The 57,671-nt window shown below is 49.3% G+C and carries 53 protein-coding genes; 49 read left to right on the top strand and 4 right to left on the bottom strand.

The features are described 5' to 3' along the window. Positions 1–29: 29 nt before the first annotated feature. From EYB31_RS32040 to glmS, 10 genes are all read left to right on the top strand, one after another. Entirely contained in the window at positions 30–854 is an 825-nt protein-coding gene (locus EYB31_RS32040; RefSeq protein WP_131017580.1) for an ABC transporter permease, read from the top strand. A 26-nt stretch (positions 855–880) separates the two neighbouring features. Continuing rightward, positions 881–1,903 carry an ABC transporter ATP-binding protein gene (locus EYB31_RS32035; RefSeq protein ID WP_240763104.1) on the top strand — a complete coding sequence of 341 codons (1,023 nt, stop codon included), beginning with the start codon at positions 881–883 and terminating at the stop codon, positions 1,901–1,903. A gap of 42 nt (positions 1,904–1,945) precedes the next feature. Beyond that, positions 1,946–3,148, top strand: coding sequence for an extracellular solute-binding protein (locus EYB31_RS32030; RefSeq protein ID WP_131017578.1), 1,203 nt, complete (start codon positions 1,946–1,948; stop codon positions 3,146–3,148). After that, positions 3,145–3,990 carry an ABC transporter permease gene (locus EYB31_RS32025; RefSeq protein ID WP_131017577.1) on the top strand — a complete coding sequence of 282 codons (846 nt, stop codon included), beginning with the start codon at positions 3,145–3,147 and terminating at the stop codon, positions 3,988–3,990. Before EYB31_RS32030 ends, EYB31_RS32025 begins: the two co-directional genes overlap by 4 nt. A gap of 133 nt (positions 3,991–4,123) precedes the next feature. Then, a complete protein-coding gene (locus EYB31_RS32020; protein WP_131017576.1) occupies positions 4,124–5,452 on the top strand; it encodes a hypothetical protein in 1,329 nt (442 codons plus the stop codon). Next, the gene (locus EYB31_RS32015) at positions 5,449–5,910 is read left to right on the top strand and encodes a hypothetical protein (protein ID WP_131017575.1); all 462 of its coding nucleotides are present in this window, start codon (positions 5,449–5,451) and stop codon (positions 5,908–5,910) included. Before EYB31_RS32020 ends, EYB31_RS32015 begins: the two co-directional genes overlap by 4 nt. Next, the gene (locus EYB31_RS32010; protein ID WP_338119999.1) at positions 5,907–6,902 is read left to right on the top strand and encodes a CehA/McbA family metallohydrolase; all 996 of its coding nucleotides are present in this window, start codon (positions 5,907–5,909) and stop codon (positions 6,900–6,902) included. The genes EYB31_RS32015 and EYB31_RS32010 overlap by 4 nt, the downstream gene beginning before the upstream one ends. A 35-nt stretch (positions 6,903–6,937) precedes the next feature. After that, on the top strand, positions 6,938–7,696 hold the full coding sequence (locus EYB31_RS32005; RefSeq protein WP_131017574.1) for an MgtC/SapB family protein: 759 nt from the start codon (positions 6,938–6,940) through the stop codon (positions 7,694–7,696). A gap of 49 nt (positions 7,697–7,745) precedes the next feature. After that, positions 7,746–7,874, top strand: a complete 129-nt coding sequence (locus tag EYB31_RS41335; RefSeq protein ID WP_276322113.1) for a hypothetical protein — start codon at positions 7,746–7,748, stop codon at positions 7,872–7,874. Between the two features lie 443 nt (positions 7,875–8,317). Then, complete coding sequence (gene glmS, locus EYB31_RS32000) at positions 8,318–10,150, top strand: glutamine--fructose-6-phosphate transaminase (isomerizing) (RefSeq protein ID WP_131017573.1); 1,833 nt, start codon at positions 8,318–8,320, stop codon at positions 10,148–10,150. Between the two features lie 251 nt (positions 10,151–10,401). On the opposite strand, the gene EYB31_RS31995 is transcribed toward glmS, so the two are convergent. Continuing rightward, positions 10,402–10,770, bottom strand: a complete 369-nt coding sequence (locus tag EYB31_RS31995) for a helix-turn-helix domain-containing protein (protein WP_131017572.1) — start codon at positions 10,768–10,770, stop codon at positions 10,402–10,404. Between the two features lie 176 nt (positions 10,771–10,946). Between EYB31_RS31995 and EYB31_RS31990 the strand changes: the two genes are divergently transcribed. Then, positions 10,947–11,246: a helix-turn-helix domain-containing protein gene (locus EYB31_RS31990; RefSeq protein WP_131017571.1), complete on the top strand. Its 300-nt coding sequence runs from the start codon at positions 10,947–10,949 to the stop codon at positions 11,244–11,246. Between the two features lie 21 nt (positions 11,247–11,267). Here the strand turns inward: EYB31_RS31990 and EYB31_RS31985 are convergent, their stop codons facing one another. Next, complete coding sequence (locus EYB31_RS31985) at positions 11,268–12,863, bottom strand: glycosyl hydrolase family 28-related protein (protein WP_165452724.1); 1,596 nt, start codon at positions 12,861–12,863, stop codon at positions 11,268–11,270. 180 nt (positions 12,864–13,043) lie between these two features. Here EYB31_RS31985 and EYB31_RS31980 point away from each other — a divergent pair, with 180 nt between their 5' ends. The 30 genes from EYB31_RS31980 to EYB31_RS31835 all read left to right on the top strand — a co-directional run bounded on the left by EYB31_RS31980 (position 13,044) and on the right by EYB31_RS31835 (position 45,930). Beyond that, positions 13,044–13,832 carry a hypothetical protein gene (locus tag EYB31_RS31980; RefSeq protein WP_131017569.1) on the top strand — a complete coding sequence of 263 codons (789 nt, stop codon included), beginning with the start codon at positions 13,044–13,046 and terminating at the stop codon, positions 13,830–13,832. Next, entirely contained in the window at positions 13,829–14,119 is a 291-nt protein-coding gene (locus EYB31_RS31975) for a PqqD family protein (RefSeq protein ID WP_165452723.1), read from the top strand. Before EYB31_RS31980 ends, EYB31_RS31975 begins: the two co-directional genes overlap by 4 nt. 103 nt (positions 14,120–14,222) lie before the next feature. Beyond that, positions 14,223–14,972: a YveK family protein gene (locus tag EYB31_RS31970; RefSeq protein ID WP_165452722.1), complete on the top strand. Its 750-nt coding sequence runs from the start codon at positions 14,223–14,225 to the stop codon at positions 14,970–14,972. Further along, positions 14,956–15,600: a CpsD/CapB family tyrosine-protein kinase gene (locus tag EYB31_RS31965; protein WP_131017566.1), complete on the top strand. Its 645-nt coding sequence runs from the start codon at positions 14,956–14,958 to the stop codon at positions 15,598–15,600. The genes EYB31_RS31970 and EYB31_RS31965 overlap by 17 nt, the downstream gene beginning before the upstream one ends. 9 nt (positions 15,601–15,609) lie before the next feature. After that, entirely contained in the window at positions 15,610–17,433 is a 1,824-nt protein-coding gene (locus EYB31_RS31960; protein ID WP_131017565.1) for a nucleoside-diphosphate sugar epimerase/dehydratase, read from the top strand. Between the two features lie 28 nt (positions 17,434–17,461). Further along, a complete protein-coding gene (locus EYB31_RS31955) occupies positions 17,462–18,478 on the top strand; it encodes a Gfo/Idh/MocA family protein (protein ID WP_131017636.1) in 1,017 nt (338 codons plus the stop codon). A 31-nt stretch (positions 18,479–18,509) separates the two neighbouring features. Continuing rightward, positions 18,510–19,646, top strand: a complete 1,137-nt coding sequence (locus tag EYB31_RS31950; protein WP_240763102.1) for a DegT/DnrJ/EryC1/StrS family aminotransferase — start codon at positions 18,510–18,512, stop codon at positions 19,644–19,646. Then, positions 19,643–20,986, top strand: a complete 1,344-nt coding sequence (locus tag EYB31_RS31945; protein ID WP_131017563.1) for a nucleotide sugar dehydrogenase — start codon at positions 19,643–19,645, stop codon at positions 20,984–20,986. The genes EYB31_RS31950 and EYB31_RS31945 overlap by 4 nt, the downstream gene beginning before the upstream one ends. 16 nt (positions 20,987–21,002) lie before the next feature. Then, positions 21,003–22,316 (top strand): lipopolysaccharide biosynthesis protein, encoded by a 1,314-nt coding sequence (locus EYB31_RS31940; protein WP_165452721.1) that lies wholly within the window; start codon positions 21,003–21,005, stop codon positions 22,314–22,316. A 14-nt stretch (positions 22,317–22,330) separates the two neighbouring features. Further along, the gene (locus EYB31_RS31935) at positions 22,331–23,662 is read left to right on the top strand and encodes an O-antigen ligase family protein (protein WP_131017561.1); all 1,332 of its coding nucleotides are present in this window, start codon (positions 22,331–22,333) and stop codon (positions 23,660–23,662) included. Then, the gene (locus EYB31_RS31930; protein WP_131017560.1) at positions 23,643–24,833 is read left to right on the top strand and encodes a glycosyltransferase family 4 protein; all 1,191 of its coding nucleotides are present in this window, start codon (positions 23,643–23,645) and stop codon (positions 24,831–24,833) included. Before EYB31_RS31935 ends, EYB31_RS31930 begins: the two co-directional genes overlap by 20 nt. A 4-nt stretch (positions 24,834–24,837) precedes the next feature. Continuing rightward, positions 24,838–26,025 carry a DegT/DnrJ/EryC1/StrS family aminotransferase gene (locus EYB31_RS31925; RefSeq protein WP_131017559.1) on the top strand — a complete coding sequence of 396 codons (1,188 nt, stop codon included), beginning with the start codon at positions 24,838–24,840 and terminating at the stop codon, positions 26,023–26,025. Positions 26,026–26,045: 20 nt separating this feature from the next. Further along, positions 26,046–27,269, top strand: coding sequence for a glycosyltransferase family 4 protein (locus tag EYB31_RS31920; protein ID WP_131017558.1), 1,224 nt, complete (start codon positions 26,046–26,048; stop codon positions 27,267–27,269). A 41-nt stretch (positions 27,270–27,310) separates the two neighbouring features. Further along, positions 27,311–28,042 (top strand): acyltransferase, encoded by a 732-nt coding sequence (locus tag EYB31_RS31915; RefSeq protein WP_240763100.1) that lies wholly within the window; start codon positions 27,311–27,313, stop codon positions 28,040–28,042. Position 28,043: 1 nt separating this feature from the next. Next, positions 28,044–29,297: a glycosyltransferase family 4 protein gene (locus EYB31_RS31910; protein ID WP_165452720.1), complete on the top strand. Its 1,254-nt coding sequence runs from the start codon at positions 28,044–28,046 to the stop codon at positions 29,295–29,297. A gap of 24 nt (positions 29,298–29,321) precedes the next feature. Beyond that, on the top strand, positions 29,322–30,452 hold the full coding sequence (wecB, locus tag EYB31_RS31905; RefSeq protein ID WP_131017556.1) for a non-hydrolyzing UDP-N-acetylglucosamine 2-epimerase: 1,131 nt from the start codon (positions 29,322–29,324) through the stop codon (positions 30,450–30,452). After that, complete coding sequence (locus EYB31_RS31900) at positions 30,437–31,237, top strand: hypothetical protein (protein ID WP_131017555.1); 801 nt, start codon at positions 30,437–30,439, stop codon at positions 31,235–31,237. Before wecB ends, EYB31_RS31900 begins: the two co-directional genes overlap by 16 nt. Then, the gene (locus EYB31_RS31895) at positions 31,234–31,863 is read left to right on the top strand and encodes a sugar transferase (protein ID WP_131017554.1); all 630 of its coding nucleotides are present in this window, start codon (positions 31,234–31,236) and stop codon (positions 31,861–31,863) included. The genes EYB31_RS31900 and EYB31_RS31895 overlap by 4 nt, the downstream gene beginning before the upstream one ends. Further along, positions 31,835–32,626 carry a methionyl-tRNA formyltransferase gene (locus EYB31_RS31890; protein ID WP_131017553.1) on the top strand — a complete coding sequence of 264 codons (792 nt, stop codon included), beginning with the start codon at positions 31,835–31,837 and terminating at the stop codon, positions 32,624–32,626. Before EYB31_RS31895 ends, EYB31_RS31890 begins: the two co-directional genes overlap by 29 nt. 33 nt (positions 32,627–32,659) lie before the next feature. Further along, positions 32,660–33,712 (top strand): lipid II:glycine glycyltransferase FemX, encoded by a 1,053-nt coding sequence (locus tag EYB31_RS31885; protein ID WP_131017552.1) that lies wholly within the window; start codon positions 32,660–32,662, stop codon positions 33,710–33,712. A gap of 25 nt (positions 33,713–33,737) precedes the next feature. After that, entirely contained in the window at positions 33,738–34,904 is a 1,167-nt protein-coding gene (locus EYB31_RS31880) for an aminotransferase class I/II-fold pyridoxal phosphate-dependent enzyme (RefSeq protein ID WP_131017551.1), read from the top strand. A 16-nt stretch (positions 34,905–34,920) separates the two neighbouring features. Beyond that, entirely contained in the window at positions 34,921–35,103 is a 183-nt protein-coding gene (locus tag EYB31_RS31875) for a hypothetical protein (protein ID WP_131017550.1), read from the top strand. Between the two features lie 23 nt (positions 35,104–35,126). Next, a complete protein-coding gene (locus tag EYB31_RS31870; protein ID WP_165452719.1) occupies positions 35,127–36,206 on the top strand; it encodes a polysaccharide deacetylase family protein in 1,080 nt (359 codons plus the stop codon). A gap of 42 nt (positions 36,207–36,248) precedes the next feature. Then, a complete protein-coding gene (locus tag EYB31_RS31865) occupies positions 36,249–37,235 on the top strand; it encodes a methionyl-tRNA formyltransferase (RefSeq protein WP_131017548.1) in 987 nt (328 codons plus the stop codon). Further along, the gene (locus tag EYB31_RS31860) at positions 37,219–37,914 is read left to right on the top strand and encodes a PIG-L deacetylase family protein (protein WP_131017547.1); all 696 of its coding nucleotides are present in this window, start codon (positions 37,219–37,221) and stop codon (positions 37,912–37,914) included. The genes EYB31_RS31865 and EYB31_RS31860 overlap by 17 nt, the downstream gene beginning before the upstream one ends. Beyond that, on the top strand, positions 37,895–38,566 hold the full coding sequence (locus EYB31_RS31855; protein ID WP_131017546.1) for a sugar transferase: 672 nt from the start codon (positions 37,895–37,897) through the stop codon (positions 38,564–38,566). Before EYB31_RS31860 ends, EYB31_RS31855 begins: the two co-directional genes overlap by 20 nt. Positions 38,567–38,682: 116 nt before the next feature. Next, positions 38,683–42,414, top strand: coding sequence for an S-layer homology domain-containing protein (locus EYB31_RS31850; RefSeq protein WP_165452718.1), 3,732 nt, complete (start codon positions 38,683–38,685; stop codon positions 42,412–42,414). 19 nt (positions 42,415–42,433) lie between these two features. After that, positions 42,434–43,591: an acyltransferase family protein gene (locus EYB31_RS31845; RefSeq protein ID WP_131017544.1), complete on the top strand. Its 1,158-nt coding sequence runs from the start codon at positions 42,434–42,436 to the stop codon at positions 43,589–43,591. A gap of 217 nt (positions 43,592–43,808) precedes the next feature. After that, the gene (locus EYB31_RS31840) at positions 43,809–44,828 is read left to right on the top strand and encodes a permease (RefSeq protein WP_240763098.1); all 1,020 of its coding nucleotides are present in this window, start codon (positions 43,809–43,811) and stop codon (positions 44,826–44,828) included. Between the two features lie 25 nt (positions 44,829–44,853). Further along, positions 44,854–45,930, top strand: coding sequence for a TIGR03943 family putative permease subunit (locus tag EYB31_RS31835; RefSeq protein ID WP_131017543.1), 1,077 nt, complete (start codon positions 44,854–44,856; stop codon positions 45,928–45,930). A 72-nt stretch (positions 45,931–46,002) separates the two neighbouring features. Here the strand turns inward: EYB31_RS31835 and EYB31_RS31830 are convergent, their stop codons facing one another. Further along, positions 46,003–47,010 carry a CobW family GTP-binding protein gene (locus EYB31_RS31830; protein WP_131017542.1) on the bottom strand — a complete coding sequence of 336 codons (1,008 nt, stop codon included), beginning with the start codon at positions 47,008–47,010 and terminating at the stop codon, positions 46,003–46,005. A 64-nt stretch (positions 47,011–47,074) separates the two neighbouring features. Further along, positions 47,075–48,097: a CobW family GTP-binding protein gene (locus tag EYB31_RS31825; protein ID WP_131017541.1), complete on the bottom strand. Its 1,023-nt coding sequence runs from the start codon at positions 48,095–48,097 to the stop codon at positions 47,075–47,077. 286 nt (positions 48,098–48,383) lie between these two features. Between EYB31_RS31825 and EYB31_RS31820 the strand changes: the two genes are divergently transcribed. From EYB31_RS31820 to EYB31_RS31785, 8 genes are all read left to right on the top strand, one after another. Next, positions 48,384–49,361: a LacI family DNA-binding transcriptional regulator gene (locus EYB31_RS31820; RefSeq protein WP_131017540.1), complete on the top strand. Its 978-nt coding sequence runs from the start codon at positions 48,384–48,386 to the stop codon at positions 49,359–49,361. A 52-nt stretch (positions 49,362–49,413) separates the two neighbouring features. Further along, positions 49,414–50,367, top strand: a complete 954-nt coding sequence (locus EYB31_RS31815; RefSeq protein WP_131017539.1) for a carbohydrate ABC transporter permease — start codon at positions 49,414–49,416, stop codon at positions 50,365–50,367. Positions 50,368–50,376: 9 nt separating this feature from the next. After that, positions 50,377–51,201: a carbohydrate ABC transporter permease gene (locus EYB31_RS31810; RefSeq protein WP_131017538.1), complete on the top strand. Its 825-nt coding sequence runs from the start codon at positions 50,377–50,379 to the stop codon at positions 51,199–51,201. A gap of 110 nt (positions 51,202–51,311) precedes the next feature. Beyond that, positions 51,312–52,787 (top strand): ABC transporter substrate-binding protein, encoded by a 1,476-nt coding sequence (locus EYB31_RS31805; protein ID WP_131017537.1) that lies wholly within the window; start codon positions 51,312–51,314, stop codon positions 52,785–52,787. A gap of 46 nt (positions 52,788–52,833) precedes the next feature. After that, positions 52,834–54,336, top strand: coding sequence for a sulfatase family protein (locus EYB31_RS31800; protein WP_165452717.1), 1,503 nt, complete (start codon positions 52,834–52,836; stop codon positions 54,334–54,336). Positions 54,337–54,513: 177 nt separating this feature from the next. After that, on the top strand, positions 54,514–55,710 hold the full coding sequence (locus EYB31_RS31795) for a GTP-binding protein (RefSeq protein WP_240763096.1): 1,197 nt from the start codon (positions 54,514–54,516) through the stop codon (positions 55,708–55,710). Positions 55,711–55,920: 210 nt separating this feature from the next. Next, positions 55,921–56,628, top strand: a complete 708-nt coding sequence (locus EYB31_RS31790; RefSeq protein WP_131017534.1) for a metal ABC transporter ATP-binding protein — start codon at positions 55,921–55,923, stop codon at positions 56,626–56,628. After that, positions 56,574–57,470, top strand: a complete 897-nt coding sequence (locus EYB31_RS31785; protein WP_131017533.1) for a metal ABC transporter permease — start codon at positions 56,574–56,576, stop codon at positions 57,468–57,470. Before EYB31_RS31790 ends, EYB31_RS31785 begins: the two co-directional genes overlap by 55 nt. Positions 57,471–57,671 lie beyond the last annotated feature (201 nt).

Below are 57,671 nucleotides of genomic sequence, written 5' to 3'. Positions count from 1 at the left end.
TGTTTAGAAAGGGGAGAACTTTAAACCGCATGTTGTGGTACTTCAAAGCGTTGGGTAGACGTAAAATCGTCGAATTTATTATTCTTGTCGTGTTTGCTTTATTTTTTATGGGGCCGTTGCTAAACTTGCTTTTGTTAGCGTTTACAGGAAAGTGGCAGTATCCGGCGCCGCTTCCGCAATCGTGGTCTTTTGACTGGTGGAAGTTCGTATTAACCAAAGATGAAGTGGTCAAATCGATTGGGTTGTCGTTTATGATTGCGATTGTTGTAACCGCTTTATCCATTGTGCTTTGTATTCCAGCCGCTTATGCATTTGCAAGAATTCGCTTCCCGCTCAGCAAATGGTTTTTGTTTTCGTTTTTGCTGACACACGCTTTTCCTAAGATGGGTTTGTACGTTTCCATCGCAGTTTTGTTTTTCAAGCTCGGATTGATGAACACCTTTACGGGTGTCGTGCTCATCCATATCGTCAATACGCTGATGTATATGACGTGGATTCCTTCCGCTGCTTTCCGCAATGTGCATAAAGCACAGGAGGAATCGGCCAGAGATGTCGGCGCAACTCCGTTCCGGGTGTTTTGGAATATTACGTTTCCGATGGCGCTTCCCGGCATCACCGTCGCTTCGATCTTTACTTTCCTCAATTCTTTGGATGAGGCTCAGGGTACCTATCTTGTCGGCATTCCCGATTTTCGCACCATGCCGGTCGTGATGTATTCAATTATCTCAGATTACCCCAGTACGGCAGGAGCTGTATTTTCGATTATTTTGATGCTGCCGACGATTATTTTACTGCTTGCGGCACAACGGTTCGTTTCGGCTGATGTGATGTCCAGCGGGTTCCAAATGAAATAGGGATCACCATGTTTAAGGAGGAAATCATGATCCAGCTGTCCATTCAAAATTTAACAAAACGCTATAAGACGGGCGAAGGTGTGACGGGCATCAATATCGATGTCAAAAAAGGCGAGCTGGTCACTTTGCTGGGGCCTTCCGGCTGCGGCAAAACGACCGTGCTGAGAAGCGTAGGAGGCTTCCTGGATCCCGACTCGGGGGATATCCTGATTGAAGGAAAAAGCGTGCTGAAGCTGCCTCCGGAAAAACGGCCGACCGCCATGGTCTTCCAGGGCTACAACCTGTGGCCGCATATGAACGTCTACAACAATCTGGCCTTTGGCCTAAAGATCCGCAAAAAAAGCAAAAAAGAAATCGATGACGCCATTGAGCGTGTGCTCGAACTTGTTCGTCTGCCGGGTACGCAAAAGAAACTCCCGGGCGAGCTGTCTGGCGGCCAGCAGCAGCGGATTGCGGTAGCCAGGGCGTTCTTGCTTGAACCAGCCGTACTGCTGCTGGATGAGCCGTTCTCTGCGCTGGATGCCAAATTAAGGCACGAAATGCGCGAGGAGCTGCGCGATATTCAAGCCAGCACCGGACTAACGATGGTATTCGTCACACACGATCAGGAGGAGGCGCTTTCGATCTCCGACAAAATCGTCGTGATGAACTCCGGCAACATCGAGCAGATGGCATCGCCGCAAGAAATTTACGATCATCCGCGCACATTGTTTGCCGCCCAATTTATCGGCAAGATGAACTTCATTCAAGGCAGCGCCGACGGCAATACGGTGAATATTAAGCGCTTGCAGTTTGCCAACACGGCCAAACATCAAGGTGATGTCACGGTTGCTGTAAGGCCGGAGGATATTTTGCTGCTGAAGCCGGATGAAGGGTTGTCCGCCAAGGTGCATCAGGTGATGGTGCTTGGCCATTACGCCGAAGTGTCGCTGGAGACTGAAACGGGAGTGTTGAAAGCGTTTTTGCCTCGCGACTCCGTGAAAGACATGTACCCGGGCCAATTTGTCGGCGTGACGTTTTCCAAGGTGTTGACCTACAAGTCCGCCTAAGAAATAAATACTCGCAATATCCATTTTGAGGAGGAATAAGGGATGGTCCGTATGAAAAAGCAATTAAGCATGGCTCTTGCGTCAGTAATGGTGCTATCGGCATTGGCAGGCTGCGGAAGCGGCGGGGATAAGCCGGCGGCCAGCAGCGGGGCTGCTCCAAGCGGCGGAGCAGCTCCGAGCGGGGGAGCGGCGGCAAGCGGTGATAAAGCGAAGCAAGAAGAGTTTCAATTCTACGTGACAGGTTCCTTGAACGTAAAAGAGCTGTGGGAAGTTCTGATCCCAATGTTTGAAAAGAATAATCCGAACATTAAAGTGAAAATGGTCTATATCGACTCCGGCTCCGGCGGGCAATCTACGGTCGACCGTCTGATTGCGGCGAAAAAGGCGAATCAGAAATCGGGCAACATCGACTTGTACGACAGCAGCTTGGCTGACCTGCAAAGAGGCATTAAAGAAGATCTGTGGGCGCCGATGGATAAAAGCAAGGTTGCCAACATGAGCAAAATGGATGAGAATAACTTGAAAAACTCCGCCGGCACAGGCCTGCCGTACCGTGCATCCGCCGTTGTTCTTGCTTACAACAGCGCCAAGGTGGCAAGTCCGCCGAAAACGGCAGATGAGCTGTACGAGTGGATCCGCAAAAATCCGGGCCGCTTTGCTTATAACGATCCGGCTACCGGAGGCGCAGGCGACTCGTTTGTGCAGACGGCGATCTATAACTTCCTGCCGCCTGAGGCCAATGTCAGCCAGGATCCCAAGTATATGAAGGAATGGGATAAAGGGTTCGCTCTGCTCAAAGATCTAGGCAAATCGATGTATCAAAAAGGCGTTTATCCGAAGAAAAACCAAGGCACACTGGATCTGCTCGCTAACGGCGAAGTCGATATGATCCCGGCTTGGTCCGACCAAGGGCTTGAATCCATCGCCAAAAAATTGCTGCCTGAAACGACCAAGCTGACACAAATCAATCCGTCCTTTACCGGCGGTCCGACATACTTGATGGTACCGAAGTTGTCCGAACATGTGGATGCCGTCTACAAATTCCTTGATTTCGTGCTGACGCCTGAAGCGCAAACCGTCGTTGTGACCAAAATGAACGGGTACCCGGGCATCAAATGGGCTGAAATGCCGGCCGATTTGAGAGATAAGTTCAAGGATGTAGCGGCAGGTTACCGCACCTTCAACTTGGGCGATCTGGGTAAAGAGATTCAAAAACGCTGGCAGCAGGAAGTTGCAGGACAATGAGCAAGCAGATGAAACAGGGGATTTTCGGGCTTGCGCTCGTCATCCCCTCCTTCCTCCTATTGTGTCTTGTCGTCATTGCGCCGATTATTCTTGCGATCATGGAAAGCCTTCGGGACGACGGGGGGAATTTTACGTTTCAGTTCTATACCCGCCTGTTTACCGATAAGGTGATGTCCGGCAACATTATATTTACTTTAAAGCTGACCATCATATCGGTCATCGCCGTTGTGCTGATCGGGTATGCATTGGCCATATACATGCGCTTCAGCGGAGGGCCGATCGTCACGGGGATCAAAAAAATGTACATGATCCCGATGTTTGTCCCATCGGTTATCGCATCTTACGGCATTATCAATCTGTACGGCAACCACGGCTGGTTATCCCGGCTGCTGCTGCCGCTTGGCATCGAAGACCTTCCGAGAATCGTCTACGATTATAAAGGGATATTGCTTGCCAACCTGTGGTTTAATATCCCGTTTACAACCATGCTGCTCGCTTCCGCGTTATCCGGTATTCCCAATGCGATTATTGAAAGCGCCAAAGATGTCGGAGCGGGGCGGTTGCAAATTTTCTTCAAGCTGATTATACCTTTGTCATACCGTACGCTGCTTGTAGCAATCACGTTCAGCTTTATGGGTATTATCGGCGGTTTCACCGCACCGTTCCTGCTTGGGCCTAACTCGCCGCAGGTGCTGGGGGTGGCGATGAGGCAAGTATTCTCCGTGTATCAGGAAACGCAGTTTGCCAGCGCCACGGCGGTATTTATGTTCGTACTTTGCTCCTTTATGGGTTATTTCTATATCCGTACGATGATTAAGGACGATAAAGCATCCACCCATTAACAGTCGGGAGTACATTCGGCAGACAACGATCGCCGATGTATACTTCGAGTGGTCGAATGCGCACCTTTCCCGCTAGAAATTAGCTGGGAGAGGTGTTTTTTTCCAGACGGGTGAACAGTCAGGGGGGAATAGGATGACGGCGGCGCATTGCATAGCTTCCACCGGGTCTCTCGGTTGGAAGGAAACCAGCGAGAACAACGATATTACGATACAGTTCCAGCTTACTGAGGCCGGTTTTGTCGAAATTGATGTGCTGGCAAGGTCGGAAAGCGATTGGGCCCGGGTTGGCGGGGAGTCGTCAGCTTTGCGCATTTGGGTGCAGTGGGAATATAATCAGGATTGCGTTTTATTTTATGGAAACCGTCCTTTTACTTATACAAGGCTGCTTGGTTGGATGGAGCCGGGAATCTTTACGGTACGGCTTGCCTTTAACCGGAATCTTTCTTCGCCCCAGGTGAAGCGGGCATTTGTCGAATCGGTCAAGATCCGGACGGCTCCCGTTTCTTCGGAAATGTACGATGTTTACAAGCATACGCCGGTGTTGTACGGCAGGAACGTGAGCCATCCGTTTGAGAACCGGTTCACGGACACGCCGCTGCTGCTTTTCTATACAACAGAGCAGCTTGCAGCAGGAAAAGCCATCGAATACCAGATGATTTTCTCGCATGAGGATGAAGGGACGCCAACTCCGCTGCTGCTTAGCAAATGGGGGAGAACGACGGATATTGAGTGGATATACAGGGTTGAGCTGGATGAGAAGGGCGAAGTGCAAAATGCCGAATTTCAAGGCCCGGAGCATGTCACGACCGAGTTTAACGGCTGTACCGCGTTAGGCGGCCATCCTGCGCTGCAAAGCGCAACAACTAACGGCATGGTGACGGATCAAATCGGCTCGGCTTATCGGTTTCTGCTCCCGCCTGCGATGGAATGGAAACCCGGTCTCGAACCGAGAGAACGCATTATGGATGCATTTCCTTATACGTACCAGGTAACGGCATGGGAAATGCTGCGCCAATATACGTTTGAGGCGCCGGTTGTCGCCAATTCCTACCACCTGGCGGATCTGCGCCATTATTTGTTCGTGCAGACGGCCAAAGTGACGGAAGGCCCCGGAGACAGCACCTCAATCGATATTCAGGTGAAGCTGAAGGGAATAGACGGTTGGTTTTCTAGCAGCTTCGGGGACTTGCGGCATGGCGAGTTCCGATGCGCATACGACGGTCCGTATTTTCAATTTTCCACGGCGGTGAAGCTGCCGGTTATATCCGGTTTCGAGCACATTGAAGAAATATGCGCCGTTTGGCTGCCGGGTGGAGAAGATTCGGTTTATGTACCGGAGTTTAAAGCTTTTTTCCTCGATGACGATTATGCGCCGATGCCGGCGATTCGAAGTTTGTCACCGGTTACGGTGACAGCGGATCAACCAAGACAAACATTATGGCGGGAGGATATGTCTCTATGAACTTATTGTTGAAAGCAGAAGGAGCGGTGACGCCAAGCTGTTCCAAAAGCCACATTACGTATACGCTGCATCTGCATAAGGAATGCGGCGAGCTGCACGTGGAGTTTGCTTATGAGCCGAAGACGCTGGACGATGAAGCCCGCTCGGAGCAGTTAATTGAAGAAGGTTTCCGCCAATTTATACTGGAAGAACATCGGCCGTCGTATAACTGGCGCGACTTTTTGCCATTGCAAAATTTGCTGACACTGTCGCTGGATGATGAAAATGGGTTTCGTGGAGCGGGACACCGGCACGACCCGGTGCAGCACCTGGTGGTCACCACAGAAGAGGCGTCGCCGGGGCTGGTGCCCGGCGTATTTCCGCGAGGACAACTGCAAGTTATGATCAACATTCATTGCGTCGTGACGGATGAATGCCGCTACCGGCTGCAAATTTGGGAAGGGGGCGGTGACCGATGATGCAATGGCTGCCTTTTGAACTTCATTGCCATACATTTCACAGCGACGGCAAGCAATCGCTGCCGGAGCTTGCCGAAGCCGCCAAAGCGCTTGGGCTTCGCGGTGTAGCATTAACCGATCACAATACGATGACCGGGCTTACAGGACGCGAAGAGGTTATGGCGCAAACGGGCGTGGAGGTTATACCGGGCTTGGAATGGACGACGTTTTTCGGGCATATGCTGACGCTTGGCATTCACGAATATGTCGATTGGCGCAATTTAAGCCCGTTTCATATCCACCGCGGTATTGAGGGCGTACACCGGCAGGGCGGCCTGGTTGGGGTCGCTCACCCTTTCCGTGTCGGGTCTCCTATGTGTACGGGCTGCTTTTGGGAATTCGATGTAGCCGATTGGAGCAAAATCGATTATATTGAAGTATGGTCAACTTTATTCCCGTCGATCAGAAGAAATAATGCCCGTGCTTTTGCGATGTGGACCGACCTGCTGAATCAGGGACACCGGATAGCGGCGACAAGCGGAAGGGATTGGCACGTATCCGATCCAGTTACGGAACCGGTTGCAGCGACCTATCTGGGTGTTAATGCCGAGCTGGAGCAAGCTTCCGGACTTACGGTAGCGGCGCTTGATGCCTTGAAGCGGGGGGCGGTGTCCGTTTCCATGGGGCCGCTGCTTCAACTGCAGGTTGCGGATGAGCATGGGCATAAGGCCGGAATCGGTGAAACGGCGGTTCCGGGACCGGCGATTGATGTGACGGTAAACATAGATTTTTCCGCAAGGGAAGGGCAATGGGAGCTGCCTGAGCAGAAACTTGCCGTGAAGCTGGTTAGTGCTGCCGGGGAACTGGCCGCCGTGGAGCTGACAAGGGCGCAGCCGCAAGCCAGCCTCAAGCTGGATGTGACAGCAGCCCGCTGGCTGCGCGCCGAGCTGTATGGCGCTTTTTGCGGAGCACACACGATGATTGGCTTTACCAACGCCATTTATTTTCAGTAAGGGCTGCGTTCAGAAGAAAAAGGAAGTGAGCGAACATGACGGGAGTCGCGAGTATTTGGACGATCACGCATTGGGAACTGCTCGTGCGAATGGTGCTGGCCGTTGTTTTGGGCGGCATTGTCGGAATGGAACGCGAGTGGCACAACCATGCGGCTGGTTTTCGGACACATATTCTTGTTTGTCTGGGCTCGGCGACAATTATGCTTTTATCGATTTACGGTTTTTCCGAATTCGTCAATGAAACGAATGTCCGTGTCGACCCGGCCCGTCTTGCGGCGCAAGTTATCAGCGGCATCGGTTTTCTCGGCGCAGGTGCGATTCTGCGCAACGGTTCGGTCATCAGCGGGCTGACGACCGCCGCTTCGGTGTGGGTGGTGGCCGCGATCGGCTTGTGCGTCGGAGCCGGTTTCCTGTATGCGGCGTTTTGCGCTACGCTGCTGGTGTTGGTCAGCCTGCTGGTGCTGAACAAGTGGGAGAAATATTTGATGCGCAACCGCCGCAATCATGAGCTGACGATCAACGCCGTCGATCAGCCCGGCGTGCTTGGCAAAATTGCTTCCACCTTTGGAGAGCTGGACATTCAGATCGTCAACGTCAAAATGATCCATGTCGCCGAGACGGCGGCGGGTCATGCCGATAAACCGACAATTAAGCTCTGCTTCAGCTTGAAGGTGAGCAATCAAGCGAAGTTTATTACGGCGATGGAACGGATTGGCACGCTTGATTTTGTATTATGGATGGAGTCCGACGGCAAGCCGATGGTGCATTCCAATGGCTTGGAACAAACTCATTAGCGGCGGAACGTTCGGCACAAGAAAGCCATTTCCCAGGTAATACGGGGAAATGGCTTTTTTGCGATGCTGGCAGAGTCCGCAAGAGGCCAAACGGCCGTCACCGCTCCTCTATATCCCCAAGGTGTATGTTGTCGAGGAAATATTTTACAAATCGCAAGCAATCGACGATTGGCGGTAAAAAACGTAAAGATGCTGTCGTTTTCTTAATATAAAGTGTTTTAAAAGCGACTTTATTATTTTTTTAGATTGATATTAAGTGTTTTCGACAAAAATAGAAAATCAATTTAAGTTATGGTACCACCAATCTACAAATTATAAAAAATTGATTTGATATAATCTAGTTTATAATGTCGAGTGTCTTAAAATTGCCGTAGGGGGGAAGTAACATGAAAAGTGAATTGGATATTAAGGATTTGTTGTATCAGTTGGGAATATCGTATGAGACGTACATGAGTTGGGTTAAATCTGAGTCTATCCCCCCAATCCCCCCAATCGCCGAGAGTGCTACAGCCGAACCCCCATGGAGGGTTAAAAATGTGCTTGACACATATAGATACGTTATGTATCATTAGGTAAAAAAGTAACAAAATGTAACTATTTATATGTGGAGGTTATACAAGCATGTGCGGAATAGTCGGTTATATCGGAAATGGAAAAGCTCAAACCATTTTGTTAAACGGTTTGAAAAAGTTGGAGTACCGAGGATACGATTCAGCGGGAATCGCGGTTTACGACGGATCAAGGCTTCAAGTCCGCAAATCGAAAGGACGCATCACCGATTTGGAAGACCATCTTCTCCAGTCTCCTCTATTCGGAACGGTCGGCATCGGCCACACGCGTTGGGCAACCCACGGTAAACCCTCATATGAGAATTCCCACCCCCACAGCGACACACACGGAAAATTCACAGTAGTCCACAACGGCATCATTGAGAATTATTTGGAATTAAAAGAAATGCTGGAATCCAAAGGCATTACGTTCAAATCGGAAACCGATACGGAGGTGATCTCCCACCTGATTGCCGAGTTTTATAAGGGCGACATCGTAGCGGCTGTCCAACAAGCCATTCGTTTAATGAAAGGAGCGTATGCTCTGGCCGTCGTAACCGACTATGAACCCGATAAGCTGATTGCCGTACGTTTGGCAAGCCCGCTTATCATCGGCGCAGGGAATGGCGAGAATTTCGTCGGATCCGACATACCTGCGATTTTGGAACATACACGCGATATTTACATCTTGGAAGATGGTGAGCTGGCTGTTCTTACGCGTGAGGGCGTGACGATTAAAAACATGAATACGGATGAGAAGATATCCCGTTCCGCTGTACGGATTGACTGGAATCATGAGCAGGCGGAAAAGGGCGGCTTCGAACATTTTATGCTTAAAGAAATTTATGAGCAGCCGAACGCATTGCAGCGCACTTTATTGGGGCGTACCGATCGAACTGGACGTAACATCGTTTTTGAAAATCTGGGTATGTCAAACGCTCATATTCGGGATATCGAGAAAATTACCATTATCGCTTGCGGAACCGCTTATCATGCGGGTTTAGTGGGCAAGCAGCTGCTGGAACGGTTAACTCGGATTCCTGTCGATGTCGATGTCGCTTCGGAATTCCGCTATCGTCATCCCATTATTACGGACAAAACGCTGGTCATTGCAGTCAGCCAATCGGGAGAAACGGCCGATACGCTGGCAGCGCTTAAAGAAGGCCGCAGATTGGGAGCGAGGACGCTGGCCATCACTAACGTAGTCGGCAGCACGATAGCCCGCGAAGCGGATGATGTGATTTTGACGATGGCCGGGCCGGAAATTTCCGTAGCCTCGACGAAAGCTTATGCAACCCAACTGCTCGTGTTTTATATGTTAGCTTTTTATTTTGCGCGGATTCGCAGCACGGTAAGCACCCCATTGCTTGAAACATACGTTGCTGAGCTTCACAAGGTTCCGGAGCTGGTCGGTCAGATCTTGGAAAATCACGGGCAAGTTAAACAATATGCGGAATCGTTAAAAGATAAGAGCAGCCTGTTTTTTATAGGACGTGGTCTTGATTACTCGGTAGCCATGGAAGGTTCGCTTAAGCTGAAGGAAATTTCGTATATTCATTCGGAAGCTTACGCTGCAGGGGAATTGAAACACGGAACTTTATCTCTTGTTGAAGAAGGGACATCGGTCATCGCATTGTCTACTCAAGAGGATTTGTACGAAAAGATGCTCGGCAATGTGAAAGAAGTGAAAGCGCGCGGGGCTGAAGTGTATGGAATTGCACTCGCGGATAACCGGACTTTTGCGAAAAGTGTGGACAATCTATATCTTTTACCCAATACTTTACCACTCTTAACCCCGATTATCGCCGTCATTCCACTGCAACTCATTGCTTATTACGTTTCTGTCCAACGCGGCAATGATGTTGACAAACCTAGAAATCTAGCTAAAAGCGTAACGGTAGAATAATAGCATCAAGCGGCTGCATGATATCATGACGAAAATGTAAGCGTATTAAAAAAAATCTGTCGCGAACGAAGCGGGGATATTATGAGTGAGGGTAAAATTGTGCTGGACATCCGTATTGTAATGGATTTGCTCGCAATCAGGAATGAAGCATTCATTCATTGGGAACCGGTTGACCGATTAACGGAAAAGGCCCCCAATAACGTCCTTTTTACAGAAGATGTCAGGATAGCTGCGAGTAAAGACAATAAGGATTAACGCATCGAACGTTCTGCACGGATAAAGGCGATAAATCGTTTGGCTTCTTCTTGGCTTAATCTCGTACCATCAATCGTAAGGGAAAATTTATCTAGAATATCTTGGTCCGAAAGCTCCAAACTATCGATAAATTCTCTTGCTTCGAGAGTCAGGTCCATGCTTTGGTTTTGGCTTCTTCCCATTAAATAATCAACGGATACCTTGAAAAGGTCTGCTAATTTCTGGGTAATTTCATGATCCGGCTCTCTACGGTTATTTTCATAATGTGAAAGTGCGGCCCGGGATATGCCTAGCTTCTGAGCCAGATCTTCTTGTGTCATATGCCTATCGTTGCGCAATTCGGCGATCCTGTTTCCAAACCTCATCCTAAAGCCCCTTCACATAAGTTTATAGAATTATATCTATATTTTTAGTTTGTTTAGTGAGATTATAACATCAATTAACGGATAACCAAAGACCCAAAAAAACAGATTGTTTATTTTAATAGACGACAAATCTGCATTCATAGGCAATGGCATCGGTCGCACAGGAGGTGATTTGGATGCAGTTTAGCAGCCGTATATTGCAATTGCGGGAACAAAGGCAGTTAACACAAAAGGAACTCGCTCACGCGATTGGCATATCCCGGGCCACCTTGTCTCATTATGAAAATAATCGCAGGCAGCCAGATTTGGATACCTTAAATAAAATTGCCGAGTATTTCGAAGTGTCGGTCGATTATTTGGTCGGGATGTCGGAAGATGTGTGCAAACAGGGCGAGTTTACCGTTTCGAAAGATGGGCTGCATAGCCATCATATTATCCATTTTCGTCATGCCGTATTCCCCAGTAGGCTGTTATGACGGTAAAAATGAGTTGTTACTTTACGAAATCGAGCCGTAAGGCTTCCAACTGCCCGGGGTACCGGATTGAACACAAACCCAGCCGATAGGGCTGCCTGAAGCCGGTTTATCGTTAAGGATCATTTTGCCTTTAGTCCAGCTTCCCATAGTTGGCGTCTGCAAAGCATAATTGGTGCCAAGCGCCATTTCCGGAATTCCCGACCAAGCGGCGGCGGTGTCTCCATCTGCGGTAGCGACGGAGAAGCTGCGAATTTGAAGTGGATTGGTGCCCGCGGTAACGATAATGGCGATTGATTTCACGCTAGCATCGACTTGAAAATAAAAATCCATGGGGCTGTCGCCCTGCATTTGATAGACGCCTCCGAATGTGTCTTTGTACCAGGCAGGAACGCTGTAAGCAGTGCCCTTGACCAGAGGGCTTCCCTTATCCGTCAACGGATTGCCGGAACTGTCGTAACACTTGATGGCTACACGTCCGTCATAAGGGCTTATGGTGTCGCGTTTTACGACAAACCGCTTGGCATTTGTGGTGTTCACCAGTACACCAATGCCTGTCCCACTGGCGACTTGAAGGTAATCGGTGTTCATCGTTATTCCTGTACCGAATTTTTGGATGCTGGTGCCGCTAAATATAGCGACGTCCGCCAGATTTACGTTTTTGGCATCATAAGGGACCGCTTTTTTGGGTAAAGCGCCGGATAGGAATACCATATTTCCGGTTTCTTGCAAAAATTTGGTGCGTCGCGTAGTTAAGAAATTGGCCGGATATAAGCTTTGATCCAAAATAACTTCAGATTGATTGGCCGTGTAGCCGAGATCGAAATAGTTCTCTGTCGAATTATTCAGCACTTGAGCAAAATAAGCGGCGCCGCTTTCGCTGCGGCAGCTTAAAAATCCATTCTGCGAGCCGTATTCGATCAGGACAGGAAGTTTTTGGGAAGTTCCTTGGAATTCAAAGCTGGCCTTAATAAAGAAGTTATTGTTATTATTCGTGTAAATCTTGTCTTGCGATGTGATCCTCACGCCGATTTTATTTTGCGTCGGGTAAACGTCGCTCCAGTTGGCAATTTGACCGGATAAAAATAAGTTTTCATTGCACCAGCCGTTTGTCGCGTTAGTCAGGTCGATGCTGATTTTGTTATTCAGGATGTTGCCCAGAACGACTTGGTTATAGGCGAAACCATTGTTGGATGTGCCGATACATTGCAAGCCGATAGTAAACCCTCTCGTTTGTACAACATTAACCTGACACGTGTTTAAGTTAAGCAGCTTGATGCCGATATTGTTTTCGCTTTTCCAACTGGAGAGAGTTCCCCTTACGACGTTCAGCTTCAAATTAAGCATTTCGAAGTCAGTGCTTGCAATACCGACTGTCAGCGCGGTAACGTCGGAGCTGCCGGTGTAAATGATCGGCGAGTCCATTTGCACATGCACCGCAGTTGAAACGACGATGGGCTGGCTAACCGCATATCCGCTGGATGGGGGGAAATAGAGCACATAGCCGGCTTTACACGCTGCAAGCGCTTTGACAATAGCGGCATAATCGTCGGTGGAGCCGTTTCCTTTGGCGCCATACTGCATGACGTCTATCAAACCGTTAAACGATGGAGTAGCCATATACAAACCTCCTATATTCATAGTTTAAAAGTCACGTTAGTATATGCAGCAGAAGCTGTACAGGTTCTTTTTATCAGGAGTTAAAAATAAAATGGGAAAGTGCACATTGTATGATACGAATTGTATCACAAAAAGAAGGAAAGGAAGGTCTTGTTATGGATGTGAAACAGAATGTATAGCATGTATGCAACCATTGGGGAACATCATATTTTATTTATCATGGATTCCCAAGAAATTCGCTCAAGTATTGCGGATACGTTTCATGCCAAAGAGACAGGCAAATTAAAGTCTTATTTACATGTCGATATGCAGATTAAGATTGAGGGCAATTACGGCAAGCCGTTTTCCGGATATGAGGTTTGTACGAACGCCGAGGACGGGCAAATTCAATTTAAGCGGACGGATTACAGTATCATAGTGAATCCAACTTATGAAACTGCGGAAGTAAAGGTTTACGACGATTTTGCGTTAAAGCATGCAATTCTACAATTGTACAGCTCGTTTATTATATACCGTCGATGGGGGCTGTTATTGAATTCATCATGTGTGGCGGAGCGTAACAATGCGTTTATATTTGCTGGACTCAGCTCCTTTGGCAAAACAGCATTGTCCAAGATTTCCAGACCGCGCCTTGTTCTCTCCGACGAAGCCACGCTTATTTGCGTTCGTTCAGGTGGAGATATAACGGTATTTGATTCGCCGTTTCGCAGGGAAGAGCGTTCCGAGCATTTGGTCCGGCATTGCAAGCTGCATTCCATTCATATTTTGCAGTCCTCCTTTAAGACGGAAAGCATACACTTGAAAGAATCCGATGCGCTCCTGCATATCGCCAATCATTTAACATGCTGGCCCCATAATAAAGCGGAGTCGGGAAAAGCCTTGTCCATGTGCAGACAGCTTGTTCAGCATATCCCGGTGAGCATCCGCTATTACGAAAATAATGAATCTTTATGGGAGAGTATTGTATGAATAAGCTGTACAGACAAACGAAAGACGTAGAGGGAATCGAAGTCGGCGGAGAATGGATCATCATGCACGTGAAAAATCGGACATTAACGAAATTAAACGGAGCTGGGGGCACCATATGGTCGCTGCTCCATACACAAAAATCCGTTTCGGAATTAACAGTGGAGCTCAGTAAGCAATTGAACTATAGACATATCATAGATGAAACGGACGTTCAGACTGTGCTGGGCGAGCTGCTGCAAATTGGAATTATCGAATCATTTTTTGAAAAACAAGTAAATAGTTATTGACATGATACTAAATGTATCGTAAATTAAAGTCATTGAGATACATAACGTATCATAATCGTGTAACTAGTGTGCATAACATTTTTAAATGGAGAGGAAGAGTAAGATGGAATTGGATTTGAAAACATATTTCGCCATGTTGTGGAAAAGAAAGTGGATCATCGGACTTATCGTCATCGTGTCGAGTCTGGCCGCCTGGGGGATAAGCACTGTGTATGTCACCCCGCTTTACCAAGCAACTACCAAAATCGTCATTACGAAAGCGGCCGATTCACCAGGTGCACCCGCTTTGGACATCAATACGATGCTGCTGAACGTAAAGCTTGTAGATACGTATAAGGAGTTGATTGTTTCCCCGGCCATTATGGAAATCGTTTCAAAACGTTATCCCGAACTGAAGTTAAGCGCAGAGCAAATGCTCAAAAAAGTAAAAGTGATCTCGGGTAAAGAAACAACTTTGTTTACAATACAAGCCAGAGAAACTTCATATGAGAAGGCGAGCCAGCTTGTCAATGCGGTTTCCGAGACATTCAAGCAGCAAATTCAAACGATTATGAAAACCGATAATATCGTCATTCTTAAGGAAGCTGATTCCTTAAACCCGCCGCCTGTAACGCCAAACATTCAATTTAACACAATTATCGCTTTTATTGTCTCGCTTATTGTGGCAAGCGGATGTTTTATCGCTTCGGATCTGCTGAGCGACACGATTAAAACGGAAGACGACGTCATGGAGCATCTGAAAGTTCCGACGCTTGCCGTTATTGCCAAACTCAGACGTAAGGAGCTTTATAAAAACAAAAGGAAATCATTTCCTAGTCAGGTAGGTGAAGCTAAAAATGTTACGGTCAATTAACAATATGCATATCCCGGAATCGTTCAAATCGCTCCGCACCAACATCCGTTTCGCATTAAGAGGGCTGGATTCCCAAGTCATCCTTGTTACGTCCGCCGTCGATGGGGAGGGGAAATCGACCAATGCGTTCCTGCTTGCCGCCGCCTGTGCAATCGACAACAAAAAGGTGCTGCTCATCGACGCTGATATGCGAAGGCCATCTATACATGAGCTCGCTTCCATAGTGAACCGGTCCGGTTTGTCAAACGTATTGTCCCAGCAGTGCAGTATAGCCGAAGCCATACGCGAAACGGGAATTGCCGGATTCCATGTGATTACCTCCGGTCCGACCGTGAATCATTTACCGGAGCTGCTCGCTTCCAATCAGATGAAGTTGATGCTGTATGAGTTAAGAAAAGCGTATGACGTCATCATTATCGATTCACCTCCGATGCTCAGGGTAACCGATGCGCAAATACTCGCAAGTCTGGCCGATGGAGTGCTGCTGGTTGTCGGTTACGGCAAAACAAAAAGCAAACTGATCAAAAAGGTTAAAGTTCAACTGGAACGCGCCAACGCCCGGATATTAGGTGCCGTATTAAACAAAGTGCCGAGAAGCAGCGAGAGCTACAGCGCGTATTACGGGTAGGAGCAAATTATGAAATTGTCCCAAAAATTATCGATTTTTTTAATAGCCGATACAGCGATTATCTGGGCCAGTATTATGTTGTGCTATTACTTAAGATTCGACGGAACGATTCCGAAGGAATATGTCAAGCAGATGATGGTCAACGGGTGCATGGCAACTGTAGTATGTCTGGTAAGCATGTATCTGTTCCGCTTGTATCACCGGATTTGGCGTTATGCCAGCGTCGGCGAACTGCTTTCCATTCTGAAAGGGGTCGCTCTAGGACATATCATTTCTTACGCGCTTACGTATCTTTGGACCGGAAAAGTGATTCCGTTATCCATCACCGTGCTTTCGTTTGAATCGATGCTTTTGCTTATGGGTGGCGTACGTTTTGCGCGGAGGGTAGTGAACCGGGGGGGACAGCCCAAAACGACTGTAGCTAAGAAGAAAGCGCTCATCATCGGTGCCGGCTCGTGCGGCGTCATGGTGGCCGGCAAGCTGCAAGCTAACCCGGATGCAAGGATGTACCCCGTTGCGTTCGTAGACGACGATCCCCGGAAGCTGCATCAGGATATATGCGGTATTCCCGTCATGGGAGATCGCAGCCGGATTGCCGATATTGTCAAAATTCAGCAAATCGAAGAAATCATTATTGCAATGCCTTCGGCTCCTAAGAAAGCCATTTCCGGATTCATCGATATTTGCAAGCTGACGAAAGCGAATTTGAAAATCATCCCTAGAATCGATGATCTGATTCATGGCAGGCTTTCAACGAACGAAATCCGCAACGTCGAGGTGGAGGATCTGCTTGGACGAGAGCCTGTGAAGGTGGATTTGGCCGGTATCGCCGATTATGTGCAGAACAAAGTGGTTCTGATAACCGGAGCGGGAGGTTCCATCGGCTCCGAGCTGTGCAGGCAGATTGCACCTTATAATCCGCGGAAGCTGGTCGTTTTGGGGCACGGGGAAAACAGCATTTATGCCATCGAGCAGGAACTGAGGCGGTTATTCCCGGAATTGCAGATTGAACCGGTGATTGCGGATGTGCAGGACATGGGGCGGATGAAAATTATTTTTGAGCGTTTGTCGCCACAGGTCGTATTTCATGCGGCTGCCCACAAGCATGTTCCGCTGATGGAGAAAAACCCTTCGGAGGCCATTAAAAATAACGTGTTTGGCACGAAAAATGTTGCCTTATGTGCGGATTTATACAGAGCCGAGAAGTTTGTTCTCGTATCCACCGACAAAGCCGTAAATCCGACCAGTGTCATGGGGGCGACCAAACGAATTGCGGAAATGTTTATCCAGAGCATGAACGCGAACAGCTCAACCAAATTTGTGGCCGTTCGCTTCGGCAATGTGCTTGGCAGCAGAGGAAGCGTCATCCCGCAGTTCAAGCAGCAAATCGCGACAGGCGGACCGGTGACGGTCACACATCCTGAGATGATCCGTTACTTTATGACGATTCCCGAGGCGGTTCAGCTTGTCATCCAGGCTGGAGCGTTCGCCGGCGGAGGTGAGGTATTCATCCTCGATATGGGGAAACCGGTTAAAATTATCGACTTGGCCGAAGACTTGATTCGCTTGTCGGGATTCGAACCAAACGTTGATATCGACATTGTGATGACCGGGATCCGTCCGGGGGAAAAATTGTATGAAGAGCTGCTGACAAGCGAAGAAGGGCTAGGTTCAACCAGGCACGACCGAATCTTTATAGGTAAACCTGCCAATATCAGCAAAGCTGCCTTAGAGAAGGAAATCGGCATGCTGGAAAAAGTGATTGGAGAAGAACAAGGCGCCATTAGGGAAATGATCAAACATATCGTACCTACGTATCAAAACGTTTCCTAGGAACTAATATGGGAAGGAATATGTGGACATGATTCAATTTGCCATCGTAGGCTGCGGCCATATCGCTGCAAAACATGTAGAAGCGATTCAATCGGTTAGTGGTGCGAATCTTCATACCGTCTGTGATACAAATCGTAACAATTTGCTGCAATTCGTCGAGCTGTACGGAGTCCCGCAATGGACGACCAGCTTTGAAGACATCTTGAATGATCCAACCGTTGATGTCGTGTCGATTTGCACGCCAAGCGGTACCCATGCCCATCTGGCGATTCAAGCCGCACAGGCGGGGAAACACGTAGTTGTGGAGAAACCGATGGCTTTGAGTCTGGAAGATGCGGATGCGATGATTCGGGCTTGCCGCAAACATCATGTGAAGCTCACCGTGGTGCATCCGAACCGGTTTCGCCCCGCTGTGATGGAACTGCAGCAGGCGGTTAAACAAGGTTTGTTCGGAAAATTCAGCCACATCAATTCGACGGTTCGCTGGAACCGGGGCCAAGGGTATTACGATACGGCGTCCTGGAGAGGGACAAAGCTGATGGATGGCGGGGTTTTGATGAACCAGGCCATTCATAGCATGGATCTGCTGTTATGGCTTATGGGACCGATTCATAACGTGCAGGCTTACACGGCTACTATGCTGCGAAATATTGAATGCGAAGATGTAGCGGTGGCGCTGCTTAATTTTGAAAACGGAGCGGTGGGCCTCGTGGAAGCGGCAACGACGATTTACCCCAAAAATTACGAAGAATCGATCAGCTTATTCGGAGAGACGGGAAGCGCCGTGATCGGCGGACCCACGGCCAATTGGATCAAACATTGGACATTTGAAGGAATGTCCAAAGAAGATGCCGATTCCTTGATCCAACGTGTTAACGAAGATCCGTTTGGCATACCCGGCCATCAGCATATTGTCGCCGATATGGTGGAAGCTATTGTACACGACAGGCCACCGGTCATTACCGGGGAAGACGGCCGCAACGCTCTGAAGCTGGTTCTCGATATTTATCAAGCTGCTGAACATTATAAAAGCACGGTTGTTTAATCATTTAGTTGAAGAAAGGAACGAAGTTTCCATGAGCCAAATGACAATGAGGAATATCCCTTTAATGGATGCCAAAGCACAATACAATGCACTCAAAGACGAAATTCGCCCCGCACTCGACGAGGTGCTGGAAAGCGGGAACTATATCATGGGCCCGGCGGTACACCGTTTGGAGCAAGCCGTCGCCAAGTATTGCGATGTCAAACATGCAATCGGGGTCGCCAACGGCACGGATGCGCTCCTGCTCACGCTGGATGCGCTCGGAATAGGTCCGGGGGACGAAGTCATCACAACGCCGTTTACGTTTTTTGCAACGGCCGAGGCGGTTTCCCAGTTGGGCGGAACGCCGGTTTTTATCGATATCGAGCCGGATACTTACAATATGGATGTATCCAAAATCGAAGCGGCCATTACTGACAAAACAAAAGCGATCATCCCGGTTCATATATTCGGTCATCCGGTCCATATGGATCCATTGATGGCAATCGCGGAAAAATACGGGCTTCACGTCATCGAAGATGCTTGCCAGGCGATGGGCTCCGAGTATCGGGAGAAGCGGGCAGGGTCCATCGGAACGGCCGGATGTTTCTCCTTTTTCCCAACCAAAAATTTGGGAGGTTTCGGGGACGGCGGTATGGTCATTACAAACGATGACGAGCTTGCCCGAAAAATTCGTATTCTTCGCGTACACGGCAGCAGCCCCAAATATTATCATTCAATGATCGGTTATAACAGCAGGCTTGACTCGCTTCAGGCGGCGATGATTGAAGTGAAACTTCCCTATCTCGACGGATGGAATGCAAGCCGCCGGGAAAAAGCGGAAATATACCGCCAAGGCCTCCAAGGACTCCCGCTGCAGCTGCCGGCCGAAACCGATTATGCCTATGCCATTTATCATCTATACATTATTAAAACGGATGAAAGAACAAAGCTGATGGAGTATTTGAACGAACACGGTATTTCGTCAGGGATCTACTACCCGGTTCCGCTGCACCTGCAGGAGGTTTATCGTGGGTTGGGTTATGAAGAAGGGTGTATGCCGGAAGCGGAGAAGGCGGCGGACGGCACGATGGCATTGCCTTTATATCCCGAAATGAGCGGAGAAGACCAGCAATATGTCATTGAAATCGTTCGTCGTTTTTATGCAGAGAGGGGAGAAATGGTATGAGTATTTTGGAAATCAGTATTTCGAATTCGCCGCTGGCGGAGAAACTTATCAATAAATTTTACACAAAATCTGCTGTAATTGGGGTTATCGGTCTTGGGTATGTAGGTTTGCCGCTTGCTGTAGAAAAAGCAAAAGCCGGCTTTACCGTCATCGGTTTCGATGTGCAGGCGAGCAAGGTTGATATGGTCAATCAAGGGATCAACTATATCGGGGATGTCATCGATGAAGATTTGCAAACGATCGTTACTGCGGGGAACCTGAGAGCCACTTCGGACTTTAGCTTCATTAATGAGGTGGATGCCGTTACGATCTGCGTACCGACTCCGCTCGATATTTATCAGCAGCCGGATACCAGCTATGTGGAAGATTCGGCCAGAACGATATCCCGTTACTTGAGGCCCGGAATGCTGGTCGTGTTGGAAAGCACGACGTATCCGGGCACAACGGAAGAACTGGTCAAGTCGATCCTGGAGCAATCCGGTTTGACATGCGGGATCGATTTCTTCCTGGCGTATTCCCCGGAACGGGTAGACCCCGGCAATAAGCAGTTTAACACGAAAAACACACCAAAGATCGTAGGCGGGGTTTCGCCCAATTGTACTAAGGTAGCCGCTACGATGTACAGAACGGTATTGGATGGGGACGTACACGAGGTGGGAAGTCCGGCGGTTGCGGAGATGGAGAAAATACTGGAGAACACGTTCCGCAATATCAACATCGCCTTAGCCAACGAGATGGCCATCTTATGCAACCGGATGGGAATCAACGTCTGGGAAGTGATTGATGCCGCCAAAACGAAACCTTACGGATTTATGGCGTTTTATCCCGGTCCGGGACTCGGCGGTCATTGCATCCCGATCGATCCGTTTTATTTAACCTGGAAGGCGAGAGAATACAATTACCACACCCGGCTGATTGAACTGGCGGGCGAGATCAATAACAGCATGCCTGAATTTGTAGTGGAACGGGCCAGCCAGATTCTGAACGAAGAGCGCAAATCGTTAAACGGCTCGCAGGTGTATATTTTGGGTCTGGCTTATAAGAAGGATATCGATGATCATCGGGAGTCGCCGGTATTCCGGATCATTCATGAACTGGAGAAGAGAGGGGCAAGCGTCATATTCAGCGATCCTCATATTCCTTCCTGCCGGCATGATGGGCGGATGTATGAGGCGGCGGCATTAACTGCGGAGCATCTGGAACAGTCGGATTTGGTTCTCATTGCAACGGATCACACACTGTTTGATTTCGAGCTTGTCGGGCAGAAGGCCAACATCATCTTCGATACGAGAAACGCAATGAAGGGGAAACATGTTGCCAATAAATATTATCGGCTATAGAAGGATACAGAACCGCGTGAAATCCCTGATTAAGGGACCGCTGATCAGGAAGGTGCTGGTGCTGGTCAGCGGAACGGTTCTGGCGCAAGGCATACAAATATTGGCTTCGCCCCTTCTAACCCGATTGTACAACCCAACGGAATTCGGATATTTATCCGTGTACATCTCCATCCTTGGGATGGTATCCGTTGTCGCGTCGCTGAGATACGATACAGCGATTACGTTGCCAAAGGACGACAAGCTTGCGGCGAACCTGCTGGTGCTCTCTTTAATCATCGCCGCTATGATGAGTTTTCTGATGGGTGCGGGCTGGTATGCGGTCGGGGATAAACTTGTCGGTTACCTTCACGCCGAGGGGCTGAAAGGATATCTGTGGCTGATGCCGCTCAGCTTGTTTGGTCTCGGTTTATATCAAACCTTAAGCTTCTGGGCACTGCGGCGAAAAGATTATAAAGCACTTGCCAGAACTAGAATCAGCCAAAGTGTTGGCCAGCTCGCCATTCAAACGGGAGTCGGATTTCTTCAGTACGGTCAGATCGGTCTTTTGCTGGGAGATGTGTTTTCTCGAATGGGCGGCGGCGGCGGCTTAGCGGTTCAGCTTTGGAAAAAAGATCTGCAGCTGCTCAAAACGGTCACATGGAAAAAACTCGCACAGACAGCGTATGAATATCGCGGGTTTCCGCTGATTGCCAGCAGCTCGGCTTTTATCAACAGCGCAGGGCTGCAAATCGTGCCGTTGATGATGGTATTGATGTATGGGCCGGAGGTTTCCGGATGGCTGCTTTTGAGTCAACGGGTCATCGGAGCGCCCATGGACTTGGTCGGACAGTCGGTAGGGCAGGTATACATCGGGGAGGGCTCCCCGTATATTTTGGAAAAACCGCGGTCCCTCATGGAGTTGTTTTACAGCATGGCCAAAAAGCTGTTTGCATGGGGAGTGATCCCTACCGCCGTTCTTGCCGTATCCGCTCCTTGGCTGTTCCATTTTGTTTTCGGCGGAGACTGGCGGGAAGCGGGAACCTACGTGCAGGTGCTTGCCGTAACTTATTTGCTTAAACTCGTCATTGTTCCGCTGGCCAATACGCTGACCATGCTGGAGAAACTGAAATGGCAATGGTTCTGGGACATCGGCAGATTTATATTGGTTGTCAGCGGGCTGGAATTAGCCTATCAATTGCGGTTTTCAGCGCTGCAGGCTGTGGTAGTTTATTCTGCTTGCTTATCGATTGGCTACGTCAGTTTGTTTGTTTTATCGGCTGCAGCTTTGAAAAGACATGTTTCGAGAAGTGAAAATGAACTTTCGAAAGCACTAATGCCCGATCCCGAATAAGAAAAGAGGATTGAATGATGTCGTTAGTCACAGCGGGAAAACTGGAGCTTAAGTACCTCGAATCAGCCAAATCCGGCTCTCTTCTGCAAAAATGGCTGCACGGATTAAGTTCAACCGTGTTTTCCTTCGAAACGGCTTTCATGCTGTTTGTGTTTGCCGGCATATTTAAGGCCGACCCGAGGTTCTCATGGTTTCCTATCGATATAACCTTGTTGTTCTTTTTTATCAGCTTTGCGGCAGCCTGCAAAATATGGCTGGAACGGAAGCTGATGATCGACAAGGGCGGATTCAAGATCGTGCTGCTTCATATGTTTTTTGCCGCTTATGCCATCGCCAGCTTATGGTGGACGCCGGGACCCGGGTATTCCACGACAAAAGCGTTTGAGGTCGCTACGATTCTTCCTTGGACGCTGGCCGGCACTTCATTAATCATCGCGCAGGATCCTGCACGAATGAGAAGATTCCTAACCGTATTTTTCCTGTTCTCCATATGGATCGCGATCGAAAGTCATATATCGATTAGAAATACAGCAATGTACTGGGACATTAGAGCATTAAACGGAAGTTACCTTGGCCTGGGACGTGTGGTTGGAGCGGGTGCGCTTGTCCTTCTCGGCTACATCCTGTTTTGCAAAAATCATCTGCTGGTCAAAGTGCTTGGCTTGGGGGCTTTCGGTTATTACATGTATGTGCTCCTGAACCTCGGCGGCCGGGGACCTTTTCTGGCTACCATACTGGGTACGATGCTGCCGGCGCTGTTTGCTTTCAAGTTATCCTCAGCGGGCTTCAAGGTTCGCGGTTACCTGCTTCTGATTGTCGCCATATTGGTTGCTTGTATCGGAGTGGTCGGATACCTCATCATCACGGACGAAGAAACCCAGACGTTGTATAGGATGACTTTTTTATTTGGCGGCAACGGGGATATGGGGAGTTCAGCGGACACAAGGGCCGAATATTACGAGGATTCAATCATGTACTGGGAAAACAAACCCATTTTGGGCTACGGAATCGGCGCTTTCCCGTTGTTTTACGGCATGTCCTCCGCTATGAGGCTTTACCCTCATAATTTGTTCGCTGAAATTTTAGTTGAAATGGGACTCGTCGGGTTACTGCTTTTTTTGGCCGTGTTTGTTTCTTCCATTCGCTACATGTTCCCGCTCAGCAATCTGACCCGGCATTTCCCAAAGCTAATTGTGGTTATGCTGCTGCTAAATACATTCTTTAATGCACAGGTAACCGGAGATTTGCTGGATAATCGATTTTTCTTCTGTATGCTGGGTTTGCTTCCTTTCCTGAGAATTCCCATTAACAAAGGAGAGTCTAGTCATGAGAAAGGTTCGGTCTAAACCCAAAGTATGCATCATGACATCCGTTCACCAGCCGTATGACATCCGGATCTTTTATAAACAAGCCAGAAGTTTGGCCGCGGCGGGATACGATGTGAATCTCATAGCACAGAAACAAGAGAATACCGAAGAGGAGGTCGATGGAGTCCGCTTCATTCCGGTACCGAAATCAAAAAACCGTGTGGAGCGGATCAGCAAAACGGTGTGGCAGGTATTCAGCAAAGCGGTGAAGCAGAAGGCGGACATATACCATTTCCATGATCCGGAGCTGCTGCCGGCAGGCATAATGCTTAAGTTATTAGGAAAAAAGGTCATTTACGACATTCATGAAAACGTAGCGGAACAAATTCAAAATAAACAATGGGTACCTTGCCGGCGGCTGATCAGCCGCATGTACAGATTGCTGGAATTAACGGTATGCCGGCTGTTCCCGTTAGTGTTGGCGGAGGCGTCCTACGACAAATTATATCCTGCAAGCTGGAAAAAAACGGTGGTTCAAAATTTTGCCGAGCTGGCGCTTTTTCCCGAGCGGTCGAGCGTTGCGAAACAAGCCAATTCCCTCGTGTACATTGGCGGCGTTACAAGGCTGAGGGGGATCAGCGTAGTTCTCGAAGCGCTGCATCTTCTGAAACAGCAACGGATTGACTTTCACTTCGATTGTATCGGACCTGCCGCAGGCGAGTACCGTAACGAGCTGGAGCGGCAATGCGCCGACTATGGATTAACGAAACAGGTGACCTTCCATGGACATATGAAGGCGGCGGAGGCGTACCGGATCGTTCAGAAATCCTCCATCGGTCTTGCGGTTTTGCAGCCCGATCCGAATTACTTCGAATCGTTTCCGACAAAAATGTTCGAATATATGGCTTTGCGGATCCCGTTTATCACCTCGAATTTTCCGCTTTATGTCAAGACGGTTGAAGCTACGGGCAGCGGGGTGGCGGTGGATCCGCAAAACCCGGCCATGCTGGCGCAGACCATTCGATATATGCTGGAGCATCCGATGGAACTGAAGGAAATGGGTGAAAAGGGAAGAGCGGCGGTCGAGGCAACTTACAACTGGTCGCGCGAAGAAAGCAAGCTGCTTCAGCTTTACGATGACCTACTGGCGGGTTCTGTAAAAAGCGTGAACAAGGTTAACAAAATCAAAAACCTAGAGGAAAGTAGATGAGCCAATGAACAGTTCGGTACAAAGCAATGTAATCGAGAAAAAAATGAATATCCCTTATGCGCTGCCCCTGGTTGGGGAAGAGGAAATTGCGGAGGTCGTTGCGTCGCTAACGTCTAACTGGCTGAGCCGGGGACCGAAAACGATGGAATTTGAAGGGCTTTTCGCAAAGTATGTACAAAGCCCGCATGCTTTGGGGTTAAACTCGTGCACGGCCGGCCTGCATCTTGCCCAATTGGCGCTTGGCATCGGGGCTGGGGACGAAGTCATTACGACGCCGTATACGTTTGTTTCGACCGCCAATACGATCATACAATGCGGGGCCAAGCCGGTATTTGTCGATATCGACCCTGTCACAATGAATATCAATCCGAATTTGTTGGAACAAGCGATCACACCGCGAACGAAAGCGATCATTCCGGTACATTTTGCCGGCTATCCATGTGATATGGATCCCATTCTCGATATTGCCAGAAGGCATAATCTGAAGGTTATCGAAGATGCGGCGCATGCGGTCCATACGCAATACAGGGGAAGGATGGTCGGAAGCATCGGGGATATTACCTGCTTCAGCTTTTATGCCACCAAAAATTTAACGACCGGCGAAGGCGGGATGATTACGCTGAACGATCCCGAGCTTGCCGACCGGATTCGGGTCATGAGCTTGCACGGCATGAGTAAGAATGCCTGGAATCGTTATTCGGACAAAGGTTCCTGGTTCTACGAAGTCGAATATGCGGGATTTAAATATAACATGACGGATATTCAAGCCGCCTTGGGCATTACCCAGCTTCGCCGGTTGGTTAATATGCAGGAGACACGCGAAGCATATGCCAAAATATACAACGAAGCTTTTGCGCATAACGATACGTTAATTTTGCCGCATGATTCGGCCGAACACCGGCACGCCTGGCATCTGTACGTCATTCGCTTAAAGGAACATATGGTCAACATCACCCGAAGCGAAATGATTGAATTGCTGAAAGAAGCAGGAATCGGAACAAGCGTACATTTTATACCGGTGCCTCAGCATCCTTATTATCGCAGATTGGGCTACCGCCTTGAAGACTACCCGGAATGCATGGCTGCTTATGAAGCGGAGATTTCACTTCCTTTATATCCAAGCATGTCGGAGGAAGAAATCCGATACGTGATTGAACAGGTCAACCGGATTACTGCGGAAAATCGCAAATAGGGGAAAAAGGATCCTTGTCTATGAATATATTGCTTATTAACCATTATGCAGGTTCGGTTAAACACGGTATGGAATATCGTCCTTATTATATGGCCCGCAAATGGACGGAGCTTGGCCATAAGGTGACGATTGTCGCCGCATCCCATTCCCATTTGCGCACACAGGCTCCACGGTTGGACGGCCCCATCACCCGTGAGGTAGTGGACGGAATCACATACATATGGCTGAAGACGCCGGGTTATGAAGGGAACGGGGCCAAACGCGTACTCAATATGTTTGCTTTTGTATCCAAGCTGCTGCAATACGGATCCAGGTTGTCATCGCAATTGAAGCCCCATGTGGTGATCGCTTCGTCGACCTATCCCTTGGACGTAATTCCCGCCAAAAAAATAGCGGATAAAGCCGGAGCCAAGCTGATGTTCGAGGTCCATGATTTATGGCCGCTGACGCCGATCGAACTCGGCGGAATTTCTCCGAAGCATCCTTTTATGATGCTGCTTCAATGGGCGGAAAATTACGCATACCGGGTATCGGATAAAGTCGTTTCCATGCTGCCGAAGGCGGACAGCCATATGGTCGCGCATGGGATGCTTCCGGATAAGTTTTCCTATGTGCCCAACGGAATTAATACGGAAGAATGGGACGCAGCCGAGAAGATCCCGGAAGACCACAATACGATGTTAAAGCAGCTGCGGGCAGACGGGAATTTTATTATTGGTTATGTAGGCTCACACGGACTGGCGAATGCGCTGGACTATTTCATTCAGGCAGCCCCGTTACTTCGGACCTTGCCGGTTAAGCTGGTGATGGTCGGCAAAGGACCGGATAAAGCGAAGCTGCAGGAGCTGGCGGAAAAACTGGGAGCGGACAATGTGATCTTCCTGCCTCCGGTTCCGAAAAAATCGGTGCCCCAGTTATTAAGCCGCATGGATGCGCTGTATATCGGTTTTAAACGGACGGCGCTTTATCGGTTTGGGGTAAGTCCGAATAAACTGATGGATTATATGATGGCCGGCAAGCCTATTATTAACGCGTTGGAAGCGGGGAACGACCCGGTTAAGGAAAGCGGCGGCGGAATCAGCATCCCTCCGGAGGATCCGGCAGCGATCGAACGGGCGGTGCGCCAGCTTCTGGACTTAAGCGAATATGAGCGCAGAAAACTGGGCCAACAGGCCAAAAAGTATGTTTTGCAGCGGCATGATTATAATGTGCTCGCGAAAAAATTCGCCGATTTAATGGGGTGACGGCATTGGAAGACAAAGTAAAGTTGTGGGAGTGGGTACTTATGGAGCAGCAAAAAATGAACGAGCATGTGGTCATGGGGGAACACGTCGTCATCGGGATGAACGTCAGCATCGGGGAAAATGTGACGATCGGCCACCATGTCGTTATTTATGAAGGCACAAAGATCGGGAACAACGTCACCATCCAAGATCATGCGATTATCGGCAAGCAGCCGGCAAAGGCCAAAAACTCGATATTAAAGCAACCCAAAGCCGCGCTTCCCTCTGCGGTAATCGGCAGCGGCTGCACGATCGGCAGTTCTTCCATTATTTACGCCGGGGCCGTTCTGGAAAATGACGTGTTTGTCGCCGACTTGGCCACCATCCGCGAACGTGTCACCGTGGGTGAACGTACGATTGTCGGTCGCGGCGTTTCCATTGAAAATGACTGCAAGGTCGGTTCGAGGTGCAAGCTGGAAACGAATTGTTATATTACCGCTTACTCCAGCCTAGGGGACTTCGTGTTCGTAGCTCCTTGTGTTGTGACGAGCAATGACAATTACATGGGCCGGACTCAAGAACGTTTTGCCCATATGAAGGGTGTCACGTTGAAAAACGGAGCAAGAATCGGAGCCAACGCCATTACGCTGCCTGGTATCGTGGTGGAGGAAGACGGGGCGGTCGCGGCGGGCAGCGTCGTCAGCAGGGACGTGAAAGCGGGAGAACTGGTGCTCGGCGTGCCCGCCAGGAAGCTGCGTAATGTCCCCGAGGAGCAGCTGCTCAGGAGCCAATAAGATGTCCGCGAAAATTTGGATATTAAACCACTACGCAACGGCAAAAGGCACCAGCACCCGGCATTTCGATATCGCTAAAGAACTGGCTGGAAAAGGATACGACGTGACGATATGCGCTTCCTCGTTCGAGCACATTACCCGGCAGGAGAAAAAAGAATACCGAAACGGCTATTCGCTTGTGGAAACACATGACGGAGTAAAGTTTATTTGGCTGAAGACGACGGCTTACCGGAATAACGGGCTGCGACGAGTGATGAACATGCTCACTTATTCCTACAGGGCTTACATGGGGCTTAAGAAAACCGGGGAATCTCCGGATTTCATCATCGGTTCCTTGATGCATCCTTTCGCGGCGCTGGTCGGTTGTTTGCTGGCCAAACGGTACGGCTGCAAATTTTATTTTGAGGAAAGAGACTTATGGCCGCAAACGTTAATCGATTTGGGGAAAGTTTCCCGCTCGAATCCGGTAGTATGGCTGCTAAGCAAGCTGGAGCTTTATTTATACCGGAATGCCGACCGGATCATCGTTTTGTTCGAGCATGCGGTGGGTTACGTTCAGGGAAAAGGCATAGATCCGTGTAAAATCGTCCACATTCCCAACGGAATCGATTTGGCGAGGCACGACCGGCACTCCGGCAAGCTGCCGGCGGAATATGAGCTGTGGTTCCGGCAGCATGCGGGAAAATATATCGCCGCATATACCGGTGCTCACGGTTTAGCCAACAATCTGGACGCCGTATTGGATGCGGCCAAGATCACAAAAGAGGGAAATGAGCAAATCCACTATTTGTTGATCGGAGACGGTCCTGAAAAGGAGCGTTTGACGGAGCGCAAGAGACGGGAGCATTTGACGAATGTTACGTTGATGCCACCCGTTCCGAAGGAGCAGATTCCCGCTATTTTGCAGCAGGTGCATGTGGGGCTGCTGCCGCTGAAAGATTCGCCCGTGTTTAAATGGGGGATTAGCCCGAATAAATTGTACGACTATATGGCATCAAGGCTTCCCGTCATTTTGCTTTGCGATACGGAAAACAGCGACATCGAACGTTCAGGGGGCGGAGTTGTGATCAAAGAGCAATTTCCCGTTCATTTGGCCGGCAAACTTATCGAGTTTGCCGCAAACCCGGAGGGAACAAAGCGAATGGGCCAGGCGGCAAGGGAATATGTCGTGAGTCATCATTCATGGAATATCTTATCGGAAACATTGCTTTCGGCGGTGCGGGAAGACGGAACGGCGCTTACCCGGGGGCTTTGAACCACTGTAGAAAGAGGGAGTTTCGTGCGAAAAATCGTATCGGTTATCGGGACCCGCCCTCAATACGTGAAAGCGGCTGCGGTTTCACGTGAATTGCGCAAACAGTTTCATGAGGTGCTGGTGGATACGGGGCAGCATTACGATTACAAGATGGCGGGAGTTTTCTTTGAAGAGTTGGAACTGCCAAGACCGGATTACAATCTGGGGGTTGGGTCTGGAACCCATGGAAAGCAAACGGCAGCTATGATATCCGGATTAGAAGAGCTGCTCATAAAGGAATGCCCCGATGGAGTGCTCGTTTACGGAGATACCAATTCCACATTGGCAGGAGCATTAGTAGCATCCAAATTACATATCCCCCTCTTTCATATTGAAGCGGGGTTGCGAAGCTTTAACCCGAAGATGCCTGAGGAAATTAATCGAAAGCTGACGGATCACATCTCGGACGTTTTATTTGCTCCTACCGATACGGCTGTGCGAAATCTTCGCAGCGAAGGAATTACCCGCAATGTGCTGCAGGTGGGTGATGTGATGTTGGATGCGGTAAATTATTATTGGTCCAGATCGAAAGATGCGTATACGCCCGAGACGTTTGGTTTGGTCCGGGAAGAATACTATCTGGCGACTATCCACAGGGCGGAAAATACAGATGATCCTATACGGCTGAAAGCAATAGTGGAGGCTTTCATTAAGCTGGAGACGCCCCTGCTGCTTCCGCTTCATCCCAGAACGTTGAACCGGCTGCAAACAATGGGGCTTGCGGCTGAACTGGCCCAATCGCCGCATATTCGCTTGATCGAGCCGGTTTCCTATTTGGCGATGCTGCAGCTGGAACGTCACGCCAAAGGCATTATTACCGATTCCGGCGGAGTGCAGAAGGAAGCTTATTTTGCCGGGGTGCCCTGCTTTACGCTTCGTTCGGAAACCGAATGGACAGAAACGCTGTCAGGGGGCTGGAACGTTTTGGTCGACCCGCTGCGGGATGATTTATCGGCGATTGTCGCTCGAAGCGGAATTCCGGCTGTAAAATCGGACGTTTATGGAGACGGCCGGGCGACGCGGGATATTGTCGACCATATGCTGGAATGGTACGAAGGGTATCCTTTATCCAAACAAGTTAGTCTAGGAGGACGTTTTGCATGTTGGCTTCAATAAGAAACCGAATTTATTCCGATTTCTTTCTTCCGTCCCGGTTAAATGAATACCGGGAAATGCTGCTCACTGCGCAGAATCGCGGCTACGAGATGCATTCCATCCGATCGTTTTGGCGGCTCATCCAAGCGGGAGGCGTTCGGCCGGAGCAAAAATATTTTATCAACCGTCATGATATCGACACGGATTTATCCGTAACAAGGTGCATGTGGGAGATTGAGCAGGAGCTCGGAGTTCCGGCATCTTATTATTTCCGGTTGTCCACACTGGACTTCGAACTGATGAAGGAGATTGAAGCCGGAGGGAGCGAAGCGAGCTACCATTACGAGGAAATCGCTTCGGATGCCAAGTTGCGCGGATATAAATCCAAGGAAGCTGTAAACGTCCATATGGGCAGAATTCAGAGATTATTTGCCGACAATTTAATTCATTTACGGCGGTCAACAGGATTGCCTATGGAGATTGTAGCTTCACACGGGGACTTTGTGAACCGGATCCTTGGCCTCAGCAACCATGCCTTGCTGCAGAACAAAGCTTTGAGAGAGAGCTTAGGCATCGAATTGGAAGTGTACGATGATTCGTTTATGAAATATGTAACCAGCCGCCACTCGGATATGATTTATCCGAAATTTTACAAGCCGACATCACCGTTTGACGCGATTCAGGGCGGGCAGCACGTGATTTACTTCCTTTCCCACCCCAGACACTGGAGGGCGAATCCGAAGGAGAATTTGCTGGACGACATCAACCGGGTATGGGAAGGCGTCCGGTACAAGGTAAACCTATGAAGCGTATATTCGATTTTGTCGCGGCGGTCACCCTGCTGATTGTATTTGGTCCTGTCATGATTGCTGTCGCTTTGCTGATTTACTGGAAGATCGGCGCTCCGGTTTTGTTCAGGCAAATGCGCCCCGGACTGCATATGAAACCTTTCTGGATTTATAAATTCCGCACCATGACGGAACAAAGGGATTCTCGCGGCGAGCTGCTTCCCGATGAAGCTCGGCTTACCCGCCTTGGGTTGTTTCTGCGGCGCTTGAGTCTGGATGAACTGCCGCAGTTATTTAACGTGTTATTGGGGGAGATGAGTTTGGTTGGACCTAGGCCTTTGCTGATGCGGTATATTCCGTATTTCACCGAAAGGGAAAAAAGCCGCTTTTCCATCAGGCCGGGAATTACTGGACTTGCGCAAATATCGGGCAGAAATCAGCTGCCGTGGAGCATCAGGCTGGAGATGGATGCAGATTACGTAGAGAGATGGTCCTTCGCGCTGGATATGGAAATTTTGGCGAAATCCCTTTTGAAAGTATGCAGACGTGAAAATGTTGCCGATTATCCGAGTCTTGAGCTGCAGGATTTGGATATCGAAAGGGGAGGTTCGAGACATGCCGCAAAAACCGCAAACGGAGCATGAACGGGAGACCTCGGTTATTTTATTCGGATCATTAGGTGTAGCGGTTGATTGCCTGGAATGGCTGCTGGGGCAGCCCGGCTTGCGTGTGCTTGGAGTCGTCTGCACCAGAGCCCCGAAGTCGGTTTGGCGCAGAACCGTAAGCGACAGAGATATGCAGGACGTCGCGCCAACTCTTGGAGTCCCGCTGTTGACGATGGACGATGTGTTGTCGATGAACGCCGACATCGGTTTAAGCGTGAGGTTTCACCACATTTTAAGAGCTTCTCACCTGAGCCGCTTTCGGCTGGGAGTAGTCAACTTACACGGGGCACCCTTACCGGAAATGAGGGGATCGATGTGCGACGCTATGGCGATAGTAGAGGGCCGGAATCATTACGGCACTACGCTGCATTGGATGGACTGCGGCATAGATACCGGAGACATTCTTGCCGAGCGGCGTTTCCCGATCGGTCCGGACGATACCGTGTTTGATTTGTTTGAACAAAGCAACCGGTTTGGGCTTGAACTCATCCAGGCTCATCTTCTTCGCATTATATCGGGGGACCTCCAAGGCCGACCGCAGCAGCAGCTTACGGATGAACAAGATCTGCATTGCCTAACGTACACTTCCAAGGAAGTGCTGAAGTACAAAGCGATCCATCCTGGCCTGTGCCAGGAGCAATTGTGGAACCGGGTAAGGGCGTTTCAATTTCCCGGCCACGAACCTGCATATTTTGTCACTCCATCTGGGAAAATTTATTGTTCCATGTCTGCTCACAAATAAGGTGAAAAGTTAGGGAGGAGCTCTGAACGTATCATGTTTAACGAATCTCGCATTGTCCATAACAGCGGAGAATGGAATGAGTATATCGGTCAAATTCCCGATGCGGACATCTACTTTACACCCGAGTACTGCAAAATTTACGAAAAAAATGGAGAAGGGCAAGCTCAAATGTTTGTTTACCGGGAAGGAAACGATTTCGTTTGTTATCCTTTTCTGCTGCGGAAGGTGGGTGACCTGCCCGCTGTTCGGCAGCTTGACTTAAGAGAAGATTTATATGATATAACGACGCCTTACGGGTATGGCGGACCCATTACGAATGTAAAAGAGACAGGGAAAAGACAAGACTTATTCCGAAGATTTTCAAAGGCGTTTGCGGAAGCTTGCGGGGAATTACGGATCATCGCGGAATTCGTCCGGTTTCACCCGGTTCTGCAAAATCATCGCGACTATACTGCCGTCGAACCGGCTTTCAATAGAAACACCATACATATCGATCTGACAGCAAGCGAATCGGAAATTCAAGGCAGGTACAGCCGGGATAACCGCAACCGGATCCGAAAAGCTCTGAAGGAAGGACTTACCGTAAAGCATTCGCCTATAAACGAGATCGATTCGCTGTTAAGTCTTTATTACAAGACGATGGATAAAAAACAAGCAAGCGATTACTACTACTTCCCCCGCAGCTTTTTTCACGATACGATAGCCGATCTGAACGGTCATATCGAACTTATCGAAATTAGGCTTGGTGATCAGACGATTGCTTCATGTTTGTTCATGCATTACAACCAGTTTGTCCATTATCACTTGATGGGGTCCGATAAAGATTATCTTAGGCTGGCTCCCATTAATCTGCTTGTGCATCATGCCGCGATATGGGCCAAATCGAGAGGATACCGGTATTTGCATTTGGGTGGGGGATCATCGGGGAACGACAATTTATATCGCTTTAAAAAAAGCTTTGACGAAACAGAGGCAAATGATTTTTACACAGGCAAAATGGTAAGGAATCCAGAGGCATATCAGTATATCGTCGAACGGCTTGGCATAGAAGAACAAGGAAGCTATTTTCCAGTTTATCGCGTGTAAATAAACAATGCTAGGAGAGTTGGGGATGACCAGTACGAATAATCGGATTTATCTATCTCCGCCCCATATGGGGAAGCATGAGTGGGGATTCATAGAGGAAGCCTTCGAAACGAACTGGATTTCATCTGTGGGTCCTAATGTCAACCTGTTCGAACAAGAAATGGCTGAATATGTCGGTGCGGAAGGAGCGGTGGCTCTTTGTTCGTGCACAGCGGCCATCCATTTGTCATTGCGTTTGTTGAATGTCGGCCCGGGTGATTTGGTATTCTGCTCATCGTTGACGTTTATCGCCAGTGCCAACCCGATATTGTACGAAGGCGCTGAACCTGTGTTTATCGATTCGGAGCCGGCATCTTGGAATATGTCGCCCATTGCGCTGGAAAGAGCGCTGCAAGACGCCTTACGCAACGGGAAACGCCCTAAAGCGGTAATTGTAGTTAATATTTACGGGCAAAGTGCGGATATGCGGCCCATATTGGAGCTGTGCAGCCGTTACGATGTGCCGGTGATCGAGGATGCGGCGGAGTCGCTGGGTGCCACCTATAACGGCAAAGCAAGCGGCACATTCGGAAAATTCGGAGCTTATTCGTTCAGCGGGAACAAAATTATTACAACTTCGGGTGGGGGAATGCTGATTTCGAATGATCTCGAAGCGCTGGAGCGTGCCCGATTTTTGGCGACGCAAGCCAGAGATCCGGCTAAATATTATCAGCACAGCCAATTGGGCTACAACTACCGTCTCAGCAATGTTCTGGCAGGGATCGGAAGAGGACAACTTCAGGTTTTGGAGGAACGGGTTCAGGCCCGAAGGCATGTGTTTGCTACATATTACAAACATCTGTCTTCGATTCCCGGTCTTGAATTCATGCCGGAGATGTCTTATGGCCGTTCGAACCGTTGGCTGACTTCGTTAACGATTGACCCTGCAAAGGCCGGGTTTACCGCTTGTCAAGTCGTCGAGGCGCTGGAAGAACGTAATGTCGAGTCCCGCCCGGTTTGGAAGCCATTGCATATGCAGCCGTTATACGAACGTTATCCATACTACCCTCACAAGGAGAACGAACACGTTGCCGAAAGGTTGTTTCGAACAGGCATCTGTTTGCCTTCTGGCTCCAACTTAACGGATAACGAGATGTTCCGGATTATCGATTGCATAACGAGCATGGTAAAGATAACGAGTTCTCGTAAATAAGAGGGAGTTGGAAACGATGCTGGCGAATTTGACACCGGGGGATTTGCTGGAGGTGTTGGAGGATTTTATACAAAACGTACACAGCGGGCAGCATCCTCATGCAGGGAGTAATGTGAGGCCTTATATAGAAGAACTCATCGATAAATTGCTTGAACATGATGTTACGAAAAGGAACATTTCGCTTCAAAAACTTAGTTGAAAAGATACATAATGTATCATATAATGAAGTTAATACAAATCAAAGGAAGTGTATACCCCGATGGGGCGATTATGAAAATGGCCGAATATTTTGTAAAATTCCGCGGGCTGCAATCGGTTCTTCACAAAATACATCACCGAAACATTCGCATGGTCTGTTATCACATGGTTAAGGATGTTTCAACAAGCTATTATCCGCCGAATATTACAACAGACGTTTTTCGCGAGCAAATACGTTATTTGAAAAACAACTACGAGATTATTTCCGTTAAGGAAGCTTTGGAGAGGATTAAACAAGGAGATAAGCTGCACCGTGCTTTGTCCATCACAACCGACGACGGATTTGCCGAAGATTACTCGGTAACAGCGCCTATTCTTGCCGAAGAAAAAGTAACCGCCACATTTTTTGTAACAAGCAATTGTTTAGACAACAAGCAGCTGATGTGGAGAAATAAGGTCATGCATATTCAAAACAAGCTGGAGCCGGCCAAACTTTACAGTATGATGAACCGCTTGGCAAGGGAATTTCGACTGGCCGCTCCGGCGGGCACTAAAGATTTGCTTACATGGAGTTATTTCGATTGGAGTATGCAGCACAAGGAAATGTTAAGCGACAGGCTTTGGGAGATGGCCGGGCTTGAACCGATTTCCGAATGGCTGACGGAAAACCGGCCTTATTTAACGGTTGGGCAGATTAAGGAACTTCAACATAACGGCTTTCATATCGGTGCGCATACGAAAACCCATCCGTTTTGCGATCGTTTGAGTTACGCAGAATTAAAAGAGGAAGTACTAGGTTCCATAGATCATTTAAGCTCGACACTGCAAAGTAACATCGACGTTCTGGCTTATCCGTTTGGCGCAAGGCCAACACATGAGATGGAGCAGCGGTTGATTAGGGAACATGCCGATAAAATATCCGGTCTTTTTGGATTGCAGTACAGTATTTCGAATAAAAGAAATCCATACGCTTGGGATCGGGATACAATGCCGGCCAACTATAACCAGAGCGTTTTGAAATTGAGCGTCATGGGAATTAAAAGGAAATTATTGAAAACAATCGGAATGCTCCATGCCGTATTTTTTGTCGCAAACATCGTATAACGCATTCAAACAATAATTACGTTAGATCAGGTTGGTGATGGTATGACATTGGTTAAACTTTCAAGGACATTACCTAGAATCGGCTGGATCGGATTTCATATGGAAGGCGTCCCCGCTTTTTGGGGTCTGCTGGAAGAAGGCATTCCGATACAAGCGTTTATTACGCTGCGTGAGGACTTGATGGCCAAACGAAGCGGCGGTTCCAATCGGTACAAGGCGCTTTGCAAGCGCTACCGGATCCCGTATTACGAGGTGGGCAACATTAACGATGAAGAATCGGTAGCTTTACTCCGAAGCTTGGACCTTGATGTCGTATTTGTTATCGGCTGGAGCCAAATTATACGTCGCGAGGCGCTTTCCAGCGTAAAGATCGGCATGATCGGCGCGCATGCTTCGCTTTTGCCTCATAATCGGGGAAGCGCTCCGATCAATTGGGCCATGATCAAGGGAGAGACGATCAGCGGCAATACGCTGATGTGGCTGAATGACGGCGTGGACGAAGGAGATATCATCGACCAGATGCCGTTTCCCATTACTTTATACGATACATGCGCCACTTTGTATGACAAAGTGGCGGAATCCAATCGGGTCATGATTACCCAATTGATTCCCCGCTTGAGCGAAGGCCGGAAAACCGGAGCCATTCAGTCTGATTGCGACGAGCCGGTATTGCCCCGCCGCCGGCCGCAGGACGGAGCAATTGACTGGAGTCAAAGCAGCAGGCAAATCTACAATTTCATTCGCGCATTAACCAAACCGTATCCGGGGGCGTTCAGTTCGCTGAACGGAAGGAAATGGACCATCTGGGGCTGTACGGAACTCCCAGCGCCTTGCGGGGCGGGGGCGAAGCCCGGCCAAATCGTCGGTCCGGTATATAGTCCTCAGCCTAGAAGCTGCGGATATGTGGTTGCTTGCGGGGAAGGTGCCGTCATTATCCATGAATTGGAGTCAGCGGACGGCGATGAGTTTACCGGCGGAAATGTACACGAACTTCAATTGGAGGGAATTTTTAATGAGCAATCTCGGTAGTCGCAGCAAAGGGGGAGTGCTTATCATCGCCGCCCATCCGGACGATGAGCTGCTTGGTTGCGGAGGAACGGTAGCTCTGTATACCAAGGCCGGAATTCCGGTGACAAGCGTTGTAGTATGTGAGGGAGAATCGCTGCGGTATGGAGCCGAAGGGGTCGGACAACGCGCGCATATGCGCGCTGCGGCGGATATTCTCGGAGTTAAAGATATCCGCCTTCTCGGTTTCCCGGACCAGAAGTTAGACAGCTTTACGTTGACCGATATCATTGAGCCGCTTGAACAAATCGTCGAAGAAATTCAGCCCCGAATCGTGCTGTGCCAATACGGCGGTGATATCAACCGGGATCATGAAATTTTGTTTAAAGCGATTCTGGTTGCTACGAGGCCAACGGAGACATGTATCGAAGCCGTATATGCTTTTGATACTGCAAGCAGCACGGAATGGGCGTATCCGCGTTCCTTCGTCCCGGACACGTGGGTGGATGTATCAAGCACACTTCAATTGAAATTAAATGCAATGGCTTGTTATAAAAGCGAGCTGCGCGAATACCCGCATCCCCGCTCGCTCAAGGCTTTGGAGAACAAGGCGCTGGCTTGGGGAAACCAATGCTGCATGGATGCCTCCGAGGTATTTATGACCGTCAGGAGGGTATGCCGCGATGGCCAAACGCCTCTTTGACGTAGGGGTTTCCACGGCAGTTTTAGTCATCTGCTTACCGCTTTTTTTATTGACCGCCATCGGGATTAAACTGACGAGCCCCGGTCCTGTTTATTACCGCGCTAAGCGTGTCGGCTTGAACGGCAAAATGTTCGTCATGCACAAATTTCGCTCGATGCATGTCCAGCAGGATCATCGGCGTACCCTGATCACCGCTGTCAAAGACGATCGCGTTTTTCCGCTTGGCAGATGGCTGCGCCGGCTTAAAATTGACGAACTGCCTCAGCTGTACGATGTGTTAAGGGGGGAAATGTCTTTAGTAGGGCCAAGGCCGGAAGATCCCGATATAGTCAAACGGCATTATTCGGAGGAGCAGCTTGCGACCTTGCGTGTCAGACCCGGCTTGACAAGCCCGGGAAGCTTGTACAATTACACCCACGGCCATCTTTATTTGTCGGATCACGATGTCGAGAAAACCTACGCCGAGAAACTTCTGCCGGTCAAACTCTCATTGGAAAATGTATATGTGAATCAGGCGGGGATCCTGTATGACCTTGCCATTATCGCACGCACCGTTTGGGTGATTGCAAATATGGCATGTGGCCGAAAACATTTTCAGAACCCGCCCGAAATGAGAAAAGCAACTTCAGGATCATTGCAGATCAGCGGTTAATGAAGAAATGACCCATCGCTCCTGTGCGAAACAGGAAAGATGGGTCTGTCTCGTCGTTTTTTCGATAGCCGGGATGGATATACTGCTAAGGCAGATTATTGCGGTGAAGAATTGGAGTGAAAGCTGTGTGGAATTACTTAATCCGAAGAAAAAGGTTTATCATCATGTCCATGCTGACCGTTTGCTTATTATTTTTACAGTGTAGTCCAATTTGGAGCCGCGATACCGCCACTTCCTCCGAAACCAAAAGCAGCGGAGGCAGCGTCAAAACAAGAAGCACCTATTATACCCCGGAAAAAGTTGCAGCCGCCAGGCAAAATGTGCAGCGGTACGATTGGGCGAAATCGATGCGTGATTCAGCGGTCGCGGCGGCAGATAAATACGTAAAGGCCGGCTACGAGTTTATTTGGAGCTCCATCACGACACAAAACGTGCCGCGGGCGTATGCCGTCAATCAGGAAGTAGGCAGTCCCGTATCAGGGAAAGCAGTCGATAAATTCGGTCCTTATCCGTATAAGCGGGATCACTTTCAAGATACATGGAAGCTGACCGATCCCGTCAGCGGATACAAGTTTCCGACAAACGACTTTCAGGCTTACTACAACAGCGGCCTGGACCAGCGCGGTAATTTTCAGCCTAAGCTTGCCGATAAAAGTCTGCTTGTGAACAAGCTTTATCCCGAAAAAGGGGAAAAGTGGGGCGTAGACGACGGCAACGGCTGGGTTGACGATAACGGAAACAAATATACGTTTGTCGCTTATTATAACCATTGGACCTTGTGGGATGACTTTGTCGCGGGAGGTCTCGTCTCGCTTCGCGATGCGTATTTGTATACCGGAGATAAACGTTATGCTTACGCAGGAATTGTGATGCTGGACCGTATCGCGGATGTATATCCCGATTTGGATATTTCCGCCTATAAATGGGAAGACGGATTTAAAAATGCCCACGGTTTTACCGGTCAGGGCAAAATGATGGGATCCATTATGGACGCTGAAGTAATGGGCGACATAGTCAGCAGCTATGACGCTTTTTTCCCGGAGATGGGGAACGATCAAGCCGATTTTGTATCCTTTCTCAGCAGTAAAGCGAAGCAATACGGGCTGGGCCCGCTCAAATCGACGGCGGACGGCATTAAAAAAAATATCGAGGACGGACTGCTGCGTCAAATATATCCTTCTGTACAAAAAGCGCAAACCGAAGGCAACTTTGCTTCCTATCAAAATGTGCTGATTATGGCGGCGGTTGTGCTGGATGATCCGGTTTTGAGCCGGCAAATGATCGATTTTGCGTTCAAAACGGGAGGGTTAGTCGAATCTAAGGACGGCACATGGAGCGTCACGGGAGGAGATATTAACCGGACCCTTATTCAAGTTGTCGATGAAGACGGGTACGGCAACGAATCGTCGGCGAATTATAATCGGATCTGGCTGACCAGCATGGCCAAACTGGCTGATGTGCTGGACGGTTACGACCGGGCCAAAGACTACGACCTATACAACAATGCCAAATTCAAAAAAATGTTCAGCGCGTTCGTTGAAATGACGATGGTCGGCAAATATACGGCCAATATCGGAGATTCGGGGTCGATCGGCAATCAGAAATTATTCCTCGACAAATCTGTCCTTGTGGAAGCTTTTCGCAGGTTTAGAGACCCTCTATTTGCTCAGGCGGCATATTTTCTAAACGGAAATTCGCTAAAAAGATTGCATGGCGATATATTTTCGGCCGATCCCGACTCGGTCATCAACGAGATTAGCCGCGTTATCGATGAGCAGGGCACGCTCCAGCTCAAAAGCGTAAACCAAACAGGTTATGGGCTTTCCGTGCTCAGAGACGGAGATACCGTCAGTCCTTCGCAAAAAGGGACGCCGGATTTGCAGCGGGATATCTGGATGTATTACGGCAGGAACAATACCGCGCATGCGCACAGCGACGCATTAAACCTAGGCATTCACGCATTCGGCTTGGACCTTGCTCCGGATATGGGTTATGTCACTTATGTGGATGAAAATCCATTGCGGCACTTGTGGGAAAGGAACACGATCAGCCATAACACGGTTGTCGTTAACGCTTCGGAACAAACGCGCAAATCGTGGGTCGGTGTACCGTATCATTTTGACGATACGGACCGTGTCAAATGGATGGATATCGCGGCGCCTAACGCTTATCCGAAGATCAGCCAATACCGCAGAACATCGGCCATGATCAAGATCGATGAGACGAACTCGTATATCGTCGACTTTTTCCGGGTTCAAGGGGGGGATGAACAGCTTTACAGTTTCCACGGGCTGGGAGGGACAGTAACAACAAACGGATTAAATTTGAACAAGCAATCCGGGGGGACTTATGCGGGCGAGCAGGTAGGTTATGCCGATTCCGGCTATAACAATAATTCGACAAGCGGTTATGACTATTTAACCGATGTATCACGCGACAGCAAGCCCCGCAGCGATTTTAGCGTGGATTGGAAAGTCGATAACGACAGCCGGGATGTTCATCTCAAGCTAACCATGTCCGGGGATTACAGCGAAGCCGCACTTGCGACAGGGGTACCGCCGCAGAACCGGACCGGCAACCCCGATCGTCTGAATTTCCTTCTGGTGAAGCGAAGCGGGAAAGATTTGGGCACCGTATTTACTTCCGTCATCGAACCGTATATGAAAAACAGCAGCATTCAATACATCGACGAGCTGCCCGTCACATCAGACGGTAAGGAAGTGTCCCGCATGGAAGCCAGGGCGATGAGAATCACATTATACAATGGCCGCACCGACTACGTGTTCAGTACATTAAATCCGGACAAAACGTATACCGTTTACAACAAGTTTGTTATCAAAGGGTATTTCGGCGTTTATTCGGAGGTTAACGGGAAGCCGGAGTACAGCTACATCGGAGACGGGGAGTTCATTAGCCCGGTAAGCGGATCCGGTTTAAAAAGCATTCGCAGCGCGCTGCAAGGAAAGGTAACCAGCTTCACGAAAGAGTTGTCCGACCGCAACAGCATGACTTTGGAGTTGACCGAAGCCGTTCCGCCGGAACTTAACGTCCAGTCGCTGGTCGGCAAATACATTTATGTGGACAACGATTACGGCAAACGGCCCGGACCGCAAGCGCGCAACGGCGCATATCGCATAGAAGGAATCGAAAGGACGGACGCCAGCCATTTGACCGTCAGCTTAGGAAATGTAACACTCATTCGCGAATGGAGCGACCCTAATGATTTCTCCAAAGGTTATAAATATAACATACAAGAGGGCCAGACGTTCAGAATTCCTCTGTCCGCGGAGAAATACGGAGTATCGTACACGGACGTGCCAAGTGATCATTGGGCTTATAACGTCATTGAGCAGTTGACCGATCGCCATATCGTAGAAGGCACAAGCGCCCGGCGTTTTTCGCCGGACCGGCAAATGACACGTGCTGAATTTTGCGCGCTGGTGACGAGAACGATGGGGCTGAAATCGGCATCCAAAGCGAAATTTACCGATGTGCCGGCAAGCTCCTGGTATTCCAGCGAGGTTGCAGCCGCTGCGGAGGCCGGAATCGTATCCGGAATGACGGATACTCGTTTCGAACCAAACGAGCAGGTCAAAAGACAGGAAATGGCCGCTATGCTGGTCAGAGCGTATTCCTATAAGAAAGGCTCCGCCGCGGCAGGTTCGGCAAACGGCAGCTTATTTAAGGATTTCCCGAAAGCGGATTCGTGGGCTCAGCCGTTTATACTCCAAGCTGCCGAACTAAAGCTGCTTCAAGGCAAGGATAGCGGAATGTTCGACCCGAAGGGATCTACTAGCAGGGCAGAGGGTGCCCAAGCGATGTTCAATTTGCTGGACAAATTAAAATGATCGATGAGGGGGAAAAAAGATGCAGGAAACTCGCACGAACCTCGCAAAAGACGCCAGGCCTGTAATTAACGAAGCCTTTGTCTTACGCAGTGTGGCTTGTCTCAGCATTTTGCTGCTCCATGCCGTTACCCGAACGGTTCCGGAAGGGCAGCACGCCGTTGACCTGCTGAAGCTGATGCTTACCTTCGGCACGCCGACCTTCGTATTTATTTCCGAGCTGATTTTATCTTTTTCTTATCCGGCCAGCACACCGAAAAGCTTCTGGAAGGGCAGACTGAAATATTTGCTGATGCCGTATATTTTGTTCGGCGCATTTTATGCGTTAGTGAAAGCCGTTGATGTGTCGATGAGCGAAAAAACGCCGTTATTGCTTAATTTCTTTCAATTTTTATGGAGGCATTTGCTGCTTGGGGAATATCATGGATATTTCATCCTGATTATTTTTCAATTTTACGTGCTTCATTTAGTATTTAACCGCTACGTGAGAGATCGTCTATCCTCTAAACTGGTCATACCTGCAGCACTTATTATTAATTTAGCGTATCTGGCTTTCTTCAACTTCGTAAAGGAGCCGCCTATCCCGTTTTCCTACTACATTTGGGATAAGCTTTACTGGTTTCCTTTTCCAGGCTGGCTTTTCTATTTTGCGGTAGCGTATTATGCAGGGAGAAATTATAAAGCTTTTTCACAAGCTTTATCCCGTTACGGCGGCTTGCTCTTGGCATTTGTCGTTCTTTCGGCGCTGGGGTTGTACGCCATGCTGCACTTCAATTACCTGACAGTCATTTCTTCTAAAAGATTGGATATGGTTTTCTTTACAACGGCCATGATTCTCGCCTTGTTTTGGTTATCTTCGCGGTTGAAGCAGCCGCCGCGTTTTCTTGTATGGATTAGCCGTTACTCGTTTGGCATTTATTTGATCCATCCGTTTTTTACCGCGATTTTGTTTAAAATGATGTCCAAATGGATGCCGATCGATAACCCGGTTATAAACATCGCCATTCTTTCGGCCGGTTCGCTGTTTGCTTCCATATTGGTTGTTAAAATGTTGCAGCCGATCCCGATCAGCCAATACGTCATCGGAAAAATCGGAGTAGGCACAAGCAAGAAGACGCCGCCGCCCGCTGCGCGGGTGGCTGTGCTTGAAGCGAACCAAGCAGATGGCGCACGGCCATAACCTTAGCAAGCGCAGTAGCAGTATGCAACCCGAACAGAAAGCCGTTTCCCTTATTGCCTGGGAAATGGCTTTTTGCATCTGCAGGCAATGGCAACGCCGGAAAATCAGGATGGATAATTGTAAATATTACTGTTAATATAAGAAGTGTTCGAGATGTCCAAAAACGATGCTTAAAGGTTTGAATTACTTAATTTGACAAACAGTAAGGAGGTACATAGTGAAGACCATTGCTTCGCAGTGGGGAATTCATCTTGCGTTTACTGCCGCGATCAGCCTGATGATCTTAGCGGCAATGGATCCCGGCTTATTTTCACGCATCCCGCTGCCGGACCTGACGGCGCTGCAATCGTTCAAAACGATGTTTATCAGCATCGTGCTGGAAGCTTTTCCTTTTATTTTGCTTGGCGTACTTGTTTCCTCGTGTATGCAGACTTTGATCCCGGAACAATGGGTCAGGCGTTTTGTTCCCCGCAACCCGCTGCTTGGCATATTGTTCGCTTGTTTGCTTGGCATTTTGTTTCCCGTTTGCGAATGCGGGCTTATTCCGGTCATTCGGCGTCTAATCGCCAAAGGCATGCCGCTATACGTCGGCGTCGTTTTCATTCTGGTCGGACCGATCGTCAATCCGATCGTATACGCCGCTACTTACACGGCATTCCGCACCAGGCCGGAGATGGTATACGCCCGAATGGGGCTTGCTTTGGCGGTCGGCCTGATCGTGGGTTTGATCGTTTACGCCTTTGTAAGCAAAAATCAGCTTAAACACAGTGCGGCGGTCTTCTCCATAGATGAGCATGATCGGGATGACGGGCATCGCCACAACCGCAGTAAACTGATTTCGATGCTGGAGCATGCCGGAAGCGAGTTTATCGAGATGGGCAAATTTTTAATGTTCGGAGCCGTCGCCACGGCGGCGATTCAAGCCTTTTTGCCGAGGGGCAATCTGGTGCATCTTGGGCAAGGAGCGGTAATGCCGCATATTTTCATGATGGGGCTAGCTTACGTGCTGTCGCTTTGTTCGACGTCCGACGCTTTTGTGGCCACGTCGTTTATCGGCACGTTTTCCGCGGGATCGCTGCTGACGTTCCTCGTATTCGGACCGATGCTGGATTTTAAAAGCACCTTGATGTTGTTTTCCGTGTTCAAAACGCGGTTTGTCTGTTTGCTGGCCGTTCTTGTCGCCGTTACCGTGTTGGGCGGGGCGATGGCAGCGGAGCATCTGCTGCCGAATTTATAAATAACTGACAAGGGAGCGTGGCAGAATGGAAGAAGAACGTTCTTTAACATGGCATTATGTGCTGAGGGCTGCGGTGATGGCCGGGTTTTCCTTTTATGTGGCGCATCTGGCGGCTGCGGACAAACTTGTTTATTACATAGCTCCCCGCATGATGCCTTACGTTAAACTCGCCGCTCTTGCGTTGTTTGTCATCGCGGTATGTCAAGCGTTTCTGGCTTACCGATCCGTTGTGGGGAAAACCGCAACATGCGACTGCGAGCATTTACCGTCCCGGTCGCTGATGCGGAATACGGCCGTTTACGGCTTGCTGGCGAGTCCCCTGCTGCTTGGCTTGCTGCTGCCGGATGTGGTGATGGGCAGCGATCTGGCCTCGGTTAAAGGGATGAATTTGAGCGCAAACGCAGCGGTTAAGCAGTCCGCGTCACAACCAGCGCAGCAGTCTGCGTCACAACCCGCGCAGCAGGCCGGGACGCCGGCATTAGGCAATGCGGCGCAAGGCGCCAATGCGAACATACCCGGCGCAGATTCGCTGGCGGTCCAATCCATGCCTTCCGAATCGGCTGCTTCGGATTTGCAGGATGCAGGCGCAAACTCCCAAGGAATAGCGGCAGGCCCGCCCGCAATCCCGAACGAAGACGCCAAGCTGCAGGAGATGTTTAAGGCCGACAAATTTATGGAGCCATACGCTAAGCTGGCAATGAAATTGTATAAACATGATCAAATCTCTATAACTGAAAGCGGCTTTATGGAGCTGCTCACCTCGGTGGATTTGTACATGGACCGTTTTGTCGGCAAAAAGATGGAGATCAGCGGTTTTGTTTACCGTGAAGAGGGGATGAAGCCGGAACAGTTTGTCGTTTCAAGGCTGGCCATGCAGTGTTGTTCGGCCGATGCCGCTCCTTACGGCGTTTTGGTCGAATCTTCGTTAGCCAAAAATTTTCCGAAAGATACATGGGTTAAATTATCGGGAACAATCGACAAAACGACCTACAACGATAATGAAATCATGAAAATCGACGCCGTTAAAATCGAAAAAATCAAGGCGTCCAAAACGCCGTACGTATACCCGTATACCGAAGAATTTTCGACACTCGGCAACTAAAACCGGAAATTGAAACGGCAAAAGGGACGGTTCCCCAATAAATGATATGGGGGACTGTCCCTTTTTCAGATCTTATCCGGCAATGCAGGCTGCAAACTGTTGACGGAACCACGCTTCGTCCAAATTCCGGCCGATTACGACAAATTCGCTGCGTGGCGTTTCGTTTGGTTTCCATTCTTTGTCCGGTGTAGAGGCGAAGAGCATGTGAATACCTTGGAATATGATGCGCTGCTTTACGCCCTGAATGTGCAATATGCCTTTATAACGGAAAGTATCGGCCCCGTGCTCGGATAACCAAACTTGCAGGAACCGTTCCAGTTTGTTCAGATCAAGCGGACGGTTTTCCCGGAAAAACAGCGAAGCCACCTCGTCGTCGTGATCGTGGTGCTCCTCTTCAAGAAATCCGGGTTCAAGTTCCAGCTTTTGCTCAAGGTCGAAGGCGTTAATGCCCAAGATCTTATGTACGTCAATATCCGACTGCTGCGTCCGGTACAATTTGGCTAGCGGATTCATCGTTTGCAAACGCTGTTCCAGCTGTGCAAGCTGCTCCTCGGATACGAGGTCGACTTTGTTAACCAGCAGTACGTCGGCGAAAGCGACCTGCTCTTGGGCTTCGTGACCTTCATCCAGGTGTTGATCGGCATGTCTTGCATCTACAACCGTGACGATGGCGTCCAATTTGTAAAAATCCGCGATGTGCTCGTCAACGAAAAAAGTTTGGGCCACCGGAGCCGGATCGGCCAAACCGGTCGTTTCGATCAGCACCCGGTCGAAATTAACTTTTTTGCGGGAGCCGCCGCCTTGTTTGGCAGCCATCAGCTCGCTGAGAATGCGGATCAGGTCGCCTCGCACCGTACAGCAGATGCAGCCGTTGTTCATCTCGAATATTTCTTCGTCCGCGCCGACAACCAGTTGGTTGTCGATCCCGATTTCGCCGAATTCGTTGACGATCACGGCGATTTTTTGACCGTGATTGGCGGTTAGCAGATGATTCAGCAGCGTAGTTTTTCCCGCTCCCAAAAAGCCGGTCAATACGGTGACCGGGATGCGCGGGTCGGCGGTTTGTTCAGCGATTGGCATAAAGCCACACTCCTTATACGTAATTTTTACTATTAATAACTATAAAATAAATGGCTGGCGTTTGTCAAACAAGAGCGTTCCACGCGTCCGCCAGCGCCGCTTCGTCAAGATCGATGCCAATCAGCACGACATAAGGTTCTCCTGAATACGCTGCGGGTTCCCAGTATGTTCGTTTGCCGGCATATTGCATCAGATATGTTTGCTGCTTGCGGGGGAAAACGATGTAACCTTTGGCGCGCAGCAGCTGATGTTTCCAGCGGCGCATAAAGCTTTCGACGCTTGCTTGCGAGCTTGATTCTGCAAGCCGTCCCGGCAAAGTGAGCGTTCTTACGCGGGAATACGACCGGTTATGTTCGTGCAGCTGCTCCGTGCCGGCGGTGTGTGGCGATGAGGCCTTCGATATGGCTGAAGGCGAGACGACCTGCAGCGGTTTATACCGCAACGCAGACGAAGCCGGGACAGCCGGCGTTTGCGGTTTAATACCGGCAAACAGCGGGGCGAGCTCTGCGCGGCTATGCGATGTGAAGGCAATCGGCGCCCGTGCGTTCATTTTACGCACGGTTTTTTCGATTTTTTGCAGAAGCGACGGAGTGACAAGATCGGTTTTATTGACGATGAGCCTGTCGGCCGTTTCGATTTGTCTGCGAAGCGTGCGTACGAGCTGCCTGTCCGAAGAAAAAATACTGTTGTAATCCAGCACGTATTCGGCGTCAAGCACGGTAACGATTTGCCGTAATGCCAAGCTGCCGATCAGCTCCGGTTCTGTCAGCGCATCGGCGATTTCCTCGGGATTGGCGACCCCGGTTAGTTCAATGACGATAACATCCGGCTTTTTCCGCAGCAGCAGGACAAGCGACCCGGCCAATTCGCTTTTTTTGCTGCAGCATACGCAGCCGTCCAGCAGTTTTTCCATAGCGGCGCCGCCACGGCCGTCTAAGATCATGCCGTCCACGTCTTGCTTTCCCAACTCGTTCATCAAAATACCGGGCTGCAGCCCGCGTTGATTTGCTTCCTCCAGCATACGCAGCAGCAGGGTTGTTTTGCCGCTGCCCAAAAAACCGCTTAGCACAATTACGGGAATTTGCATATTTTGCTCCTTTCGGGTGTATGTAAACATAGTATTCTCACTTCGTTCCAGACATGATATTTAAAAGTAATAATTACACTTAAGATGATGATACTACATAATCAAACTATCGGGCAAACTCCACGCGATAGTTTGACTGTACGACTGCTTTAAATTCCATATTGACAATCGAAATGGAAGCGCTTAACATATGATTATAAATAATACCGGTACTGTACCGGAAGACTATCGGTAAATTGATTTCTTTATTTTGAATGTAATTCATATTTTGGAGGAAATATTTTAGATGAATATCCGTGAAATTGCTCAACTATGTGGTGTTTCAACGTCAACGGTGTCGCGTATTCTTAACAATAAACCGGATGTGAGCCAGGAGACACGTGACAAAGTCATCGGCATCATGAACCAGATGAACTTTCTTCCGACTGTAACCACCAACAGCCGTCAATCCATCGGCATCGTTACCCCATTAGTGATGTTTCCCGAATTTATGGGCGAATTAATGAATGGCATTATGGAAGCCGCGTTTTCTCTAAATCAGACTCTTACATTAATCCCCATCGTGCAGACCGACGCTCAGAACATTATGCATTTCTGCCGCTCCAACAGCTTGCACGGCATGATCGTGATTAATCCTCCCCTTTCATCCAGACTTCCGGAAGAACTTAAAGAGCATGAAATCCCTCATATTATTTTGGCTGCAACCATTCGTGATTCGGAAATTTCATGGGTGGACGTAGACAATCTCGGCGGTACAAAAGAAGCCGTGAATCACTTGATCCAATTGGGACATAAGAGAATTGCCCTGCTGCACACTAAAGGAAGCCGTTGCGAAGAAGATCGCATCCTTGGTTACAAGCAGGCGCTCGCCGATCACGGCATTCCGCTGGACCCGGCTCTGATGTACGAGAAACCGACGGGAAATTCCGATTTGATAAGCCCGGTTTCCCGGCTGCTGCAGTTGGAGCAGCCTCCTACCGCTTTTTTCAGCACAAGCCATAGAGAGACGCTTAATCTCTTAAGCGCCTTTAACGAATTGGGCGTTTCCGTTCCGGAACGAATATCGCTTGCCGGCTTTGGCGATTATGAAGTGTCTGCGCTGACCAAACCGCCGCTTACCGCTGTCAATCAGCCGATTTATGAGATGGGCAGAGCCGCCGTATTTGCGTTTCAGGAAATTTTAGTTATGGAGAAGTACGAAAAACGGCAAATTATGCTGCCTACCCGTCTCAGTGTCCGTCACTCGACCCGTTTCCATACATGAGGCAGCTTCACCGCTGCCTCTATTTAAAATACAAGTTAAGGAGGTAACACGAGTGAAAATAAGTTCAGCCCCGCCTCGCCAGCTTCATGGAAATTCCAGAAATAACCAATACACCATGCGTCTTACTAGAAGAATGTGGAAGTCCCGGCAAGCCTATTACTTTCTTGTTCCCATTTTTGTGTTTTTGGCACTTTTTAAGTATGAACCGTTTATTATCGCGTTCATCAAATCTTTGTACGAGTGGAACGGGGCCAATGTAAACCAATTCGTCGGACTGGACAATTTTTACCGCATGTTGAGCGACCCATCGTTTTTGACGTCACTTAAGAACGTCGTATTCCTGACGATTGGTGCGCTGCTTGCCAACATCACGCTTCCGCTTATTGCTGCCGTGATGGTCTATCATCTGAAAAGCAAGGAAGTCGCCCATGTGGTGCGTGTGCTCTTCATCCTTCCGCTAGTTGTGCCGGGCATCGTTGTCATCCGAATCTGGTCCACGATCTATGAGCAAGGGGGAGCGTTAAATCAGCTTCTCAAGTTAGTCGGGTTAGGCGAATACACTCACGCATGGCTTGGTGAACAAGGGACTGCTTTAGGATCTCTCATCTTCTATAACTTTCCATGGATCGGCGGAATTTTTTTTCTGCTGTATATGGCCGGGTTAATGGCGATACCGGGTGATCTTTTCGAAGCCGGAAGCATGGACGGGATGACACGTTGGAGCCGTTTCTGGAGGCTGGAGCTGCCTATGCTGAAAAGCCAAATCAAGCTGGTTGTGATGCTCACCGTCATCAGCCAAATACAAAATTTCGAACTTCCGCTTATATTGACAAACGGCGGCCCTGGAGACGCTTCGCTTACACCTGCTCTGCATCTATACAACCGGGCGTTCACCCATAATGAACTAGGGTATGCATCGGCAATCGGAGTCGTCTTGTTTCTGGTTATCCTTCTGCTGACCGTCATCAACAACAAATTTCTAAAAGCGACCGAATCTAGAGATTAGGAGGCTCTCATGTTTAGAAAACAACCTCTCTTCACATTAGGTCACACAGCAGCGTTAATTGTGCTTTTGGCGCTAACCGTATTCCCGTTTTATCTTACGGTGCTCAATTCTTTTAAAGATCGAGTTGATATTTTAAAGCGGTTTTGGGGAATTCCCGCACAATGGCATCTGGATAACTATGCAACGGCTTTCCGGTATTTATTGCCCTTTCTGGCAAATTCCATCTTCATCACGGCAATGATTGTGCTCGGAGTGCTTATCTTGTCTTCTTTGGCTGCTTATTCATTCGCCCGCTTTCAATTTCCTTTCCAACATGTCCTCTACTTCTTGATTCTCATGCTGCTGATGATTCCCGGATTTTTATTACTCGTTCCACAGTTTATTCTGATCAAAGACATGGGGCTGCTTAACACTTATAGCGGTCAAATTTTCCCGCCTATTGCCATTGGCTCCACGATGGCGACTATGCTGATCAAGGAGTTTTTCGCCGGAATTCCCAAAGGGCTGTTTGAAGCGGCACAGATGGAAGGCGCTCCCGAGTTCAACATGTATGTTCGAATCGCCATACCGCTGTCGGTGCCGATTCTTTCCGTAGTCGCAATTATGAATACCATGCAAGGCTGGAACAACTACATATGGCCGCTTGTCATCACTTCGGGCAATTCGGTAAAACCGGTCATACTAGCTTTAGGGCAAATCCCCGGTACGGTATCGCAAGGGCTGGGCCTTCAATTAGCCGGTTATGTCATCGCTTCCGTCCCTTTGCTTATATTGTTTGCCGCAACAACCCGCACATTTGTTGCCGGACTCACATCCGGCTCAATGAAAGGATAGCTTGCTACAAGCATCCTACAAAACATGAAGGAGGGGCTGCCGTCAAGGCGGGATATGGGGGATTCATCCAGTTCGTTCAAATTCACCTTACTTAAAGGAGTGTAATCGGCATGATCGGCAAAAAAACGTTAACGATTCTGTTAAGTACTTTTTTAGTCACCTCCGTAATGAGCGCATGTACAAACGCGAATACCGATGCGGGCAAGGAAGCCGCTAAAGATGCAGGCAGCGCCAAACCTGATGCTCAAGGGGGCGCCAAGGTTAAGCTTACATTTGCGGCCATAGGCAGTAAGCTGGACGATGACAACAAAACCTATCAGAAGCTGGTGCAGGATTACAACGCCAATCCGAAAGCGAAAGCGCAGGTTGAACTTAAGTTAACGGATGTATTTGAAGATGTTAACGCCCACCGCACCTGGGTGACGACACAGCTTATCGGCAAAACCGGGCCGGATATCATCCCTTCCCGTTATTTATGGACTCAGGAGGATTACGGTAAGAAGCTGATCCTGGATTTGAATTCCTTCTTGGCCAAACCAAATCCGTACTTTGAGAACCAGAAATGGCAGGATACGTTCTCGGAAAATATTATGAAAAGCATGCTGGTTCCCGGTACGGATAAAATAGCCGGGATACCGACTTATTCTCAAGCCGTCCGTTTATTTTACAACAAGGATATTTTCAAAAAAGCGGGGATTTCCGAGATTCCGCAGACATGGGAACAATTTCAGGATGTGCAAAGCAAGCTGAAAGCCAAAGGCATTACACCTATGGCCATCGGCACAAATAAGCAGGGCGGGGACCGTCCGAACTGGATGATGCGGTATTTCTCCGATCAAACTACCGAGAAGATGGTACCGCAGCTGGATTTGGACAAAAACGGCCTCATTACGTCCAATGAAATTGTATACGGCATCGATGCAGGCTTAATTGACTTCACCAAGCAGCCGTTTATTGATTTGTTTCCGTTATTAAAGGATTGGACCCAATATTGGCCCAAAGGTTTTAACGGGCTCACCGTTGATGATGCAAGCGATATGTTCCTTCGCGGTGATGCGGCGATGACGCTAGGTACCGCGGGTTTTTCCAAGCAAGCCCAAGGTCTTGTCGATTATGGGGTTATGCGGGTTCCGTATTTAACGAAAAAGACAAATCCGAACGCGGAAGAGAAATTTTATGAAGTGGCGGCAGGCAATCCGGACGGCGTATACGCGCTCCCTGTATCGCTTCAGCCTGAAAAGCAGGAAGCGGCCGTTGACTTCCTGATGTACATGTCATCCCCGGCGGTGCAGCAGACACTTGCCGAGAAGCAATACGTGGCGCCTGTTCTGAAGAACGCCAAGTTTCCCGACAATATTACGCCTTTTCTCATCGTGAATGAACCATTCAAGATGAATTTGTTCGGACCGGCCTTTAGCAAAAATTTATACGAGGTGTTCGGCAAAGAAGGGCAGCTGTATTTGGATGGAAGCCAATCGCTGAATGATTTCGCCAATAAGCTGAATGGAGCGGCACGCAAGGAAGCCGATTCGCTTAAGGCCAGTCAGGGATGGAGCAAGGACAACAATTACGGAACAAAGAAATAAGGCTTGAAGCATAGAAGCTGTGTATATATGGATGGAGGCCTACTGCATGAAACCGCAAAACATTTTGTTCCTCTTTACCGATCAACAGAGGTACGATACGCTCGAAGAACTGGGGAATCCGATTATCAAAACACCGGCCCTAAACCGGCTGGTGAAAGAGGGCGTTGCTTTTACCCGGGCTTATTCGCCGTGTCCTGTCTGTGTTCCGGCTCGTTACGCGATGCATACAGGGCAATTGCCGCATCGTACGAATTGTACCGTCAATGAGAGCATGCCCGATGGCCGGGCCAGCTTTATGGAGATTTTGCAGGAGCATGGCTATCAGACGCACGGCGTAGGTAAAATGCACTTCACATTCACCGGTAAAGACGGCGACACGCCGTGGGGCTTCGAGTCCAGAGATTACAGCGAAGAAGGGGGGCTGGAGGACGATTTCAAAGCTTTCTTAAGGGAGAACGGCTACGGTCATGTGCATGATCCGCAGGGCGTACGCAGTGAGATGTACTACATTCCGCAGCCTTCGCAGCTGCCTGCGCATCTTCACAATACGCATTGGGTTGCGGACCGCAGCATCGATTTTTTGAAAAGGCGCGACGAAACCCGTCCCTTCATGCTGATGACCAGCTTCATCAAGCCGCATCCGCCGTTCGAAAACCCGACTCCTTGGAACAAGCTGTACCGGGGGCCGGAGATGCCATTGCCCAAGAGACCGCAGGATAGCGAAGGGCTCATTACGTATTGGAACAAGTTCCAGAACCGTTACAAGTATAGGGACCAGGGAATCGACGATCACTTGTTCCGCGCCATGAAAGCAGCTTATTACGGAGCCATTTCATTTGTGGATTACCAAATCGGGCGTTTGCTTGCCTATATGGAGGAAGCCGGTCTGCTGGATAATACGTTGATTCTGTTCTCGTCCGATCACGGGGAACTGCTTGGCGATTATCATTGCGTGGGTAAACGAAGTTTTCTGGATGCAGCCGCACGGATCCCGATGATTATGGTACATCCCGATCTTCCGAAAAATGTGCGCTGCGATAAGCCTGTTTCCCTTGTTGATATTTTGCCTACATTTTTACAAGCGGCGAATATTGAGCCGAAGATCACGTATAGCGGGGATAGCCTTATTGATATCGCGAGCGGCTCCGTGGAGCGTGAGCGCATATTTGCCCAGTATAACCGGGAAGAGTATGGCGTCTATATGTCGGTGACTGAACGGTACAAATATATGTACTCCGCTCCCGACGATATGGAGTGGCTTTTCGATCTGAAGGTCGATCCTGATGAAACACGCAACTTGTCCAATAATCTGATGTACTTCGATATTAAGGAGGAAATGAAGCGGGGTCTGATCGGATTTTTCCAGAAAGAAAAATACGATACGCCATTAGAAGGTGACGACTGGCGTCGTTATCCGGTCAAACGGTTGCCCGAGGATCCGGATGCGCTGCTGCTGTTTCAAGACCCGCCTGAAAGCATCCCGCATATTCCGGGATATGAAAGGGAGTTCTCTGTGAATCAAGCGTCTTTGTTCAAAGTAAGGTTTTAGTTATTCATAAAAAATCATAAAGAAGGGGCATGAGCAGATAATCATTCGACTCATGCCTTTTTAACATTAATCCGAGCACAGTTTGATAAAGCATTGACAGGCGATTGAAAGAAAGGTAGATTAATCGGTATATAAATAGTAAAATTTACGTATAAATAATCGGGAGGGTTCATAAATTTGAAACCGATTGTACCTGTGTATCTGCTGTCGGGTTTTTTGGGGAGCGGCAAAACAACTTTGCTAAACCGCGTGTTGGAAGCTGTCAAGCAATCGGGGCGCAAAGCCGCGGTCGTTATGAATGAAATCGGCGAAGCAAATGTGGATGGTGAGCTGATTGAAACGGATGTGCCGATGGCGGAATTGCTGAGCGGCTGTATATGCTGTACGATCAGCGGAGATTTGAGCATCGCCGTCTTGGATCTTTGCCGCGAGCATTCGCCGGACGTCATTGTTATTGAATCCACGGGTGCGGCTAATCCGATGGAGATTATACATAGCGTAACCGAAGCTTCACTGCTAACCGCTGTGGAACTGCGTCTTGTCGTTACGGTTGTCGATACCCCGCAATTTATGGAATTGAGCCGCACACCTAAAGGGAGAACGTTCCGTCTGATGGAGGAACAAATTCGCTGCGCCAATCTGTTGTTTCTTAATAAGACGGACAAACTGACGGCGTTCGAACTGGAGGAGGCAGAGAGGATCATTCGCTCGCGGAATCCGCACGCTGAGCTGGAAGCGACCGTTCAATGCGGCGGAAGTTTGGCCTGGCTGGACAAATGCTCCGTAGGCGGAGGCGGGCATGGGCCCGACCACGCCGAGTGTGGCGCCAGCGGGAGCAGTCACGGGCATGGCGACGAAGAATGCGCCGCTAGCGGAGGTAGTCATGGGCACAGCGACGAAGAATGCGCCGCTAGCGGAGGTAGCCATGGGCACAGCGACGAAGAATGCGCCGCTAGCGGAGGCGGCCATGGGCACAGCGACGACAAGTGCGCCGCCAGCGGGAGCAGCCACGCACCCGACCACGCCAACTGTGCCGCCAACGCGGGCGACCATGAGCACGGCAGCCCGCAGCACGCGCACCATTCACACGACCATGTAATGGCGTATACCCATTTTTTTGATGCGCCAATCGATAAGGAGCGGTTCGAGCGGTTGATCGGCTTGCTTCCCGCAGAAGTGTACCGTGCCAAAGGCATATTGCGTTTTGCCGATGAAGCTCAGCCGTTTTTGTTCCAGTACGCCTACAGGGAGCTGGAGCTGCTGAAATTAAGGCCCAGAGATCAAGTGCCCAACGTGGCGGTTTTTATCGGAGAGCATTTTTCCAAGGAGCATATTCGCATGGCTATCGCAAGTACAATGTTATCAAATGAATAAAAGAAGCATTGACGAACAGACAAATAGCTGGTACATTATTTAAATGTAATTATTACTATTAGAGCGCGGCGTTATTTTTTTGATTACATATCGTAATAATTACGTTTAAAAAGAAGGGCCCTTTAGCGCCGTTATTGCAAGCAGCAAAACGGTGTTTAGGCTCATAGCAATAGCGGGTTCTTGTTTACCCGAAAAGGAGGAGGGATACCTATGCTTTTGGCCTCAATGAGGCAGGTGGCGTTTGGTTACAGCGACGTGCCGTGTCTGGAGGACGCCGATATCGAAATTCATTCGGGCGAGTTCGTAGCGGTAACAGGGCCCAACGGCGCCGCCAAAACAACGCTTCTCAAGCTGCTGCTTGGTCTGCTTCAGCCGTGGAAAGGCGACATTCGGCTCGCTGCTGTCAACGAAACGGGGCAAAAGCTGGGCGTCGGGTACGTGCCGCAGCAAATCGCTTCGTTTAACGGAGCGTTTCCAAGCACGGTTGCGGAATTCGTCCGCTCCGGCACGCTGGTGAAAGGCTCGTGGCTGCGCCGGCTTCGACCGGAAGATCATATGCTCACCGAACAGGCGCTGAGGAAAGTGGGCATGTGGGAGCTCCGCAGGCGCAAAATCGGCGAATTGTCCGGCGGACAGAAGCAGCGGATTTGTATCGCCCGCGCTTTGGCTCAGGAGCCGGATTTGCTTGTGCTGGATGAGCCGACAACCGGAATGGACCAGGAAAGCAGAAGCGCCTTTTACGAACTGATCAGCCATCAGGTGAAGGCCCATGGCAGAACGGTTGTGATGGTGACACATGATTTAGCCGAAGCGGGCGGTTACCTTGACCGGATCATACAGCTCGAAAGAAAGGAGGGCGGCGGATGGAAATGCTGCACTACGACTTCATGCAGCGGGCATTTTGTGCCGGTGGGATAATCGCGCTGCTTGCTTCCGTGTTAGGCGTATATTTAATGCTGCGCCGACAGGCGTTGATGGCGGATATGCTGTCTCACGTCTCGCTGGCCGGTGTCGCCGGAGGAGCTTATTTTCACATCAATCCGACGTGGACCGGTTTTGCCGTTGCGATTGTAGGAGCCATAGCGGTGGAATATGTGCGGAGATCGTACAAAACGTACAGCGAGGTTTCCATAGCGATTATTATGCTGGGCGGATTGTCCGCCGCAGTTGTGCTGATGAGCCTGAATCAAAGCATTAATAAAGGTTTTACTTCCTATTTGTTTGGCTCCATTGTTGCTGTTGGGTCCGGCGAGCTTGGATTAATGATCGTTGTCGGATTGGTTGGCGCCTGTTTCTTTTATTTATTCCGCAGGCCGCTTTATCAAATCGTTTTTGACGAAGACACGGCCAGAACAAACGGAATCCGCGTAAACGCCATCTCGATGCTGTTCAGCGTGATGACCGGTATGATCGTCGCTGCAGCGATGCCGATTGTCGGCGTGCTGCTTGTGTCGGCGTTGATCGTGCTTCCCGCCGCTTTGGCGATCCGTATCGCGCCGAGTTTTACAGCCGCGCTTTTTTCGGCGATGGCGATTGGCCTGCTGGGAGTATTTTCGGGACTTACCGCTTCTTACAAGCTCAGCACGCCTCCCGGCGGCACAATCGCTTTGGTGCTGCTTGGCTTCCTGCTGGCGGGTATCGGCTTGAAAAAGCTGTCCGTGATGTTGGGCAAAAAGCTAGGCCGTGCCAACGTGAAGCGGCCCGAAGCCGAGCCTTACGGCCAAATTCCCCGTCCGGCAGGAGAATCATCCGTTCAATAAAGCCGGTTTGTCCGGCTTAAACGGACACAATGAACCGTTTTATAAATTCAATTCATATCAAAGCTTTCCCATTTAAAGTCCAGCGGTAATATGTCAAGTCCTGATCTGTGAAAATTGGAAATTGTTTTACCACGGTTGAGGTGGGAATCAGGAAAAATGGCAACACCAAGCTAAACCCAGTCGAAAACCGAAGTATCTTCC

Source organism: Paenibacillus thalictri, assembly GCF_004307995.1.
Lineage (GTDB): Bacteria > Bacillota > Bacilli > Paenibacillales > NBRC-103111 > Paenibacillus_AF > Paenibacillus_AF thalictri.
This window is presented reverse-complemented; position numbering and strand designations above follow the sequence as displayed.

Coding starts and splice junctions, on each gene's coding strand:
- EYB31_RS32040 (WP_131017580.1), top strand. CDS start 30: ATGTTGTGGTACTTCAAAGCGTTGGGTAGACGTAAAATCGTCGAATTT.
- EYB31_RS32035 (WP_240763104.1), top strand. CDS start 881: ATGATCCAGCTGTCCATTCAAAATTTAACAAAACGCTATAAGACGGGC.
- EYB31_RS32030 (WP_131017578.1), top strand. CDS start 1,946: ATGGTCCGTATGAAAAAGCAATTAAGCATGGCTCTTGCGTCAGTAATG.
- EYB31_RS32025 (WP_131017577.1), top strand. CDS start 3,145: ATGAGCAAGCAGATGAAACAGGGGATTTTCGGGCTTGCGCTCGTCATC.
- EYB31_RS32020 (WP_131017576.1), top strand. CDS start 4,124: ATGACGGCGGCGCATTGCATAGCTTCCACCGGGTCTCTCGGTTGGAAG.
- EYB31_RS32015 (WP_131017575.1), top strand. CDS start 5,449: ATGAACTTATTGTTGAAAGCAGAAGGAGCGGTGACGCCAAGCTGTTCC.
- EYB31_RS32010 (WP_338119999.1), top strand. CDS start 5,907: ATGATGCAATGGCTGCCTTTTGAACTTCATTGCCATACATTTCACAGC.
- EYB31_RS32005 (WP_131017574.1), top strand. CDS start 6,938: ATGACGGGAGTCGCGAGTATTTGGACGATCACGCATTGGGAACTGCTC.
- EYB31_RS41335 (WP_276322113.1), top strand. CDS start 7,746: ATGGCTTTTTTGCGATGCTGGCAGAGTCCGCAAGAGGCCAAACGGCCG.
- glmS (WP_131017573.1), top strand. CDS start 8,318: ATGTGCGGAATAGTCGGTTATATCGGAAATGGAAAAGCTCAAACCATT.
- EYB31_RS31995 (WP_131017572.1), bottom strand. CDS start 10,770: ATGAGGTTTGGAAACAGGATCGCCGAATTGCGCAACGATAGGCATATG.
- EYB31_RS31990 (WP_131017571.1), top strand. CDS start 10,947: ATGCAGTTTAGCAGCCGTATATTGCAATTGCGGGAACAAAGGCAGTTA.
- EYB31_RS31985 (WP_165452724.1), bottom strand. CDS start 12,863: ATGGCTACTCCATCGTTTAACGGTTTGATAGACGTCATGCAGTATGGC.
- EYB31_RS31980 (WP_131017569.1), top strand. CDS start 13,044: ATGTATGCAACCATTGGGGAACATCATATTTTATTTATCATGGATTCC.
- EYB31_RS31975 (WP_165452723.1), top strand. CDS start 13,829: ATGAATAAGCTGTACAGACAAACGAAAGACGTAGAGGGAATCGAAGTC.
- EYB31_RS31970 (WP_165452722.1), top strand. CDS start 14,223: ATGGAATTGGATTTGAAAACATATTTCGCCATGTTGTGGAAAAGAAAG.
- EYB31_RS31965 (WP_131017566.1), top strand. CDS start 14,956: ATGTTACGGTCAATTAACAATATGCATATCCCGGAATCGTTCAAATCG.
- EYB31_RS31960 (WP_131017565.1), top strand. CDS start 15,610: ATGAAATTGTCCCAAAAATTATCGATTTTTTTAATAGCCGATACAGCG.
- EYB31_RS31955 (WP_131017636.1), top strand. CDS start 17,462: ATGATTCAATTTGCCATCGTAGGCTGCGGCCATATCGCTGCAAAACAT.
- EYB31_RS31950 (WP_240763102.1), top strand. CDS start 18,510: ATGAGCCAAATGACAATGAGGAATATCCCTTTAATGGATGCCAAAGCA.
- EYB31_RS31945 (WP_131017563.1), top strand. CDS start 19,643: ATGAGTATTTTGGAAATCAGTATTTCGAATTCGCCGCTGGCGGAGAAA.
- EYB31_RS31935 (WP_131017561.1), top strand. CDS start 22,331: ATGATGTCGTTAGTCACAGCGGGAAAACTGGAGCTTAAGTACCTCGAA.
- EYB31_RS31930 (WP_131017560.1), top strand. CDS start 23,643: ATGAGAAAGGTTCGGTCTAAACCCAAAGTATGCATCATGACATCCGTT.
- EYB31_RS31925 (WP_131017559.1), top strand. CDS start 24,838: ATGAACAGTTCGGTACAAAGCAATGTAATCGAGAAAAAAATGAATATC.
- EYB31_RS31920 (WP_131017558.1), top strand. CDS start 26,046: ATGAATATATTGCTTATTAACCATTATGCAGGTTCGGTTAAACACGGT.
- EYB31_RS31915 (WP_240763100.1), top strand. CDS start 27,311: ATGGAGCAGCAAAAAATGAACGAGCATGTGGTCATGGGGGAACACGTC.
- EYB31_RS31910 (WP_165452720.1), top strand. CDS start 28,044: ATGTCCGCGAAAATTTGGATATTAAACCACTACGCAACGGCAAAAGGC.
- EYB31_RS31900 (WP_131017555.1), top strand. CDS start 30,437: ATGTTGGCTTCAATAAGAAACCGAATTTATTCCGATTTCTTTCTTCCG.
- EYB31_RS31895 (WP_131017554.1), top strand. CDS start 31,234: ATGAAGCGTATATTCGATTTTGTCGCGGCGGTCACCCTGCTGATTGTA.
- EYB31_RS31890 (WP_131017553.1), top strand. CDS start 31,835: ATGCCGCAAAAACCGCAAACGGAGCATGAACGGGAGACCTCGGTTATT.
- EYB31_RS31885 (WP_131017552.1), top strand. CDS start 32,660: ATGTTTAACGAATCTCGCATTGTCCATAACAGCGGAGAATGGAATGAG.
- EYB31_RS31880 (WP_131017551.1), top strand. CDS start 33,738: ATGACCAGTACGAATAATCGGATTTATCTATCTCCGCCCCATATGGGG.
- EYB31_RS31875 (WP_131017550.1), top strand. CDS start 34,921: ATGCTGGCGAATTTGACACCGGGGGATTTGCTGGAGGTGTTGGAGGAT.
- EYB31_RS31870 (WP_165452719.1), top strand. CDS start 35,127: ATGAAGTTAATACAAATCAAAGGAAGTGTATACCCCGATGGGGCGATT.
- EYB31_RS31865 (WP_131017548.1), top strand. CDS start 36,249: ATGACATTGGTTAAACTTTCAAGGACATTACCTAGAATCGGCTGGATC.
- EYB31_RS31860 (WP_131017547.1), top strand. CDS start 37,219: ATGAGCAATCTCGGTAGTCGCAGCAAAGGGGGAGTGCTTATCATCGCC.
- EYB31_RS31855 (WP_131017546.1), top strand. CDS start 37,895: ATGGCCAAACGCCTCTTTGACGTAGGGGTTTCCACGGCAGTTTTAGTC.
- EYB31_RS31845 (WP_131017544.1), top strand. CDS start 42,434: ATGCAGGAAACTCGCACGAACCTCGCAAAAGACGCCAGGCCTGTAATT.
- EYB31_RS31835 (WP_131017543.1), top strand. CDS start 44,854: ATGGAAGAAGAACGTTCTTTAACATGGCATTATGTGCTGAGGGCTGCG.
- EYB31_RS31830 (WP_131017542.1), bottom strand. CDS start 47,010: ATGCCAATCGCTGAACAAACCGCCGACCCGCGCATCCCGGTCACCGTA.
- EYB31_RS31825 (WP_131017541.1), bottom strand. CDS start 48,097: ATGCAAATTCCCGTAATTGTGCTAAGCGGTTTTTTGGGCAGCGGCAAA.
- EYB31_RS31820 (WP_131017540.1), top strand. CDS start 48,384: ATGAATATCCGTGAAATTGCTCAACTATGTGGTGTTTCAACGTCAACG.
- EYB31_RS31810 (WP_131017538.1), top strand. CDS start 50,377: ATGTTTAGAAAACAACCTCTCTTCACATTAGGTCACACAGCAGCGTTA.
- EYB31_RS31805 (WP_131017537.1), top strand. CDS start 51,312: ATGATCGGCAAAAAAACGTTAACGATTCTGTTAAGTACTTTTTTAGTC.
- EYB31_RS31800 (WP_165452717.1), top strand. CDS start 52,834: ATGAAACCGCAAAACATTTTGTTCCTCTTTACCGATCAACAGAGGTAC.
- EYB31_RS31790 (WP_131017534.1), top strand. CDS start 55,921: ATGCTTTTGGCCTCAATGAGGCAGGTGGCGTTTGGTTACAGCGACGTG.
- EYB31_RS31785 (WP_131017533.1), top strand. CDS start 56,574: ATGGAAATGCTGCACTACGACTTCATGCAGCGGGCATTTTGTGCCGGT.